At 62.5% G+C, this 52,627-nt stretch carries 39 protein-coding genes and 1 pseudogene (1 of these 40 running past the window's edge); 16 read left to right on the top strand and 24 right to left on the bottom strand.

Annotated elements, in window-relative coordinates:
- Positions 1-26: 26 nt before the first annotated feature.
- Positions 27-1,448, bottom strand: coding sequence for a bifunctional D-glycero-beta-D-manno-heptose-7-phosphate kinase/D-glycero-beta-D-manno-heptose 1-phosphate adenylyltransferase HldE (hldE, locus tag ACODS9_RS16415; protein WP_367857799.1), 1,422 nt, complete (start codon positions 1,446-1,448; stop codon positions 27-29).
- Between the two features lie 131 nt (positions 1,449-1,579).
- The gene (gene msbA / locus ACODS9_RS16410; RefSeq protein ID WP_489094296.1) at positions 1,580-3,382 is read right to left on the bottom strand and encodes a lipid A export permease/ATP-binding protein MsbA; all 1,803 of its coding nucleotides are present in this window, start codon (positions 3,380-3,382) and stop codon (positions 1,580-1,582) included.
- Between the two features lie 110 nt (positions 3,383-3,492).
- Here msbA and ACODS9_RS16405 point away from each other — a divergent pair, with 110 nt between their 5' ends.
- A complete protein-coding gene (locus ACODS9_RS16405) occupies positions 3,493-4,131 on the top strand; it encodes a phosphotransferase (RefSeq protein ID WP_489094295.1) in 639 nt (212 codons plus the stop codon).
- Between the two features lie 36 nt (positions 4,132-4,167).
- Here ACODS9_RS16405 and ACODS9_RS16400 read toward each other — a convergent pair whose 3' ends face one another.
- The 9 genes from ACODS9_RS16400 to putP all read right to left on the bottom strand — a co-directional run bounded on the left by ACODS9_RS16400 (position 4,168) and on the right by putP (position 14,866).
- Positions 4,168-5,325 (bottom strand): O-antigen ligase domain-containing protein, encoded by a 1,158-nt coding sequence (locus ACODS9_RS16400; protein ID WP_489094294.1) that lies wholly within the window; start codon positions 5,323-5,325, stop codon positions 4,168-4,170.
- Positions 5,318-6,085, bottom strand: coding sequence for a glycosyltransferase family 2 protein (locus ACODS9_RS16395; protein ID WP_489094293.1), 768 nt, complete (start codon positions 6,083-6,085; stop codon positions 5,318-5,320). The genes ACODS9_RS16400 and ACODS9_RS16395 overlap by 8 nt, the downstream gene beginning before the upstream one ends.
- Before the next feature lie 24 nt (positions 6,086-6,109).
- Positions 6,110-7,072, bottom strand: a complete 963-nt coding sequence (locus ACODS9_RS16390; RefSeq protein WP_489094292.1) for a glycosyltransferase family protein — start codon at positions 7,070-7,072, stop codon at positions 6,110-6,112.
- Complete coding sequence (locus ACODS9_RS16385; RefSeq protein ID WP_401108996.1) at positions 7,069-8,496, bottom strand: PIG-L deacetylase family protein; 1,428 nt, start codon at positions 8,494-8,496, stop codon at positions 7,069-7,071. Before ACODS9_RS16385 ends, ACODS9_RS16390 begins: the two co-directional genes overlap by 4 nt.
- Positions 8,497-8,498: 2 nt before the next feature.
- A complete protein-coding gene (locus ACODS9_RS16380) occupies positions 8,499-9,395 on the bottom strand; it encodes an antimicrobial resistance protein Mig-14 (protein ID WP_401108994.1) in 897 nt (298 codons plus the stop codon).
- Positions 9,395-10,525, bottom strand: coding sequence for a glycosyltransferase (locus tag ACODS9_RS16375; protein ID WP_489094291.1), 1,131 nt, complete (start codon positions 10,523-10,525; stop codon positions 9,395-9,397). Before ACODS9_RS16375 ends, ACODS9_RS16380 begins: the two co-directional genes overlap by 1 nt.
- Positions 10,509-12,266 (bottom strand): carbamoyltransferase family protein, encoded by a 1,758-nt coding sequence (locus ACODS9_RS16370; protein WP_023630136.1) that lies wholly within the window; start codon positions 12,264-12,266, stop codon positions 10,509-10,511. Before ACODS9_RS16370 ends, ACODS9_RS16375 begins: the two co-directional genes overlap by 17 nt.
- Before the next feature lie 194 nt (positions 12,267-12,460).
- Entirely contained in the window at positions 12,461-13,297 is an 837-nt protein-coding gene (locus ACODS9_RS16365) for a 23S rRNA (adenine(2030)-N(6))-methyltransferase RlmJ (protein WP_094012361.1), read from the bottom strand.
- A 90-nt stretch (positions 13,298-13,387) separates the two neighbouring features.
- Positions 13,388-14,866 (bottom strand): sodium/proline symporter PutP, encoded by a 1,479-nt coding sequence (gene putP / locus ACODS9_RS16360; RefSeq protein ID WP_046853960.1) that lies wholly within the window; start codon positions 14,864-14,866, stop codon positions 13,388-13,390.
- On the opposite strand from putP, the gene ACODS9_RS16355 reads away from it, so the two are divergent.
- Both ACODS9_RS16355 and putA read left to right on the top strand, forming a co-directional pair.
- Positions 14,865-15,131, top strand: coding sequence for a hypothetical protein (locus tag ACODS9_RS16355; protein ID WP_489094290.1), 267 nt, complete (start codon positions 14,865-14,867; stop codon positions 15,129-15,131). The genes putP and ACODS9_RS16355 overlap by 2 nt on opposite strands.
- Before the next feature lie 96 nt (positions 15,132-15,227).
- Positions 15,228-19,178 carry a trifunctional transcriptional regulator/proline dehydrogenase/L-glutamate gamma-semialdehyde dehydrogenase gene (putA, locus tag ACODS9_RS16350; protein WP_489094289.1) on the top strand — a complete coding sequence of 1,317 codons (3,951 nt, stop codon included), beginning with the start codon at positions 15,228-15,230 and terminating at the stop codon, positions 19,176-19,178.
- A 55-nt stretch (positions 19,179-19,233) separates the two neighbouring features.
- Here the strand turns inward: putA and ACODS9_RS16345 are convergent, their stop codons facing one another.
- The 3 genes and pseudogenes from ACODS9_RS16345 to ACODS9_RS16335 form a co-directional block, all read right to left on the bottom strand.
- Complete coding sequence (locus tag ACODS9_RS16345) at positions 19,234-19,542, bottom strand: Txe/YoeB family addiction module toxin (protein ID WP_031315114.1); 309 nt, start codon at positions 19,540-19,542, stop codon at positions 19,234-19,236.
- Positions 19,508-19,792: a type II toxin-antitoxin system Phd/YefM family antitoxin gene (locus ACODS9_RS16340; RefSeq protein WP_489094288.1), complete on the bottom strand. Its 285-nt coding sequence runs from the start codon at positions 19,790-19,792 to the stop codon at positions 19,508-19,510. Before ACODS9_RS16340 ends, ACODS9_RS16345 begins: the two co-directional genes overlap by 35 nt.
- A 348-nt stretch (positions 19,793-20,140) precedes the next feature.
- Positions 20,141-20,257, bottom strand: a pseudogene (locus ACODS9_RS16335) (DUF3077 domain-containing protein); the annotation flags it as partial.
- A gap of 117 nt (positions 20,258-20,374) precedes the next feature.
- On the opposite strand from ACODS9_RS16335, the gene ACODS9_RS16330 reads away from it, so the two are divergent.
- The 7 genes from ACODS9_RS16330 to yccS all read left to right on the top strand — a co-directional run bounded on the left by ACODS9_RS16330 (position 20,375) and on the right by yccS (position 31,579).
- Entirely contained in the window at positions 20,375-22,171 is a 1,797-nt protein-coding gene (locus tag ACODS9_RS16330) for an acyl-CoA dehydrogenase (protein WP_489094287.1), read from the top strand.
- A 30-nt stretch (positions 22,172-22,201) separates the two neighbouring features.
- Positions 22,202-23,644: a TldD/PmbA family protein gene (locus ACODS9_RS16325; RefSeq protein WP_489094286.1), complete on the top strand. Its 1,443-nt coding sequence runs from the start codon at positions 22,202-22,204 to the stop codon at positions 23,642-23,644.
- Entirely contained in the window at positions 23,644-24,975 is a 1,332-nt protein-coding gene (locus tag ACODS9_RS16320; protein WP_489094285.1) for a TldD/PmbA family protein, read from the top strand. Before ACODS9_RS16325 ends, ACODS9_RS16320 begins: the two co-directional genes overlap by 1 nt.
- 139 nt (positions 24,976-25,114) lie before the next feature.
- A complete protein-coding gene (gene mdtD, locus ACODS9_RS16315; RefSeq protein WP_023632381.1) occupies positions 25,115-26,542 on the top strand; it encodes a multidrug transporter subunit MdtD in 1,428 nt (475 codons plus the stop codon).
- A 111-nt stretch (positions 26,543-26,653) separates the two neighbouring features.
- Positions 26,654-27,991 carry an ATP-dependent RNA helicase DbpA gene (gene dbpA / locus ACODS9_RS16310; RefSeq protein WP_489094298.1) on the top strand — a complete coding sequence of 446 codons (1,338 nt, stop codon included), beginning with the start codon at positions 26,654-26,656 and terminating at the stop codon, positions 27,989-27,991.
- Positions 27,992-28,047: 56 nt separating this feature from the next.
- Positions 28,048-29,229 (top strand): BaiN/RdsA family NAD(P)/FAD-dependent oxidoreductase, encoded by a 1,182-nt coding sequence (locus ACODS9_RS16305; RefSeq protein ID WP_489094284.1) that lies wholly within the window; start codon positions 28,048-28,050, stop codon positions 29,227-29,229.
- A 166-nt stretch (positions 29,230-29,395) separates the two neighbouring features.
- Positions 29,396-31,579 carry a YccS family putative transporter gene (gene yccS / locus ACODS9_RS16300; protein ID WP_489094283.1) on the top strand — a complete coding sequence of 728 codons (2,184 nt, stop codon included), beginning with the start codon at positions 29,396-29,398 and terminating at the stop codon, positions 31,577-31,579.
- 27 nt (positions 31,580-31,606) lie between these two features.
- Here yccS and ACODS9_RS16295 read toward each other — a convergent pair whose 3' ends face one another.
- Complete coding sequence (locus tag ACODS9_RS16295) at positions 31,607-32,344, bottom strand: substrate-binding periplasmic protein (RefSeq protein WP_110605605.1); 738 nt, start codon at positions 32,342-32,344, stop codon at positions 31,607-31,609.
- Between the two features lie 212 nt (positions 32,345-32,556).
- Between ACODS9_RS16295 and ACODS9_RS16290 the strand changes: the two genes are divergently transcribed.
- The gene (locus ACODS9_RS16290; RefSeq protein ID WP_476260874.1) at positions 32,557-33,009 is read left to right on the top strand and encodes a GNAT family N-acetyltransferase; all 453 of its coding nucleotides are present in this window, start codon (positions 32,557-32,559) and stop codon (positions 33,007-33,009) included.
- Positions 33,010-33,040: 31 nt separating this feature from the next.
- Here the strand turns inward: ACODS9_RS16290 and ACODS9_RS16285 are convergent, their stop codons facing one another.
- From ACODS9_RS16285 to tkt, 9 genes are all read right to left on the bottom strand, one after another.
- Positions 33,041-33,343: a winged helix-turn-helix domain-containing protein gene (locus ACODS9_RS16285; protein WP_023631707.1), complete on the bottom strand. Its 303-nt coding sequence runs from the start codon at positions 33,341-33,343 to the stop codon at positions 33,041-33,043.
- Positions 33,344-33,357: 14 nt separating this feature from the next.
- Positions 33,358-33,858 (bottom strand): M48 metallopeptidase family protein, encoded by a 501-nt coding sequence (locus tag ACODS9_RS16280; RefSeq protein WP_023631708.1) that lies wholly within the window; start codon positions 33,856-33,858, stop codon positions 33,358-33,360.
- Between the two features lie 38 nt (positions 33,859-33,896).
- Positions 33,897-36,014, bottom strand: coding sequence for a putative bifunctional diguanylate cyclase/phosphodiesterase (locus ACODS9_RS16275; protein WP_489094282.1), 2,118 nt, complete (start codon positions 36,012-36,014; stop codon positions 33,897-33,899).
- A gap of 237 nt (positions 36,015-36,251) precedes the next feature.
- The gene (fba, locus tag ACODS9_RS16270) at positions 36,252-37,316 is read right to left on the bottom strand and encodes a class II fructose-bisphosphate aldolase (RefSeq protein ID WP_023631710.1); all 1,065 of its coding nucleotides are present in this window, start codon (positions 37,314-37,316) and stop codon (positions 36,252-36,254) included.
- Positions 37,317-37,416: 100 nt separating this feature from the next.
- Entirely contained in the window at positions 37,417-37,746 is a 330-nt protein-coding gene (locus ACODS9_RS16265) for an MliC family protein (protein ID WP_023631711.1), read from the bottom strand.
- Positions 37,747-37,824: 78 nt separating this feature from the next.
- Positions 37,825-38,043, bottom strand: a complete 219-nt coding sequence (locus tag ACODS9_RS16260; protein WP_031315764.1) for a hypothetical protein — start codon at positions 38,041-38,043, stop codon at positions 37,825-37,827.
- Positions 38,044-38,075: 32 nt separating this feature from the next.
- Positions 38,076-39,239 (bottom strand): phosphoglycerate kinase, encoded by a 1,164-nt coding sequence (locus tag ACODS9_RS16255; RefSeq protein WP_401108957.1) that lies wholly within the window; start codon positions 39,237-39,239, stop codon positions 38,076-38,078.
- Between the two features lie 12 nt (positions 39,240-39,251).
- A complete protein-coding gene (epd, locus tag ACODS9_RS16250) occupies positions 39,252-40,313 on the bottom strand; it encodes an erythrose-4-phosphate dehydrogenase (RefSeq protein WP_046853947.1) in 1,062 nt (353 codons plus the stop codon).
- Positions 40,314-40,442: 129 nt separating this feature from the next.
- Positions 40,443-42,440 carry a transketolase gene (tkt, locus tag ACODS9_RS16245; RefSeq protein ID WP_489094281.1) on the bottom strand — a complete coding sequence of 666 codons (1,998 nt, stop codon included), beginning with the start codon at positions 42,438-42,440 and terminating at the stop codon, positions 40,443-40,445.
- A 228-nt stretch (positions 42,441-42,668) separates the two neighbouring features.
- Between tkt and ACODS9_RS16240 the strand changes: the two genes are divergently transcribed.
- The 5 genes from ACODS9_RS16240 to ligB all read left to right on the top strand — a co-directional run.
- Entirely contained in the window at positions 42,669-43,661 is a 993-nt protein-coding gene (locus ACODS9_RS16240) for an ArsR/SmtB family transcription factor (protein WP_489094280.1), read from the top strand.
- Positions 43,662-43,680: 19 nt separating this feature from the next.
- Positions 43,681-44,871 (top strand): methionine adenosyltransferase, encoded by a 1,191-nt coding sequence (gene metK, locus ACODS9_RS16235; protein WP_489094279.1) that lies wholly within the window; start codon positions 43,681-43,683, stop codon positions 44,869-44,871.
- Positions 44,872-45,021: 150 nt separating this feature from the next.
- On the top strand, positions 45,022-47,427 hold the full coding sequence (locus ACODS9_RS16230; protein WP_489094278.1) for a Tc toxin subunit A: 2,406 nt from the start codon (positions 45,022-45,024) through the stop codon (positions 47,425-47,427).
- Positions 47,428-47,526: 99 nt separating this feature from the next.
- Positions 47,527-52,089, top strand: coding sequence for a Tc toxin subunit A-related protein (locus ACODS9_RS16225; protein WP_489094277.1), 4,563 nt, complete (start codon positions 47,527-47,529; stop codon positions 52,087-52,089).
- A gap of 131 nt (positions 52,090-52,220) precedes the next feature.
- A protein-coding gene (ligB, locus tag ACODS9_RS16220; protein ID WP_489094276.1) for an NAD-dependent DNA ligase LigB crosses the window boundary here: on the top strand, positions 52,221-52,627 show its 5' portion. It continues 1,297 nt past the right edge of the window; 407 of the gene's 1,704 nt are visible here — the first part of the coding sequence; the start codon lies at positions 52,221-52,223; its stop codon lies off the right edge, out of view.

Raw genomic sequence — 52,627 nt, 5'->3', positions numbered from 1 at the left:
GCAGTTGCCCCTCGATTGCAACTGACTCAGTGCTTGCGGATCTTCTCGACGATCGCCGTGGTCGAGCTGTTCTCCACCAGGCCGAGCACCTTCACCGTGCCGCCGTAGGCCTTGACGATATCGGCACCGACCACCTGGTCGATACCGTAGTCGCCGCCCTTGACCAACACATCCGGCTTGACCTGGCGCAGCAGGTTCTCGGGGGTGTCCTCAGGGAAGCTGATGACCCAGTCCACCGCACCGAGCCCGGCCAGCACGGCCATGCGACGATCGACGCTGTTGATTGGACGGCCCGGCCCTTTCAGGCGGCTGACCGAAGCATCGTCGTTGATGGCGACGATCAGGCGGTCGCCCTGGGCGCGGGCCTGCTCCAGATAGGTCACGTGGCCCGCATGCAGGATATCGAAACAGCCATTGGTGAAGACGATGCTTTCGTTGTGCGCACGGGCATCATCGATGGCCAGCAGCAACTGCTCCAACCCCAGCACGCCGCGCTCGGAGCCTTCTTCACGCTGGATCGCCCGACGCAGTTCGGGTGCGCTGATGGCGGCAGTACCCAGCTTGCCGACCACGATGCCGGCGGCCAAGTTGGCCAGGGCGACCGCGTGCGGCAGGTCTTCGCCCGCGGCAATGGCCGCGGCGAGAGTGGAAATCACCGTATCGCCGGCACCAGTGACATCGAACACCTCACGGGCTCGGGCCGGCAGGTGCAGCGCCGGGTGGCCGATGCGCAGCAAGGTCATGCCGTGCTCGCCACGGGTCACCAACAGCGCGCCCAGGTCCAGCTCTTCGAGCAGCTTCAGGCCCTTGGCAACCAGCTCGGCTTCGTCGGCGCAACGGCCGACGATGGTCTCGAACTCGCTGAGGTTCGGGGTGATCAGGCTGGCGCCGCGGTAGATCGAGAAATCCTTGCCCTTGGGGTCGGCCAGCACCGGGATACCCTTGCCGCGGGCAGCCTGGATCAACGACTGGTGATTTTTCAGCGCGCCCTTGCCGTAATCGGACAGCACCAGGACCTTGACGCCTTCGAGCAAGGCATCCACTTCCGCTCCCAACGACAGCGGGTCGGTGGCGAAGGGCTCTTCGAAATCGATGCGCAGCAACTGCTGGTGGCGGCTCATGACCCGCAGCTTGACGATGGTCGGCTGATGGGCGATGCGCTGAAAGATCGAGCGCACGCCTGCGGCCTGCAGGCTGTTGGCCAGGCTGTCGGCGGCTTCGTCCTGGCCGGTGACGCCAACCAGCGCGGCAGGGGCGCCGAGGGCGGCGATGTTCAAGGCCACGTTGGCGGCGCCGCCGGGACGGTCCTCGATCTGATCGACCTTGACCACCGGCACCGGCGCTTCAGGCGAGATACGCGAAGTACCGCCATGCCAGTAGCGGTCGAGCATGACATCGCCGACCACCAATACCGGGGCTTGATCGAAACGCGGCATGGACAACTTCATGGGCAACCCATCATTGGAAAAGTGAACAGGGGCAGGATATTAGCACAGGGTTGCGCAGGGCTTTACGGCCAACCGCGGCAATGCTGTATCGATTGACTGGCGGGGCCGCGCGGGCCCCACCCTATGGCCGATCAGGTGATGTCGGCCTTTTCCGCTTCGTCCAGGCCCATGGCGTGCAGGCGGGCATAATGGCCATTGGCCTGGAGCAGTTCGGCGTGGGTGCCACGCTCCACCAGACGGCCTTGATCCATTACCAGAATCAAGTCGGCTTTCTCGATGGTCGACAGGCGGTGGGCGATCACCAGAGTGGTGCGACCTTCCATCACGTGGTCCAGCGCCGCCTGGATGTGACGCTCGGACTCGGTATCCAGGGCCGAGGTCGCCTCGTCGAGGATCAGCAGTGGCGCGTTTTTCAGCAACGCCCGCGCAATCGCCAGACGCTGGCGCTGGCCTCCGGAGAGCAGCACACCGTTCTCGCCGACTTCGGTATCGAAGCCCTTGGGCAACTGGTCGACGAACTCCTTGGCGTAGGCATCGGCGGCGGCGGCCTCGATATCCGCCCGAGGGGCGCCGGCCAAGTCACCGTAGCCGATGTTGTTGGCCACCGTGTCGTTGAACAGGGTGACGTGCTGGGTCACCTGGGACACATGACGACGCAGGTTGCGCAGGCGGTACTGTTCGATTTCCACGCCGTCGAGCAGGATCTGCCCTTCCGTGTGGTGATAGAACCGCGGGATCAGCGCCGCCAGCGTCGACTTGCCGCTGCCGGACCGCCCGACCAGGGCGATCATCTGCCCAGGCTCGGCGGTGAAGCTGATGTCGCTGAGCACCTGACGCTCGGTGCCGGGGTAGGTGAAGCTGAGGTTGCGTACTTCGAGGCGTCCGTCGACCCGTTCCTTCTCCACGGTGCCGGCATCGACCTCCGGCTTCTCGTCCAACTGCTCGAAGATGCTTTCGGCACCGGCAAGGCCCTTCTGGATGGTCGAGCTGACTTCCGAGAGCTGGCGAATCGGCTTGGGCAGCAACCCGGCCGCCGTGATGTAGGCCACCAGATCACCGGCCGACGCCTCGCCGCGCAGGAACAGCACCAGGAACATCAGCGTGGCCATGGCGGTGTAGATCACCAGTTGCAGCAACGGCGTGTACAACGCACCGGTCTTGGTCATGCGCAGCTGCTTGTCGGTGTTGCTCTGGCTGGCAGCGTTGAAGCGACGCTCTTCGTAGCTTTCGCCACCGAAGCTGCGCACCACGCGATAACCCTGGATGGTTTCGGAGGCCACATGGGTGACATCGCCCATGGCTACCTGGATCTTCTTGCTCTGCTTGCGGAATTTCTTGCTGGCGGTACTCACCATCACCGCGATCAGCGGCAGGATCGCCACCATCACCAAGGTCAGTTTCCAGTTCATCCACAGCAGGTAGGCGAACAGGAACACCACTGTCAGGCCTTCACGGATGACCACCTTGATGGCATCGGTGGCCGCGCCGGTAACCATGGTCACGTTGAAGGTGATGCGCGAAATCAGGTGCCCGGAGTTGTGGTTGTCGAAGTAGCGGTTGGGCAGCACCAGTAGCTTGTTGAACAACTCGACCCGAAGGTCGTGAACCAGGCACAACGAAACCTTGGACAGGTAGTAGTTGCCCAGGAACGAGCCCAGGCCCTGCCAGGCGGCGATCAGGATGATCAGCAGCGGCACCGCCTGCAGCAACTGCAGGTCACGCAGGTAAGGCACGCTGGGGAACAACACCGCCTGGGGGTTGCTCAGGCCGTCGACGAAATACTTGAGGATCCCGGCCAGCATCGGTTGGGTCGAAGCGAAGATCACGAAACCGACGATGCTCAGCAGGAAGATGCCGATATAAGGTTTGACGTAGCCCAGCAGGCGCAGGTAGATCTTCAGGCTCGCAGGCGAAGACGATTCGGGAACTGTCATGAGAATCCGTCGGGTCAAAAAGAGTCGGGATTATAACACACGCGGTGTCTCGCACCGCCCGCTGCAGGTAAGATAGGCGGCTGTCCCGAACCCATGGCCCTGGAGGCTAGATGCACGCACTTGACCACGCCCGCTACCTTGCCCTGCGCGAGGGCGCTCATGTCCTCGAAGCCGACGGCACTGGCGACAAGGTCCTGCGCCTGCGCGACGGCACGATGCTCAAGCTGTTCCGGCGCAAGCGCCTGATCAGCTCGGCGGCCTGGTATCCCTATGCCCGACGCTTCGCCGACAACTGCAAGGCCCTGGCCGCGCGCGACATCCCCTGCCCAAAGGTCAAGGCGGTGTACCGGATTGCCGAGATCGCCCGCGATGCCGTGCATTACGACCCGCTCCCAGGGCATACGCTGCGTCAACTACTGGAGCAACCCGGCGAGCATCCCGAACTACGCGACCAGCTTGGGCAGTTCATCGCGACGCTGCACGAGTCAGGCGTGTACTTCCGCTCCGCGCATCTGGGCAACGTGGTACTGACGCCCGAAGGCAAGCTGGGGTTGATCGATGTCGCCGACCTGCGCATGTACCGCAAGCCACTTCGCCGATCACAACGTCAGCGCAACTTCCGCCACATGCTGCGGTATCGGCAAGATCGGGAATGGTTGCTGGGTGACCGCGACAACCTGTTCATCGAGGCCTACCTGGCCAGCCAGCAGGTCTGCCGCCGCCAGGACCTGGCCAGCGCACTGGCCTGAACGAAGATGGCCGCCCGGAGGCGGCCATCTTCATCATCAGCGCAAACGTCGCTGCTGCAACCCACGGCCAAGTACCATGGCTGCTGGCAGCAGGACCAGCGGCCAAAGCTCGTCGGGGTTGCCGATCAGCTTGCTGCCGTCGAAGTTGAGCATGACCAGGGCACAGGCCAGGTACATGCCCCACGGGTCGCGCAGGCGCACGGCCTGGACCAGGGTCATCGCCACGATGACCAGGAACAGCAGCAGCGAAACACCACCGGTGTAAAGCCCCAAGGCAACGAAGATATTGTGCGGGTGCTGGATCGGCATGGTGCCGGCAAGCAGCTTGTCGGTATGGAACTCCACCCCGCAGCCCAGGGCCCAGCCACAGTTCTGCCACTCGCCGACCATGACGCGGAACAGCTCACCGCGGAAGGAGTCACCACGGGCGATGACCGAATGAACCCAGCTGGCATCCTTGATCAGCCAGAGCACCATAGCCCCTAGCACCGCGAACCCCAGCAGCCATGGACCAGCGATTCGGGGAAAGCGCCACAGCGCCCAAACTGCCCAGGCAGCGAACAGGAACGCAGCACCAAGCATTGCCGTGCGGGTCTGCAGCACGAAGCTCACCGCCACCAGGGAAAGTACCACTGCGGCGAACGCTTCGACCCAAAGCTGCCTGCGCAACCAATGCGGCATGGCCAGCGCCAAGGCACACAGCAGCCAGATACTGACGTAGATGACATTTTCCATTCGCGCCGGCAGCAGATCGACACGCTGCCCCAAGGCATACAACCCCGTCGCATAGGCGTAAAGCGCATAGGCGAAGATATACAGGCAGATGATCCAGAACAGCGCCCGGGCAAATACCCAGGAACGCATGAAATCATGATTCACCAACGCGGCCACGACGAAGACAAACAATGTCACATAGACGATATGCTTGTAGAACTGCCCCTCACCGGCAATCGCCGCCGGCACCAGGAACCACAGCAGGAACACCAGCCACGCCAGGCCAAGCTTGTCGCTGAACAGCCCCGCACCACGCTCCTTGACCAGGAACACCAGGCCAGGCAACGCAATGAAGGCGTAGAAAATGTTGTTGGTCCATTTCGATGAGGCCATCAGCACGAAGCTGGCCAGGAACACGATCAACGCCGCGCTGAAATAGCGCCGACTCGTGCGGTTATCGCTGCCAATCCCTTCAAACATCCTTCAACACCCATCCAAGCAATAGTCCAATAAACAACACGCCCAGCAGGCGGATACGATCCATGCGCTTGCGTCGGGCCTTCTTGATCTTCTCTTCCGGCATTTCCACATGCTCGCCGAACCCGGTGTGCAGCACCGCGTCGTTCTCGAGGATCAGCGCGTAGCGGTCGCGCTCGGCGTAGAGCCGCGACAGGCTCTTCTCACCCGAATGCGCGGCGTACGGCGCATGCGCCTGGTAGTCGGCAAGCCTGCGCAGGCCCGGGTTGAACGAGAAGCCCTGCCATTCCGCCTTGTGCGAACCCAGCTTGTGGAAGGCAATTCCCTGCAGCACCTGACGCGCCTCCAGGAACACGTAGGGGCTGTGCACCTGCAAGTCATGGTTGAAGCTGCGCAGCCAGACCTGCAAGGCTTGCGGGTCGGCTTCGAGCAATGCCTGGGACTCCTCGACGAACCCCGGGCGATAGAACGCCCAGTCATCCTCGCAGTGGAACACCCAGAACGTCTTGACCTGCGAGTAGGCGGCATCCACCGAACGCAACTGCCCGAGCTTGGGATTGTTGACGATGAAGGTGGTGTGCTCGCGCCAGTGCTCGGGAATGCAGTCGCGTACCGCCTCGTCACCGGAGTCTTCGGTGATGAACACTTCGCGGATGGGCGCCGTGTTGTAGAGATCGAAACTCTCGAGCGTGCGCTTGAGCAGTTCAAAACGACCACAGCTGGTCACCACCAGTGTGATCTCGCTGTTTTCACTGAAGATCATGGCTTCCTCGATGTGTTTTAGGGCTTAACGCGACCAACCAATGGCACGCAGCAGGCGCTCCACCAGGCCGGGTTTGCTGGCTGGGCGTAGCGGCGCACGCATGGCCTCGGTGATCGCCTGCCCAAGCGCGTGAAAGGTATAACGCTGCTCGGCCAGTTGCTGGCCGTTGCGCGAGATACGCTCGGCCAGGGCCAGGTCGCCACGCAGTTGGGCGAGCTTCTCGCGTAGTTGTTCAAGGTCGCGATAGAGCACGATGTTGTGCATATCGACGAAACCCAGTGCCTGGTTCTCCTCCTCGCCTTGGTCATAGGCGAACAGGACACAACCACAGGCCATGGCTTCGAAGTTCTTGATCATGTACTCGCCCATGCCGACGTCGGCACTGACGAAAAAGCGGATGCGGCTAAGGGTCTGGCTGTATTCCTCGCCCGACTTGGTGCGGGTGATCAGCAGATTTTCCACCGCCGCGATCGACTCGAGCATCTGCTTGCGACCCGAGTAGGCCACGCTGCGCAGGCTGCCGACGAACGCCAGTTCGATGTCGCGCTCGCGGTTTTCGTTGCGCAGCAGCGCCTGGTCGTAGCCCTTCGGTACGAATACCGCATCGAAGCCTTCATCACGCAAGCGACGGGTAACCACGGCACCTGAAGTGATGACCCGTGCCCACGGCAACTGGCGATAGTACTCGCTGAACTTGCCGGTGTACTTGCACGGGATGTAGTTCTGATAGGCGTCGTGCTCGAGGATCACCAGATTCGGGATGGTGCGGATGAAGCGCGCCTGGCGGATTTCTTTCTTGAACCGCAGGAAGAACAGGATGCGGTCGTACTGATCGATTTGCACATGGCGATGGAAGTAGCCGCGCAGATCAGCCTGCTCGTCACCGGTGAGCCAACGTATGTCGCACTCGCAGTCGGCCGCGATGCCTTCGTAAAGACGGTCCAGGATGGCGCGTTGCTCTTTCTGGACCAGGAACAGGACTTTCACCGTGGCTCTCTCTTGTCGATCACTGTACCGACCCACAGCAGTTCGTGGCGCCGTACGGCCTTGCGGAAGAATTCATTGTCACCGAATGCCGGCCAGCGCCGGGCGGCCAGGCAGCGCTGCAGGAAGCGACGAACCCTGCGTTTGAATGGAGCCGCAGGCTGCAGGTCGTGCATCATACCCAATGCGATGGCCTTTTGCCTCTGCTGCTGCTCGCCAACCCCAAGCACCCAGGGGCGCATGGGCAGGCTTGCATCGAAGAACGGTGGCAAAGGCACCCCGGTACCGGCATCGCCCATCGGCCAGCGATCATTGTCGTGCAGGTGATTGGCGTACAACAGCAAGTTTTGCGGTTGCCAACTCGCCCCTTGCAACGCTTGCTGCAGGGCGTCATGGGCGCACACGTGGTCCGGGTGGGGATCGAGCGTCGGGTGCGGCATCACGATGGTTGCCGGGCGCGCATGCTCGATGAGCTCGCGCAGGTCCTGGACCAGGTTGCTCCAGGTCGGTTGGCCATCGGCATCGCTGCACAGCGCGACCTCGTTGAAACGGCGGAATGGCCGGGTGTCGATCAGGTCGGCCTCGCGCGATGCGACAGGTGTCTCGGGCTCGGCCTGCATGGCCGGCAGCTGCATGCAGAAATAACCCAACTGCACGCACTGCTGGGAAGGCACCCCGGCCCAGCGGGGTACGGCGATGCTGTCCCAACTGCGCAACTCGCCCTTGAGCCGGGCCGCCTCTACCAAGTCAAGGCCGAAGGTTTCGCGATAATACGCGTTCTCGATCTCGCCTGCGGTCAGAGTCACGATCCAGCTGCTTTTTGCCTGGGCATAAGCGGCGAATGCCGCAAGCTCGGCATCGTCGGCATGGGGTGCGATGACCATCAGCGAGCCGGCCAGGTAGTCGCCGTGACGGAACACCAGCAATTCCATCTCCGGCGCCACGCGGCAGTGCCGGCCACTCAGGCGCAGCCGCCCGGCGCTCAGCGCCTCGGCCTGCCCCCCCAGGTTCAGGTAGCGCACACCGCGAACACCACGCTCGAAGGCCTGGCAATCGGCGACGCCCCCTTCGATGCGTACCGCCGGGTCGAGCAGGCGCCCCAACCAACCGGCGCGAAGATTCACCCGCAGCAACAGGGTCTCGCTGCCGTCCAGCTGGCAATCTTTCGGCAACGCAAGCACCCCACCATGGCTGTGCAGCGCATGACGCTCGCTGGCCTGCAAATCGTACTGGTAGTCGCTGCCGGGCACGTAGAACAGGTGGTCGGAGAACCAGGCCTCATGGGCCACCCACAACAACACCGCGAGAACAGGCGGCAACCACCATGCCCACAGCGCCGTGAGCACCAGCGCGACAAGCAACACCAGCAGGATCACCCGCTTGCGCTTGCGATGGCGTTTGAGCAGTTGCTGCTTGTTGGCGCTCATGTTCAGACCTGGAAGACGTTGACGGGGTTGCACCAACGATCCTTGTACTCTCGATCGGCCCGGCCAAAGGAGAACCGCAGCGCCTTGCCTCGGGCATTGGCATCCTCCCAGGCAGCCTGGGTATTGAGGAAGCTCAGTACGCTACCAGGGCTGAAGGCCTTGGTCTGCGGGTCGACACCGCCGTTTACATATTCGACGCTGATCCATTGTGGCGCCTCGACGCGATACACCAGCTGGATCGCGATCGGCGCGCCCTCCAGGAACAGCACGGAGCCAATCAACAGTTCGCGCAGGCGCTCGACCACTTCAGCCATGCGGGCCGCGCCGGTAGCCGGGAACCCCCAGCGACGCTGGAACAAGTCACAGTACATCGCCGCGATCTCGGCTGCAGTGAAATCGCCAATCGGTCGCACCTGGCCGCCGGCCTCTTCCAGCAGGCGCAGCTCACGGCGCTGGTTATAGCGAAATTTCTTCGACAGGTCCTCGTGCGGGCGAGACATGGCCAACTGCTCTGGCTGCGCCTTGAGACCGCTGAAACGGCCCTGGTTCAACTCGGACAGGTAACGCCCGGCATGGCGCAGCGGCGCGGCGCAGTCATCGGCGGCTGGCAGGATGATCTCGGCGTTGCCCAGGTCGAACAGGCCTTTCTTGCCATGACGCTTGAGTACGTCCTTGGACAGCGCCAAGTGTCGCCCCCATACCGGCAACGCGGCCTTGAGCTCGCCGCCCTGCGGAAACCCCAGATAGCGCACTGGGATCTGGGCCAGGTCGGCCAGTTGCTCGATCACCAGAGGATGGGTCGCCACACTGCCGCCAAACCGCTGCCAGGTCTCGCCGTAGGCGGCCGCGTCGATGACTTGCCAACCGCGTTCGCGCCAGCCTTGGATAAAGTTGAGCATCAGGCCTCCGCGACCAGCGCACGCACCTGCGGCAACTGCCAGAAGGCATCGCGCACTGCCTGGTCGCTGAAACGCTGCTGCAAGCGCTGCAGCATGTGCAAAGCACAGGCCTCACGCTGCCCGGCGTCCAGCCCGGCCATATGCTTCAGGCCCTGGGCCAGCTGCGCGGCATCCCCCAGCGGGAACAGCACGCCCACGCCCTCGACTACTTCTCGGGCGCCGCCACAGGCGGTGGCCAGCAGCGGCACGCCCGCCACCATGGCCTCGAGCAGGACCATGCCGAACGGCTCATGGTCGGAGCTCAGCGCAAATACATCAAAGGCGCGGAAGTAACGGCGGGCGTCCGGCACCTGGCCGAGGAAGTCCACCTGCCCGACAATGCCCAACTCACTGGCCAATGCCTTGAGCGGTGCCTCGAGGCGGCCCTTGCCCAGGATTGCCAACCGCGCGCCAGCCGGCAGGCCAGGCAAGGCTTCGGCGAAGCCGCGCAACAGCGTGGCCTGGTCCTTGTCCGGGTGCAGTCGGCCGACATTGCCGACCACCCATGCCTGCTCATCCAGGCCCAAGGCGCGACGCGCCTCGTCACGCGGCACCAGGCGGGCTTGCAATGCCTCGACATCAATGCGGTTGTACAGGGTCTGGATACGCTCGGCCGGCCACTGCCCCAGGCAGCGTCGCATGTCGTCGCGCACCGCGTCCGAGACACCGAGCAGGCTCAGGCGTTTGCGGAACAGGTTGGCGAACAGGCGACGACCCTTGCGCTGGTAGTCGCCAAACGCGTGGTGCACGCCGATCACCGGCAGGCCGGTGCCCAGCAGCGCGACATAGATCGGCTTGAAGCGGTGGGCGATGCAGAACGCGAAATTGCGCTGCGCGGCGATCTTGCGCAGCGCGGCGATGGCACCCAGTTTCAGGCCACGCACGGCCTTTGAACTGAATTCCAGGAACAATACCTCGTCCGAGGCGCAGCCAGCCGCGACCTGCGCGTCAGCTGCCCCGGTGAGGAACACGGTGGTGACCTTGTAGCCGCTGCCCTGGAACAGGCTGGCGTATTGACGGGCGCAGTCGAGGAACGGCCCGTCATAGCCATGGCAGAACTGCAGGATCCGCGGTTCAGAGCGGCTGGTCATACGGCGCGGCGCCTTCCTTGACCACCAGGATGTCTTCCATGATCAGGTACTGCAAGTCCGAGCCGAAGAACATGTTCAGGGCGTCGGTCGGCGAGCAGATCATCGGTTCGCCACGGCGGTTGAGCGAGGTGTTCAGCGACACGCCGTTGCCGGTCAGGTCTTCCAGCGCCTTCATCATGTCGTAGTAGCGCGGGTTGTACTCGCGCTTGAGCACCTGGGCACGCGAGGTACCGTCCTCGTGGACCACTTCCGGCACACGGGTCTTCCACTCTTCTGCCACTTCGAAGGTGAAGGTCATGAACGGGGCCGGATGATCGATCTTGATCATCTGCGGCGCGACAGTGTCGAGCATCGACGGGCAGAAAGGCCTCCAGCGCTCGCGGAACTTGATCTGGTGGTTGATGCGGTCGGCCACGCCCGGCACGCTCGGGCAACCGATGATCGAGCGACCACCCAGTGCGCGCGGGCCGAACTCCATGCGGCCCTGGAACCAGGCCACCGGGTTGCCGTCGACCATGATCTTGGCGATCTGCTCGGGCATGTTCTCGAGCTTGCGCCATACCGGTTTGCTCGGGTGACGGGCGCAGGCGGCGATCACGTCTTCGTTGGAGTACGCAGGGCCGAGGTAGACGTGCTCCATCTTCTCGACCGGCACGCCACGGGCGTGGGACACGTAGGCAGCAGCACCCACCGCAGTACCGGCGTCGCCGGACGCTGGCTGGACGAACAGCTCTTTCACGTCATCGCGGGCGATGATCTTCTGGTTCAGCTTGACGTTCAGCGCACAGCCGCCGGCGAAGGCCAGCTTGCCGGTCTCTTTCAGGGTATCGCCCAGGTAGTGGTCGATCATCTGCAGGGCGAGCTTCTCGAACAACGCCTGCATGCTCGCCGCGTAGTGGATATACGGCTCGTCGGCGATGTCGCCTTCGCGCTTCGGACCCAACCACTCGATCAACTTGGGCGAGAAGTAGAAGCCCTTGCCCTTCTCTTTATAGCGGCGCAGGCCGATGACGTTGGCGTACTCGGTGTTGATCACCAGCTCGCCGTTTTCGAAGCTGGCCAGGCGCGAGAAGTCATATTTGCTGGCATCGCCGTACGGCGCCATGCCCATGACCTTGAACTCGCCATCGAGCATCTCGAAGCCGAGGAACTCGGTGATCGCGCCATACAGGCCACCCAGGGAGTCCGGGTCGAAGAATTCCTTGATCTTGTGGATCTTGCCGTTTTCGCCATAGCCGAAGAAGGTAGTGGCGTACTCGCCCTTGCCGTCGATGCCGAGGATTGCGGTCTTCTCTTTGAAGCCCGAGCAATGGTAGGCGCTGGAGGCGTGGGCCAGGTGGTGCTCGACCGGTTCGATCTTGATCTTCTTCGGATCGAAGCCCAGCTGCTCCAGGCACCAGACGATCTTCTTGCGGTAGCGCTTGTAACGGCGGTTGCCCATCAGCAGCGCGTCGAGAGCGCGATCCGGGGCGTACCAGTAGCGCTTGGCGTAGTGCCAGCGGGCCTTGCCGAACAGGCTGATCGGGGCGAAAGGAATGGCCACCACGTCGACGTCCGACGGCTTGATGCCGGCCTGCTCCAGGCAGAACTTCGCCGACTCGTAGGGCATGCGGTTCTTCGCATGTTTGTCACGCACGAAGCGCTCTTCTTCGGCGGCGGCAATCAGCTTGCCGTCGATGTACAGGGCCGCGGAAGGGTCATGGCTAAGGGCGCCGGACAGGCCAAGAATCGTCAGTGCCAAGGGGTTAGCCTCTCAAATCGGTATGAAGTGCGCCACCGGCCATTCAGGCGGATGGCGGCTAAAGGGCGGGATTATAACGCAAAGATCGCCAGACGCGATGCATAGACGTGGCAGCGAGCTTGCCCCGCGATGGCGTTGGATCTGCTGACGCCATCGCCGGGAAAGCCCACTCCCACGGTGCTTGCGACGCCTGTTTATTCGGCGATCAGCCAGTCCATGCGGAAGCTGCCGGCGGTCTGTGCCAGTTCCTTGGCCAACCACGGCAGCAGCTCCTTGAGTTCGTCTTCCAGGCCCCACGGTGGGTTGGCGATGGCCAGGCCCGAGCCGTTCAGGCCCTGCGGGCTGTCCTGGTGATGCACATACAGCTCCACGCGTAGCAGCTTGGGCGCGCCGGTGCTGGTGAGGTCCTGGTAGAAGCGGGTCAGCGAACGCTGGTCCTTGATCGGGTACCAGATGGCCGCGACGGTCTGGCGCATGCGACCGATCGCCTCCTTCATCGCCACGGTGCAGCGCTTGAGCTCGTCGGCCTGCTCGAACGGCGGGTCGATCAGCATGATCGCGCGTTTTTCCTGCACCGGCAGCAGCGCCCGCGGGATGTGCCAACCCTCGCCCAGGTGCACGGTGACTCGCGGATCCTTCTTCATGTTCTCTTTGAGCAGCACGCCGTCTTCAGGGTGCTTTTCGTTGAGTTGTGCACGGTCCTGTTCACGCATCAAACGCCGGGCCAGCTCGGGGGAGCCCGGGTAGTAACGCAGCTCGCCGTTCTTGTTCAGGCGTTTGATGACACCCAGATAGTCGGCGGTAACGGCTGGCAGGTCATCGCGATTCCACAGGCGGGCGACGCCCTCGAGGTACTCACCGGTACGGCTCGCCTGGTCGCCCTGCAGGTCGTACAGGCCAAGCCCTGCGTGGGTATCGATATAGGCGAACGGCTGCTCCTTGCGCGACATCAGGGCGATGAGGCGGGTGAGCACGATGTGCTTGAGGACGTCGGCATGGTTGCCGGCGTGGAAGGCGTGACGATAGTTCATGAGGACTCCTGCGGGGGCTGCAAGTTTACCTTGCCTTGCAGCCGGCAAAAAGCATCGCCCGCGATAGGGACAACGCCGATTCAGCAGGCGTTACTTGTCAGCGTGATACGCCGCATCAGCGGTTTCAAAACGCGAAACCATGCTGTTCGTCGGGCTGCCCAGCTTGCTCACCACGAAGATGGCGATGCTGGCGAACAGGAAGCCCGGGATGATCTCGTACAGCCCCAGGCCGACGTAGCTCTTCCACAGGATCACGGTCAGTGCACCGACCACGATACCGGCCAGCGCGCCGTTGCGGGTCATGCCTTTCCACAGTACCGAGATCAGCACCACCGGACCGAAGGCGGCACCGAAGCCAGCCCAGGCGTAGGCCACCAGGCCAAGCACGCGGTTCTCGGGGTTGGCGGCCATGGCGATGGCGATCAGCGCGACAGCCAGCACCATCAGGCGGCCGACCCAGACCAGCTCGGTCTGCGAGGCGTTCTTGCGCAGGAAGGCCTTGTAGAAGTCTTCGGTCAGGGCGCTGGAGCACACCAGCAGCTGGCAGCTCAGGGTGCTCATCACCGCCGCCAGGATGGCCGACAGCAGCACACCGGCAACCCATGGGTTGAACAGGATCTTGGCGAGCTCGATGAACACGCGCTCGTGGTTCTCGGTGACCGGACCGGCCAGGTCAGGATGCGCCGAGAAGTAGGCGATACCGAAGAAGCCCACGGCGCAGGTACCGGCCAGGCAGAGGATCATCCAGGTCATGGAGATGCGACGGGCATTGGCAATCGACTTCACCGAGTCGGCAGCCATGAACCGCGCCAGGATGTGCGGCTGGCCGAAGTAGCCCAGGCCCCAGCCCATCAGCGAGATGATGCCGATGAAGGTGGCGCCCTTGAACATGTCGAAGTGCGCCGGGTTCACCGCGTCGATGGCGGCGAAGGTCTGGTCGAAGCCGCCGGTGGAGATCAGCACGATCACTGGGGTCAGGATCAGCGCGAAGATCATCAGCGATGCCTGCACGGTGTCGGTCCAGCTCACCGCCAGGAAGCCACCGACGAAGGTGTAGGCGATGGTGGCCGCGGCACCGGCCCACAGGGCGGTCTCGTAGGACATGCCGAAGGTGCTTTCGAACAGGCGGGCGCCGGCGACGATGCCGGAGGCGCAGTAGATGGTGAAGAACACCAGGATGACGATGGCCGAGATGATCCGCAGCAGGCCGGTCTTGTCCTCGAAGCGGCTGGCGAAGTAGTCCGGCAGGGTCAGGGCGTCACCGTTGTGCTCGGTCTGCACGCGCAGACGGCCGGCGACGAACAGCCAGTTCAGGTAGGCGCCGACGGTCAGGCCGATGGCGATCCAGGCCTCGGAAAGGCCGGCGAAGTAGATGGCGCCCGGCAGGCCCATCAGCAGCCAGCCGCTCATGTCCGATGCGCCGGCGGAAAGCGCGGTGACCACGCTGCCGAGGCTACGGCCGCCGAGAATATAGTCGGAAAGGTTCTTGGTGGAGCGATAGGCCGCGAAGCCGATCAGCACCATTGCCGCGATGTAGATCACGAAGGTGATCGTGATTGGATTGCCCATGAGTTGTGCCCTGGCGTTGTTTTTATCTCTGCGACTCGCCGTGCACGACGACGGTTGCACCCAGGCGGCGCATCCTATGCAACAACATGAATCAGGTGCAACCATTTTTCATTTGCAAGTTGCACCCAAGCCTGCATTTTCAGATAAAACCGCTTTCTTGCTTCTTTTCGGAGCAAAAACGACGTTTCTCATACTTAAATGCAGCAAAAACAGCCATTTCGGTGGTTCAGAAATACCCTTCAGACGAGTTGCACCTGAGGCATGAAAAATTCGGGTTGCACCCGGTTGCACCCCAATTGTCCTACAGGCTAATCTTGCCGCCAGCTTAGGCCACATCCGTGGCCAATAACGAGGATAAGAAATGGCGACGACCACCCTTGGGGTCAAACTCGACGACCCGACCCGTGAGCGACTCAAAGCAGCTGCGCAGTCCATCGACCGCACGCCGCACTGGTTGATCAAGCAAGCGATCTTCAACTATCTCGAGAAGCTCGAGGGTGGCGCCACCCTGAACGACCTCAACGGCCATGCCGCCGCTGGCGACGACGCCGGCGAAGTCGCCGCCGACCACGCCCACCAGTGCTTCCTGGAGTTTGCCGAAAGCATCCTGCCGCAGTCGGTACTGCGCTCGGCAATCACCGCCGCCTACCGCCGCCCCGAGCAGGAAGTGGTGCCGATGCTGCTGGAGCAGGCACGCCTGCCGGCCGCCCAGGCCGAAGCCACCAACAAGCTGGCCGCAAGCCTGGCCGACAAGCTGCGCAACCAGAAGAGCGCCGGTGGCCGCGCCGGCATCGTCCAGGGCCTGCTGCAGGAGTTCTCGCTGTCCTCGCAAGAAGGCGTGGCGCTGATGTGCCTGGCCGAAGCCCTGCTGCGCATCCCCGACAAAGGCACCCGTGACGCACTGATCCGCGACAAGATCAGCACCGGCAACTGGCAGCCGCACCTGGGCAACAGCCCGTCGCTGTTCGTCAACGCTGCCACCTGGGGCCTGCTGCTGACCGGCAAGCTGGTCAGCACCCACAACGAATCCGGCCTGACCTCCTCGCTCACCCGCATCATCGGCAAGAGCGGCGAGCCGATGATCCGCAAGGGCGTCGACATGGCCATGCGCCTGATGGGCGAACAGTTCGTCACCGGCGAGACCATTGCCGAGGCCCTGGCCAACGCAAGCAAGTTCGAATCCAAGGGCTTCCGCTACAGCTACGACATGCTCGGCGAAGCCGCGCTGACCGAGCACGACGCGCAGAAATACCTGGCCTCCTACGAGCAGGCGATCCACTCGATCGGCAAGGCCTCGCACGGCCGTGGCATCTATGAAGGTCCGGGCATCTCGATCAAGCTCTCGGCCCTGCACCCGCGCTACAGCCGCGCCCAGTACGAACGCGTGATGAGCGAGCTGTACCCGCGCCTGCTGTCGCTGACCCTGCTGGCCAAGCAGTACGACATCGGCCTGAACATCGACGCCGAGGAAGCCGATCGCCTGGAGCTGTCGCTGGACCTGCTTGAGCGCCTGTGCTTCGAGCCGTCGCTGGCCGGCTGGAACGGCATCGGCTTCGTTATCCAGGCGTACCAGAAGCGCTGCCCATATGTGATCGACTATGTCATCGACCTGGCCAAGCGCAGCCGCCACCGCCTGATGATCCGCCTGGTGAAGGGCGCCTACTGGGACAGCGAGATCAAGCGCGCCCAGGTCGAGGGCCTGGAAGGCTATCCGGTCTACACCCGCAAGGTGTACACCGACGTTTCCTATATTGCCTGCGCGCGCAAGCTGCTGTCGGTACCGGAAGCCATCTACCCGCAGTTCGCCACCCACAACGCCCACACCCTGTCGGCCATCTACACCATCGCCGGGCAGAACTACTACCCGGGCCAGTACGAGTTCCAGTGCCTGCACGGCATGGGCGAACCGCTGTACGAGCAAGTCGTGGGCAAGATCTCCGAGGGCAAGCTGAACCGTCCGTGCCGCGTGTACGCACCGGTCGGCACCCACGAGACCCTGCTGGCCTACCTGGTCCGCCGCCTGCTGGAAAACGGCGCCAACACCTCGTTCGTCAACCGCATTGCCGACCACTCGATCTCGATTCAGGAACTGGTTGCCGACCCGGTCGCCAGCATCGAGCGCATGGGTACCCAGGAAGGCAGCATCGGCCTGCCGCACCCGCGCATCCCGATGCCGCGTGAGCTGTACGGCAGCGAGCGGGCCAACTCGGCCGGCATCGACATGGCCAACGAACATCGCCTGGCGTCGCTGTCCTGCGCCCTGCTTGCCACCGCCCACAACGACTGGAAAGCCACGCCGCTTCTGGCTTGCGCCGCCAGCGAGCAGCCGGCCTCGCCGGTGCTCAACCCGTCCGATCATCGCGATGTGGTTGGCCATGTGCAGGAAGCCACCGTCGCCGACGTCGACAATGCCATCCAGTGCGCGCTCAACGCCGCGCCGATCTGGCAGGCCACTCCCCCGGCCGAACGCGCCGCGATCCTCGAACGCGCCGCCGACCTGATGGAAGCCGATATCCAGCCGCTGATGGGCCTGCTGGTGCGCGAAGCCGGCAAGACCTTCGCCAACGCCATCGCCGAAGTGCGCGAGGCGGTGGACTTCCTGCGCTACTACGCGGTGCAAGCACGCAACGACCTGCGCAACGACAACTGCCGCCCACTGGGCCCGGTGGTGTGCATCAGCCCGTGGAACTTCCCGCTGGCGATCTTCTCCGGCCAGGTGGCCGCGGCCCTCGCCGCTGGCAACCCGGTACTGGCCAAGCCCGCCGAGCAGACCCCGCTGATCGCCGCCCAGGCCGTGCGCCTGATGCTGGAAGCCGGCATCCCCGAAGGCGTGCTGCAACTGCTGCCGGGCCAGGGCGAAACCGTCGGCGCCGGCCTGGTCGGTGACGAGCGCGTCAAGGGCGTGATGTTCACCGGTTCCACCGAAGTCGCCCGCCTGCTGCAACGCAACATTGCCGGGCGCCTGGACAACCAGGGCCGTCCGATCCCGCTGATCGCCGAAACCGGCGGCCAGAACGCGATGATCGTCGACTCCTCGGCGCTGACCGAGCAGGTGGTGATCGATGTGGTGTCTTCGGCCTTCGACAGCGCCGGCCAGCGTTGCTCGGCCCTGCGTGTGCTGTGCCTGCAGGAAGACTCCGCCGACCGCGTGATCGAGATGCTCAAGGGCGCCATGGCCGAAAGCCGCCTGGGCAACCCGGAGCGCCTGTCCGTGGACATTGGCCCGGTGATCGACGCCGAAGCCAAGGCCGGCATCGAGAAGCACATCCAGGGCATGCGCGACAAAGGCCGCAGCGTTTACCAGGTGGCCATCGCCGAGGGTGAAGAGATCAAGCGCGGCACCTTCGTGATGCCGACCCTGATCGAACTGGAAAGCTTCGACGAGCTCAAGCGCGAAATCTTCGGTCCAGTGCTGCACGTGGTGCGCTACAACCGCAAGGACCTGGACCAGTTGATCGAGCAGATCAACGCTTCCGGCTACGGTCTGACCCTGGGCGTGCACACCCGCATCGACGAGACCATCGCCAAGGTGGTGGACAACGTCAACGCCGGCAACATGTACGTCAACCGCAACATCGTCGGCGCCGTGGTCGGTGTGCAGCCGTTCGGCGGTGAAGGCTTGTCGGGCACCGGCCCGAAAGCCGGTGGCCCGCTGTACCTGTACCGTCTGCTGTCGACCCGCCCGGCCGACGCCATCGCCCGCCACTTCCAGGCCGACGACGCACGCAGCAAGGCCGACACCACCCTGCGCGACCAGCAGCTCAAGCCGTTGACCACCCTCAAGACCTGGGCGGCCAGCAGCCAGATGAGCGATTTGGTCGCGCTGTGCGAGCAGTTCGCCGAGCAGTCGCAGAGCGGCATCACCCGCGTGCTGCCAGGCCCGACCGGCGAGCGCAACACCTACAGCGTGCTGCCACGCGAACACGTGCTGTGCCTGGCCGACAACGAGGCCGACCTGCTGGCCCAGCTGGCAGCGGTACTGGCCGTGGGTAGCTCGGCGGTGTTCCAGGACGGCGAACCGGCCAAGACCGTGCGTGGCCGTTTGCCGAAGGAGCTGCAAGCGAAGATCAAGCTGGTGGCTGACTGGAGCAAGGACGAGGTCGCCTTCGACGCGGTCATCCACCACGGTCACTCCGACCAGTTGCGCGGGGTCTGCGAGCAGGTGGCCAAGCGTGCCGGCGCGATCGTCGGCGTGCATGGGCTGTCGAGCGGCGATCACCAGATCGCCCTGGAGCGGCTGGTGATCGAGCGGGCGGTGAGTGTTAATACCGCGGCGGCAGGTGGTAACGCCAGCCTGATGACCATCGGTTGACACCGATCTAACAAAAAAGGAGAGCTTCGGCTCTCCTTTTTTGTGGGCGCTTGGCCTAATCGTCATAGTGGTAACGGCACTGCAGGATGGTCAGGGTTCCCGCCTCGTAGAAGTAGACCAATCGGTGTTCGCGAGTGATACGGCGAGACCAGAAACCTGACAGGTCGCCTTTGAGCGGCTCTGGCTTGCCGGTGCCTTTGAAAGGGCTGCGCAGACACTCACAGATCATCGTGTTGATGCGCTGGAAGATAGCGACATCACTGTTTCGCCAGTAACCGTAGTCTTCCCACCCCTCAGCAGTGAAGGCCACGCTTGTGGTGCTTCGCGCCTCAGTCTTGTTTCGTTGCTTGGCTTTCACATTCATCGAGTGCCAGTTCCTGGGTAACGGCCTTACCAGCCCGGAGCTGAGCAATGGAAGCGCGAAGACGCTTGGCGTTCGCGGACGACGCCAGCAGGTACATGGTCTCGCGCATGCCGTTGTAGTCCTCGAGCGAAATCATCACGACCGGCTCGCCACGCTGACGTGTGATGACTGCCGGCTCATGGTCCCGGCATACGTCGTCCATTGTCTGCTTCAGGTCGGCGCGTGCCTGGCTGAACGTCAGTACATGCATTTTTCTTTCCTTTCCAGGTACCGCCTGGATCAGTTCTCGAGAGTCAACAGGCCTTGATGGCAGGTCGGCGCTGTGCGACCTGCCTGCCAAACATTGTACAAACTTGCGTACAACTCGCAAGGTCGAGCCCTGAAACTATTTGGAGAACTGATTGCCGCTGGGAAAGGTGGATATGGAACCGGAATTCCCGCAGCGGCAAAACAGCGTTAAGTCCTGCTGCCATGTAGGAGCTGTCCCAAACCGGCGCATGGCACGATATCAAGACAGCCCCACTCCCGCGGCAGTACCCAAATGCGTGGGAGCGGCAATGCGCCGATGCGACTTGCCCCGCGATACCCTTTTGGGTCGTCAACACCCCATGCCCAGTTTGGCATCGTCCATCAGTGCCTTGGCCAGGGCGCTCAGGTAATACGAGGCCCAGAGCAGTTGGAGCTTTTCCTCCATGATCCCGGTGATGGTCAGGTCGCCCAAGGTGACCTGGGCGATGGCCACTTCTGCCCCCATATCACCCACACCAATTAACCTGTCCCCTGCCCCACTACCCCGCCTAGACTCGCTGCACCCCGAACCAGGAATGCAGCCATGTCCGAGCAACTCCTCAGCAGCCGCAACCTCGCCTTCGAACTCTACGAAGTCCTCGACGCCGAGGCCCTGACCCAGCGTCCGCGCTTCGCCGAGCACAGCCGCGAGACCTTCGACGCGGCGCTGACCACCGCCCGCGCCATTGCCGAAAAGTACTTCGCCCCGCACAACCGCAAAGCCGATGAAAACGAGCCCCACTACGTGGACGGCCGCGCCGAGCTGATCCCGGAAGTGAAACCGGCCGTGGACGCCTTCCTCGAAGCGGGCTTCCTCAACGCCAACCGCGACTTCGAAGTCGGCGGCATGCAGTTGCCAAGCCTGGTATCACAGGCCTGCTTTGCCCACTTCCAGGCGGCCAACGCTGGCACCACGGCCTACCCGTTCCTGACCATGGGCGCGGCCAACCTGATCGAGAGTTTCGGCACTGAAGAGCAAAAGCGCCTGTTCCTGCAGCCGATGATCGAGGGCCGCTACTTCGGCACCATGGCCCTGACCGAGCCCCATGCCGGATCGTCACTGGCCGATATCCGCACCCGCGCCGAACCCGCAGGCGACGGCAGCTACCGGCTCAAGGGCAACAAGATCTTCATCTCCGGCGGCGATCACGAGTTGTCCGAGAACATCGTGCACATGGTCCTGGCCAAGCTGCCGGACGCGCCAGCCGGGGTGAAGGGCATCTCGCTGTTCATCGTGCCCAAGTACCTGGTCAACCCCGACGGCAGCCTGGGTCCGCGCAACGATGTGCTGCTGGCCGGTCTGTTCCACAAGATGGGCTGGCGCGGCACCACTTCTACCGCGCTCAATTTCGGCGACAACGGCCAGTGCGTCGGCTACCTGGTCGGCCAGCCGCACCAGGGCCTGGCCTGCATGTTCCAGATGATGAACGAGGCGCGCATCGGCGTCGGCATGGGCGCGGTGATGCTCGGCTACGCCGGTTACCTGTATTCACTGGAGTACGCCCGCCAACGCCCACAGGGCCGCCTGCCGGACAACAAGGACCCGCACAGCCCCGCCGTGCCGATCATCGAGCACAGCGACGTCAAGCGCATGCTGCTGGCACAGAAGGCCTACGTGGAGGGTGCTTTCGACCTGGGCCTGTACGCAGCCCGGCTGTTCGATGACACCCACACTGCGCCGGATGAAAACACCCGCCAGCAAGCCCAGGAATTGCTCGACCTGCTCACCCCGATCGTCAAGTCCTGGCCTTCGGCGTTCTGCCTCAAGGCCAATGAACTGGCGATCCAGATCCTCGGCGGCCACGGCTACACCCGCGAGTACCCGGTCGAGCAGTACTACCGCGACAACCGCCTCAACCCGATCCACGAAGGTACCGAAGGCATCCAGTCCCTCGACCTGCTCGGGCGCAAGCTGGCGCAGAACAACGGCGCCGGGCTCAAGCAACTGATCCGCCTGATCGCCGGTACCTGCGAGCGCGCCAGCCATCACCCGAACCTCGACAACCTGCGCCAGCCACTGGAACAGCTGGTCAATCGCCTGCAAGCGGTCACCCTCGCCCTGCTCGGTGACCTGGCCCAAGGCAAGGTCGCTGGGGCCCTGGCCAACTCGGCGCTGTACCTCAAGGCCTTCGGCCACTGCGTGATCGGCTGGCGCTGGCTGGAGCAGGCCATCCATGCCGAGGTCGGCCTGCTCAAGGGCAGCGACCGCGACTTCTACCTGGGCAAGCTCCAGGCCGCGCGTTATTTCCTCACCTGGGAAGTGCCGGGCTGCCATAATGACCTCGCTTTGCTCGAGGCCCGCGACGATACGTGCCTGGGCATGCAAGAGGGGTGGTTCTAGGGGGAGCCACCGCGCACACGGAGGTTTCCCATGTTCGACTCCAGCACCCTGCTGCGCCAGCGCTTCGCCGCGTTGCGCAGCACGGCCGAACTGTTCTCGCTTCGCCATGTGAAGCAATCGCAGCAGTCACTGTCGGTACGGCGCAACGTCGCCGAGCCGCCCTTCTTCAGCCAGGACGAAGGCGCCATGCTCACCGTGCGGGTCAACGGCGTCGAGGCCTACGCGGCCACCGCCGACCTGTCCCAGGCAGGCCTGCAACGCGCGCTGGAACAGGCCGAGGCACTCGCCCGGCGGATCAAGGCCAGCAGCCTGCTCGACCTGAGCGGCCAAGCCGCCCCGAGCGGGCGTCACGATCATGTCTCGCCCAATTTCGAACAATCCCTGCCCAACCTCGCCGACTGCCTGGAGCTGCTCGCCGCCGAGTCCGCCAGCGTACCCAGGGACGAGCGCCTGGTGGACTGGCAGGCAAGCCTGGGCTTCAGCGTGGTCGAGCAGACCTACCTGAACTCCGCCGGCGCCGAGCTGCGCCATGCCCAGCGCTTCATCTACCCAGGCCTGGGCGTCACCGCCAGCGACGGCCAGGACAGCCAGAGCCGCAGCCTGGGCCGGGAGAACTTCGGCCAGCAAGGCGGCTTTGAAGTGGTCGAGCGCTGCGGCCTGCTCGGCGCGGCCCGCCGGGTGGCCGACGAGGCGCTGCAATTGCTGCTGGCGCCGAACACCCCGGCCGGTCAGCGCGATCTGTTGCTGATGCCCGACCAGATGATGCTGCAGATCCACGAATCCATCGGCCACCCGCTGGAGCTGGACCGCATTCTCGGCGATGAGCGCAACTACGCCGGCACCAGCTTCGTCAAAGCCAGCGATTTCGGCCATCTGCAGTACGGTTCGAAGCTGCTCAACGTGACCTTCGACCCGACAATCCACGAGGAGCTGGCCAGCTACAGCTTCGATGACGACGGCACTCCGGCCAGCAAGCAGTTCCTGATCCGTGATGGCCTGCTGGTGCGCCCCCTGGGTGGCGCCCTGTCGCAACTGCGCTCGGGCCTGGACGGCGTGGCCAACAGCCGCGCCTGCGGCTGGAACCGCGCGCCGATCGACCGCATGGCCAACCTCAACATCGAACCGGGCGAGCAGACGCTGGCGCAACTGATCGCCGGCATCGAGCACGGCATCCTGATGCGCACCAACCGCTCCTGGTCCATCGATGATGCGCGCAACAAGTTCCAGTTCGGTTGTGAGTGGGGCCAACTGATCGAGAACGGCGAACTCAAGGGCGTGGTGAAGAACCCGAACTATCGCGGCATCTCTGCCGACTTCTGGCGCAACCTCTCGGCGGTCGGTGACCGCAGCACCTTCCAGGTACTCGGCACGCCCAACTGCGGCAAGGGCGAGCCCAACCAGGTGGTGCGGGTCGGCCATGCCTCGCCGGCCTGCGTGTTCCGCCAGATCGACGTATTTGGAGGGGACGCCTGATGAGCACCGTCTACCAGCAACGTTTCGAAAGCTTGCTCGATGGTCTGAACGCTGCCGTGCAGCCCGGCGAGCAGTTCACCCTGGGCTACAGCGCCGAGCACTCGCAGTTCGTGCGCTTCAACCATGCCAAGGTGCGCCAGGCCGGGCTGGTCAGCCAGGCCAGCGTGCAGTTGCGGCTGGTCCGCGAAGGGCGTCAGGCCGAGCAACAGATCACCCTGGGCGACGATCCAGAATTGGACCGCCAGCGCCTGCACGACGCCCTCGCGCAACTGCGCCAGACCCTGCCGCTGCTAGCTGTGGATCCCTACCTGAACCTCGACGACAGCGCCTGGCACAGTCATAGCCTGCTGGAGCAGCCACTGCCCGAGCTGGACGAAGTGCTGGCCTTGGTCGAGCGCGAAGCCGGCGACCTGGATCTGGTCGGCATCTATGCCGCCGGCCCCATCTGCCGCGGCTTCGCCAGCTCGTTCGGCGCCTTTGGCTGGCACCAGGCCAACAGTTTCAACTTTGACTGGAGCCTGTTCCACGCCAACGGCCAGGCCGTCAAAGCCAACTACGCAGGGCAGGCCTGGAGCGGCGAAACCTTTGCCGCGCGCCTGCGTCAGGCTCGCGAACAGCTGGCGCACCTGGGGCGCCCAGCCGTCACCCTCAAGCCTGGCAGCTACCGCGCTTACCTGGCGCCAGCGGCGATGGACGAGATCGCCGGCATGCTGTGCTGGGGTGGTTTTTCCGCGCAGGCGCTGGCCACTGGCAACAGCCCGTTGCAGCGCCTGTACAACGGCGACGCGCAGTTGAGCCCGCTGGTGAGCTTCCGCGAACAAGTCAGCGGCTCGCTGAGTCCGGCCTTCTCCGACGAGGGCTCGCCGCGCCGCGACCTGCTGCTGATCGGTGAAGGGCGGGCGCTGGAAAGACTGGTGAGTGCGCGCAGCGCCGTCGAATTCGGCCAGCAGGCCAATGGCGCCGACAGCTACGAGTCGCCCTGCGCGCTGAGCCTGGCGCCGGGCAACCTTCCCGACGAGCAGATTCTCGAACGCCTGGGCACCGGCCTTTACATCAGCAACCTCTGGTACCTGAACTACTCGGACCTGCCGGCGGCGCGCATGACCGGGCTGACCCGCTTCGCCACCTTCTGGGTGGAGAACGGGCAGATCCAGGGCCCGGTGAGCACCATGCGCTTCGACGACAGCCTGTACAACCTGCTGGGCAACCAGCTGGAGGACCTGAGCCAGGAGCGCGAGATGATCCTGTCGACCAGTACCTATGGGCAGCGCAGCACCGGTTCGAGTCATCTGCCAGGGGCGCTGGTGAAGGGGTTGACCCTGACACTGTGATTCGCAGGACCGGCCTCATCGCTGCGGTTCGTCGCCACGACAAGCCAGCTCCCACACTGAACGGCGTGCGTTGCCCCTGTGGGAGCCGGCTTGCCGGCGATGAGGCCGCCCCAGGCAAAACAGGACATTGAGGTAACCCATGCCCGACCGTGCCCCGCTGGACCCCGTCACCGCCCGCTGGATCCCCTGGGTGGTGGCCATCGCCTTCTTCATGCAATCACTGGACGGCACCATCCTCAACACCGCGCTGCCGGCCATGGCTCGCTCGCTGGCCGAAGACCCGTTGCGCATGCAGGGGGTGATCATCGCCTACATGCTCACCGTGGCCCTGCTGATCCCGGCCTCGGGCTGGATTGCCGACCGCTTCGGCACCAAGCGCATCTTCTTCAGCGCGATTCTGCTGTTCAGCTTCGGCTCGCTGTTGTGTGCCATGGCCAACAGCCTCGGTTTCCTGATCTTCGCCCGGGTGGTGCAAGGCCTGGGCGGCGCACTGATGCTGCCGGTCGGAAGGCTGGTGGTGTTGCGCGCCTACCCGCGCAGCGAACTGGTGCGGATCATGAGTTTCATCACCATCCCCGGCCTGCTCGGGCCACTGCTTGGCCCGACCGTGGGCGGTTGGCTGGTGGAAATCCTCAGCTGGCACTGGATCTTCCTGCTCAACCTGCCGGTGGGCGCCGTGGGTTGCTATGCGGTGTGGAGGTTCATCCCCGACCTGCGCGGCGCCGAGCGCACCACCTTCGACGGGCCTGGCTTCCTGCTGTTCGGGGCGGCGATGGTGCTGATCACCATCGCCATGGAAGGCCTGGGCGAACTGCACCTGCCGCACCTGCGGGTGATGCTGTTGCTGTTCGCCGGCATGGCCTGCCTGGCCGCCTACTGGCTGCGCGCCGGACGCGACCCGGAGCCACTGTTCTCGCCGTCACTGTTCCGCGTGCGCACTTTCGCCATCGGCATCCTTGGCAACCTGTTCGCCCGCCTGGGCAGCGGCGCCCTGCCCTTTCTGGTGCCGTTGCTGCTGCAAGTGGCGCTGGGTTATTCACCGGCCCAGGCCGGTATGAGCATGATTCCGCTGGCGGCGGCAGCGATGCTCGCCAAGTCGGTCGCCCGGCCGCTGATCGAGCGCCTCGGCTACCGCATCGTGCTCACCGGAAACACCCTACTGCTGGGCCTGCTGCTGGCCAGCCTGGGGCTGGTCGACGAGCAGACGCCGTATGCGCTGCTGCTGGCGCAGCTGGCGATGCTGGGCGCGGTGAACTCGATGCAGTTCACGGCGATGAACACCGTGACCCTGATCGACCTCGACGACGCTAGCGCCAGCAGCGGCAACAGCCTGCTGTCGGTAGTCGCGCAACTGTCGCTGAGCCTGGGTGTGGCCTGCGCCGGCGCGCTGCTCGGTGGTTTCACCGCGGCCGGCAGCGCCGAAGGCGTGGAAAGCACCCTGGGGGCGTTCCAGCTGACCTTCGTCACCATTGGCGTGATGGCCATGCTGGCGGCGGCGATCTTCTTGCAACTGGCGCCGACAGACGGAAGGCGCGCCCGTCGTCCGGAAGAACACGTCGAGTCGTAGGGCAATGGCTGTGAGGCTGGTAGACTGTGCGACATTTTTCGCTTCGCACCGCAGGCCCGCCTCGTGACCGTTGAAACCACCGCCTTTGCCACCCTCCCGCTGTCCGCCGCCATGCTGGCCAACCTGGATGCCCTGGGCTACGCCTCGATGACCCCGATCCAGGCCCAGAGCCTGCCGGTGATCCTCAAGGGCCAGGACCTGATCGCCCAGGCCAAGACCGGCAGCGGCAAGACCGCCGCCTTCGGCATCGGCCTGCTCAACCCGATCAACCCGCGCTACTTCGGCTGCCAGGCACTGGTGCTGTGCCCGACTCGCGAGCTGGCCGACCAGGTGGCCAAGGAGCTGCGCCGCCTGGCCCGCGCCGAGGACAACATCAAGATCCTCACCCTGTGCGGCGGCGTCTCGCTCGGCCCGCAGATCGCCTCGCTGGAACACGGCGCGCACATTATCGTCGGCACCCCGGGGCGCATCCAGCAGCACCTGGACAAAGGCACCCTGGTGCTCGACGGGCTCAACACCCTGGTGCTCGACGAAGCCGACCGCATGCTCGACATGGGCTTCTTCGACGCCATCGCCAGCATCATCGGCAAGACCCCGTCGCGCCGCCAGACCCTGCTGTTCTCGGCCACCTACCCGGCCGGCATCGAGCAGTTGGCCAAGGCCTTCATGCGCCAGCCGCAGCAGGTCAAGGTCGAGGCGCTGCACAGCGACAACCAGATCGAACAGCGCTTCATCGAGATCGACGCTCAGCAGCGCCTGGACGCCGTGACCCGTGTACTCGGCCACTACCGTCCACAGTCCTGCGTGGCGTTCTGCTTCACCAAGCAGCAGTGCGAAGACGTGGTCGCCCACCTCACAGCCAAGGGCATCGTCGCCCAGGCCCTGCACGGCGACCTGGAGCAGCGCGACCGTGACCAGGTGCTGACCATGTTCGCCAACCGCAGCAGCTCGGTGCTGGTAGCCACCGACGTCGCCGCCCGCGGCCTGGACATCGATGGCCTGGACATGGTCATCAACGTCGAACTGGCGCGTGATGCCGAGATCCACGTACACCGCGTTGGCCGTACCGGTCGTGCAGGCGAGAAAGGCGTGGCGATCAGCCTGGTGGCGCCGGCCGAGGGCCATCGCGCCCAGGCCATCGAAGATCTGCAGAAGCAGCCGCTGCGCTGGGAGCAGCTGGACAGCCTGAAGAACAAAGGCGGCGAGCCGCTGCTGCCGGCGATGACCACCCTGTGCATCGGCGCCGGACGCAAGGACAAGCTGCGTCCGGGCGATATCCTCGGCGCGCTGACTGGCGACGCCGGGTTGCCGGGCAAGCAGGTGGGCAAGATTGCCATCTTCGACTTCGTCGCGTTCGTGGCTGTGGAGCGGGCAGTGGCCAAGCAGGCCATGCAGCGCCTGAACAGCGGCAAGATCAAAGGTCGCGCCCTGAAAGTCCGTATCGTCTGAAGTCTTTTTGGGGCTGCTGTGCAGCCCATCGCCGCGGCTATTGAAGAGGTAACACCGTGCACTCCACCGACGTGATCATCCTCGGCGCCGGCGCCGCCGGCCTGATGTGCGCCCTGCTCAGCGCCCAGCGCGGGCGCCGGGTGCTGGTGCTCGACCACGCCAACAAACCGGGTAAGAAGATCCTCATGTCCGGCGGCGGGCGCTGCAACTTCACCAACATGTACACCGAGCCCGCCAATTTCCTTTCCCACAACCCGCACTTCTGCAAGTCGGCGCTGGCCCGCTATACCCAGTGGGACTTCATCGAGCTGGTGTGCAAGCACGGCGTGCCGTACCACGAGAAGAAACTCGGCCAGCTGTTCTGCGACAACAAGTCCAGCGACATCCTCGACATGCTCCTGGCCGAGTGCGACCAGGCCGGCGCCGAGCTGCGGATGAACACCAGCATCGACAAGATCGAAAAGACCGAGGCCGGCTACACCCTGCAGACCAGCGCCGGTCCATTCGCCTGCCAGTCGCTGGTAATCGCCACCGGCGGCCTGTCGATCCCGACGCTCGGCGCCAGTGGTTTCGGCTATCAGGTCGCCCGCCAGTTCGGCCACGAACTGCTACCCACCCGCGCCGGCCTGGTGCCGTTCACCATTACCGAGCCCCAGCTCAAGGCACTGTGCACCGAGCTGTCCGGCACCTCGCTGGACTGCATCGCCAGCTGCAATGGCACCAGCTTTCGCGAGAACCTGCTGTTCACCCACCGTGGCCTGAGCGGGCCGGCGATCCTGCAGATCTCGTCCTTCTGGGAGGCCGGCGACACGCTGGAGATCAACCTGTTGCCTGATCGCGATGCCCTGGAATGGCTGCAAGGCCAACAAGCCGAGCGTCCCAACAGCGAGCTGAAGACCGTGTTGGGCGAGGTATTCACCCGCAAGCTGGCCAACTTGCTGGCCGAGCAGTGGTTCGAGTCCAAGCCGCTGAAGCAATACACCCCTGCGGAACTGGCGCAGGTCGCCGAAAAATTGGCGGCCTGGCAGGTGGTGCCGGCGGGGACCGAAGGCTATCGCACCGCGGAAGTGACCCTGGGCGGGGTGGATACCCGCGAAGTGTCTTCGAAAACCATGGAATCGCTGAAGAGCCCTGGGCTGTACTTCATCGGCGAAGTGCTGGACGTGAGCGGGCACCTCGGCGGTTTCAACTTCCAGTGGGCCTGGGCTTCGGCCAACGCGGCGGCGCAGTTCGTGTAGAGTAGAATCCATTCAGCAGCACGGAACGCTTCTTGCTGGTCCATCGCTGCGAAGGGTGAAAAACCATCGCGGGGCAAGCCCGCTCCCACGTCAAAACGGTGGGAGCGGGCTTGCCCCGCAATGTTGCCCCAGAGATTCTTCTTCGAATACTGCCCAGCAGGCCATCATGTCATCGAGCTCGTTCCGCCATTCATTGCGTCGCCTGTGGGGCCAAGACAAGTTCAGCTATGCCATCCGCGTGACCATCGCCCTCACCGGCAGCATGGCCTGGTGCTGGTACCAGAACGAGATGAGCCTGCTCATCCCGCTGTTCCTCGGCATCATCGCCAGCGCCCTGGCCGAGACCGACGATGGTTGGCAGGGACGCCTCAGTGCCCTGCTGGTCACCCTGGGCTGTTTCGCCATCGCCGCGCTGTCGGTCGAGCTGTTGTTCCCCTATCCCTGGATCTTCGCGGTCGCGCTGGCCCTGGCGGCCTTTTCCCTGACCATGCTCGGGGCCTTGGGCGAACGCTATGGGGCGATCGCCTCGGCCACCCTGATCCTCTCGGTCTACACCATGATCGGCGTCGACCAGCGCGGCGGAGAGGTCAGTGATTTCTGGCACGAGCCTTTGCTACTGGTGGCGGGGGCGGCGTGGTACGGGCTGCTGTCGGTACTGTGGCAGGCATTGTTCGCCAACCAGCCGGTGCAACAGAGCCTGGCCAGGCTGTTCTACGAGCTGGGCAGCTACCTCAAGCTCAAGGCCAGCCTGTTCGAGCCGGTCCGCACCCTCGATGTCGAGGCCACGCGCCTGGAACTGGCCAAGCAGAATGGCAAGGTCGTGGCCGCGCTCAACGCCGCCAAGGAGATCATCCTGCACCGGGTCGGCAACAGCCAGCCCAACTCCAAGGTCAGCCGCTACCTAAAGCTGTACTTCCTGGCCCAGGACATCCATGAGCGGGTCAGCGCCTCGCACTATCCGTACAACGGCCTGACCGAGGCATTCTTTCACAGCGACGTGATGTTCCGCTGCCAGCGCCTGCTGCGCAAGCAGGGCTCGTCCTGCCAGGAGCTGGCGCGCTCGATCCGCCTGCGCCAGCCGTTCGTGCTTGCCAGCGGCTACCCCGAGGCACTGGAAGACCTCAACGCCTCGCTGGAGCATCTGCGCACCCAGAACAACCCGGCCTGGCGCAGCCTGCTGCGCTCGCTGCGGGCGCTGGCCGCCAACCTGGCCACGCTGGACCGCCTGCTCAGCGCCGCCAGCAACCCGGACAGCCTGGCCGATGCCAGCGACAGCAGCCTGCTCGACCGCTCGCCACGCAACTTCAAGGATGTGTGGAAACGCCTGCGCACCCAGCTGACTCCCACCTCGTTGCTGTTCCGCCACGCCCTGCGCCTGTCGCTGGCATTGTCGGTGGGCTATGGCATGGTTCACCTGATCCACCCGACCCAGGGTTACTGGATCATCCTCACCACATTGTTCGTCTGCCAGCCCAACTATGGCGCGACGCGGCGCAAACTGGTGCAACGGATCATCGGCACCGCCATCGGCCTGACCGTGGGCTGGGCGCTGTTCGACCTGTTCCCCAACCCGATCGTCCAGTCGCTGTTCGCGGTGGTCGCGGGGGTGGTGTTCTTCGTCAACCGCACCACCCGCTACACCCTGGCCACGGCGGCGATCACGCTGATGGTGCTGTTCTGCTTCAACCAGATCGGCGATGGCTACGGGCTGTTCCTGCCACGCCTGTTCGATACCCTGGTCGGCAGCCTGATCGCCATCCTCGCAGTGTTCCTGTTCCTGCCCGACTGGCAAGGCCGACGGTTGAACAAGGTGCTGGCCAACACCCTCGCCTGCGCCAGCGAGTACCTGCGCCAGATCATGCAGCAATATGCCCATGGCAAGCGTGACGACCTGGCCTACCGCCTGGCCCGGCGCAATGCGCACAATGCCGACGCGGCACTGTCGACCACCCTGGCCAACATGCTCATGGAGCCAGGACATTTCCGTAAGGAGGCCGACGTCGGCTTCCGCTTCCTGGTGTTGTCACATACCTTGCTGAGTTACCTCTCGGGGCTGGGCGCGCACCGCGATACAGCGCTGCCGGCCGAAGTCCACGAGCAGTTGATCGATGGTGCCGGGCGGAGCCTGGCCAGCAGCCTGGACGAGATCGCCAATGGCCTGGCGGCACGCTTGCCGGTGGCGATCCACAGCGACGCCGAGGAGGCGCTGGCCAACGCGCTGGAACAGATGCCCGAGGAGCTGGACGAGCATCAGCGCCTGGTGCAGACGCAATTGGCGCTGATCTGCCAGCAGTTGGGGCCGTTGCGGACCTTGGCCGGGCATCTGATCAAGGAAGGCCAGCCCGCCTGATTGCCCGCTCCCACACCAGGAGCGGGCTCAGAAACCATGCTGGCGCATCAGGCGGGCGTAACTGCCGTCGGCCTTCATGGTGGCGATGGCCTTTTCGAAACGCGCCACGATCTTCTTGTGCTCCGGATGCTTGAGGCTTACCAGGATATGCAGGCTGTTCTCGCCCAGAGGCGGGTCGACGAAGGTCACACCCTCACGCACCTGCTGCGGCTCGCGCTGCAGGTTGTAGCGCGCCACGTACTCATCCTCCACCGCCAGGTTCACCCGCCCGGCCGCCAGCATGCGCACCGCCGATGAAAAGTTGCGCACCAGCACTTTGTTCAGGCGTTCGTCGCTGTCGAATTCGGGGGAATAGGCGTAGTCGCGCACCACGGCGATGGTGTAAGGGTACAGGTCAGCCTGGCGGGCATAGGCAAAAGCCTCGCCTTCACGCTTGAGCAGGCGGATGCGGTTGACCAGGTAGGTTGCGGAGAACTGGCCGATCAGGGTGCGCTCCTGGTTGTACCAGGCATTGATCAACACATCGTAGCGCCCCTCGCCCACCCCCATCAGCGCCCTCGCCCAGGGCACCTCCTCGAACTCGGTGGCGTAGCCGGCACGGGTCAGCGCCGTGGTGACGATGCTGGTGGCCAGGCCGCCACCGGGCATGCCGGTATCGGTGAAGGGTGGCCAACTGTCGGCCACCAGCCGCAGCTTGCCATGGGCCAGGGCAGGCCCCGCGCACAACAGTCCCAGTAATCCAAGAACGCAAAGCAGTGGCCGCATGCTCAAATCCTTTCGAAGTTGGGGGCCCACGCTGGTGACGGCGATCTCTACTAGCAACAGAGGTTGCAGATTACACAAGCCAAATCCTGGCGACAGCGGACGATAATGTCATTTAGCCTCTATTTTGGCCGAATCCTGGACGGCGTCATTCTCCCTCGTCGTGACCGCCTGGATTTGCGATGATCGACGGTCAACCGAAGGAGTCCTCCCCCATGTCCATCGAGTGGATCTGCAAGCACCATGGCGACCTCGCCAAGGAACAACTCTACGCCATCCTGCAACTGCGCACCGAGGTGTTCGTGGTCGAACAACGATGCGCCTACCAGGAAGTCGACGGGCTCGACCTGCAAGGCGATACCCTGCACCTGATGGGCTGGGACGGGGACCGACTGGTGGCCTACCTGCGTTTGCTCGACCCGCAATCACACAAGGGCGACGTGGTGATCGGCCGGGTGGTGACCGCCCCGTCGGCGCGTGGGGGTGGGCTGGGGCATCAACTGCTGCTCAAGGGGCTGGAGTGCGCGGCGCACTGCTGGCCGGGGACGCCGGTGTACCTGTCGGCCCAGGCGCACCTGCAGGGCTACTACAACCGCCATGGCTTCGAGGTGGTGGGCGAGGAATACCTCGAGGACGATATTCCGCATATCGGCATGCGCAAGGGCTAAGGACATTGTCGCGGGGCAAGCCCCGCGATGCTCAAGGGTAGCCCAGCACGTCACGGATCTGCCGCAGGTGCTGGATGATCCACTGCTTGTCGATCGCGCCCCAGTCATGAATCCGGTAATGCCCGGCATGGTTGCGCGCACCGGCCTGCTGCTCGAACTCGCAGATGATGTCCAGGTCGGCCAGGGCGGCGATGGTGTCCTGGGCGGTACGCCGGGGCATGCCGGTGGCCTCCATCAACGCCGGCACACTGGTGGCGGTCTGGCTGTCGATCAGCCAGGCCACGTAAAGGCGGCGGTAGAAGCTGCTGCGGGTCTTGCTCACTTCCGTGGTCATGGGGTGCTTGTCCCTCAGGTGTTGCCCGGCAGTTCCCGATAGGTCAGGTAGACGCGCAGGTCGAATTCAAGTTGATGGTAGTCCGGCTCCATGTGCTGGCAGAGCTGGTAGAACGCCTTGTTGTGATCGCGCTCCCGCAGGTGCGCCAGTTCATGCACCACGATCATGCGCAGGAACTGCGGCGCTGCCTCGCGGAACAACGAGGCGACGCGGATCTCCTTCTTGGCCTTGAGCTTGCCGCCCTGCACCCGCGATACCGCCGTGTTCAGGCCCAATGCACGGTGGGTGAGGTCCAGGCGGTTGTCGAACAGGACCTTGTCCAGCGGCGGCGCACTGCGCAGGTACTGCTGCTTGATCTCCTGGGCATAGCCGTACAGGGCCTTGTCGCTCTGCACGTCATGGCGTTCGGGATAGCGCTGGCGCAGGTAGTCGCCCAGGCGATCGCTGGCGATCATCTGGCGCACCTGTTCCTGCAGGTGCGGCGGGTAGGCTTGCAGGTAACGTAGGGCGGTCATGGCTGGCGTTCGGAACGAGAAGACGCGAGTTTAGCCAATCACGACGCCCATGGGAAAAACGCCGGGAAATCGCCAGCGGCGTCGGCAGTGAGCGGCCGGGCCACCAGGAACCCCTGCACGTAGGCGCAACCGGCGCCCTTGAGCCATTCGGCTTGGGCCCGGGTCTCGACACCCTCGGCGATTACCGTGATGTCGTAGGCCGCGCACAGGTCGATGACGCTGCGCACCAAGGCGATATCCGCCGCCGAGTCCGGCAACCGCGCGACCAGGTGACGGTCGAGCTTGAGCGTGTCGATAGGCAGGTCGCGCAGCATGCGCAACGAGCAGTCGCCAGCGCCGAAGTCGTCCAACGCCACGCGAATGCCCAGCTCTCGCAGGCGGTGCACCTGCTTCACCGCCGCGTCGATGTTGTACATCAGCGAGGTCTCGGCAACCTCCACCTCCAGCTGGGCGGGTTGCAGTTGATGCTTGTCGATCACCTGGGCCAGTTCATCGACCAACCCGGGCATGGTGAACTGGGCGCGACTCAGGCTGATGCCCAGCACCAGCTGCGAACCAAAGCGATCGCTCCAGGCATTGCGCTGCGCGGCGCCCTTGCGATAGATCCAGCTGGCCAGGCGGTTGATCAGGCGAGCCTCTTCCAGCAACGGGATGAACAGCCCGGGCGGCACGTCGCCGACGCTCGGGTGCTGCCAGCGCAACAACGCCTCGAAGCCTCGTAGTCGGCCATCGGCGAACGCCACCTGGGGTTGGTAGACCAGGCTGAAATCATTTTGCTCGATGGCCGTGCGCACGCTGTCCTCGAGCATCAGCCGTGAGCGGGCGCGGCCATTGAGTTCCTGGTCGTAGAAGCGGTACTGCTGGCGCCCAGCCTGCTTGGCCGCGTACATCGCCGCGTCGGCCGCGCGCAACAGGCCCTCCACGTTGGCGCCGCAGTCGGGGTAGGTGGCGATGCCGATGCTCACCCCCAGGTTGACCTCGAGCCCATCCACCTGCTGGAAGCTCGACATGCGCTCCAGCAGCTTTTCGGCATAGCGGCCGGCCTGTTCGGGGTATGGCAGGCCGTCGAACAACGCGGTGAACTCGTCGCCGCCCATGCGCGCCAGCAGCGCCTCGCTGCCCAGGCACTCCTTGAGCTGGTCGGCCACCCAGCGCAGGACCTTGTCGCCGGCCTCATGGCCGAGCAGGTCGTTGATCCGCTTGAAGCCGTCCAGGTCCATGTACATCAGGGCCTTGGCCTTGTCCGAGCGCTCGTTGCGCAGTAACGCGCTTTCGGCGGTCTGGTAGAAACCACGACGGTTGAGCAGCCCGGTCAGCGGGTCGGTCACCGCCTGGTACTCCAGTTGCTGGTGCAGGCTGCGCACCACCGACATGTCCAGCACCGTCACCACCATGGCCTTCTGTTCGGCGGGCAGCGGCGCGCAGGACAATGCCACCGGCACCAGTTGGCCACCGAGGGTGCGCAGCTGGGCATCATGCACCCGGAAGATCTGCCGCCGCAGATAGGCCTGGTAGAAGTCCGAGTCGTGCCACAGGTTGGCGCAGGGGAGCTGGATCAGGTCCAGCATGTGCGCGCCTTGCAGTTTGTCCACCGGCGCATCGAGCAGGCGTGAGATGGCCGGGTTGGCGAAGCCGATGCAACCCGTTTCGTCCACCACCAGGATGCCCTCGGCGGCATTTTCCAGGATCGAGGCGTTGAACGCCCGCGCCGACTCAAGTTCACGGGTCAGCCGTTGCAGCATGCGCCTGTTGCGCTGCTGCTCCAGCAGGGCCTGGACCTTGGGCTTGAGTATTTGCGGGTCGAACGGTTTGAACAGGTAGTCCACAGCGCCGCTGGCATAGCCTTTGAGCACGGCGGCGTCGGACTGCTCGTTGGCGGTCAGGAAAATGATCGGGGTCAAACGCGTACGCTGGCTGCCGCGCATCAGGCGGGCAACCTCGAAACCGTCCATTTCGGGCATCTGCACGTCTAGCAGAACCAGGTCGACCTCGTGCTCGAGCAGGGTGCTCAGGGCTTCCATCCCTGAACTGGCGGTCAATACCTGCCAATCCTGGCGGGACAGCAAGGCCCGCATGCTGATGAGGTTCTCCGGATAGTCGTCTACGACCAACAGAACCGAACTGCTTTCCGGTGTTTGAGAATAAGCGCCATCCATGTTGCTTCTCTTGGTAAGTCCAACTGCGACTTGTTATTGGATCCGATTGTTACTCTAGTCTCGGCCTCTGAAGACGCAATGCAGGTGGATGGCTATAAGCCACTGGAGTTGATGTTAGCCGACTAACGGTATAAGCGCCGGACAGGCGACGCACGGCCCAGGCCTGAGCGTTGCGCAAAGGCTGCAGACACAAAAAAGCCCGCATCGCTGCGGGCTCTTTCGTTGAACGCTGCCAGATCAGTTGATCTTGGCCGCCAGTTCACCTTTGGCATAGCGCTGGAACATGCCTTCCAGGGAGATCGGCTTGATCTTCGAGGCGTTGCCGGCGGTGCCGAAAGCTTCGTAGCGGGCGATGCACACGTCACGCATGGCCTTGACGGTTTCACCGAAGAACTTGCGCGGGTCGAACTCGCTCGGGTTCTGCGCCATCAGGCGGCGCATGGCGCCAGTGGAGGCCAGACGCAGGTCGGTGTCGATGTTGACCTTGCGGACACCGTACTTGATGCCTTCGACGATCTCTTCGACCGGCACGCCGTAGGTTTCCTTGATGTCGCCACCGTACTGGTTGATGATCGCCAGCCACTCTTGCGGCACCGAGGACGAGCCGTGCATCACCAGGTGGGTGTTGGGGATGCGCTTGTGGATTTCCTTGATACGGTCGATCGCCAGCACGTCGCCGGTAGGTGGCTTGGTGAACTTGTAGGCACCGTGGCTGGTACCGATGGCGATGGCCAGGGCGTCCACCTGGGTCTTCTTGACGAAGTCGGCGGCTTCTTCCGGGTCGGTCAGCATCTGGCTGTGATCCAGCACGCCTTCGGCGCCGATACCGTCCTCTTCACCGGCCATGCCGGTTTCCAGCGAACCCAGGCAGCCCAGCTCGCCTTCCACCGAAACACCACAGGCGTGCGCCATGGCGACGGTCTGCTGGGTGACACGGACGTTGTACTCGTAGTCGGTCGGGGTCTTGCCGTCTTCACCCAGCGAGCCGTCCATCATCACCGAGCTGAAGCCCAGCTGGATGGAGCGCTGGCACACGTCGGGGCTGGTGCCGTGGTCCTGGTGCATGCACACCGGAATGTGCGGGAACTCTTCGATGGCCGCCAGGATCAGGTGGCGCAGGAACGGCGCACCGGCGTATTTGCGAGCGCCAGCGGAAGCCTGGACGATGACCGGGGAGTCGGTCTTGTCGGCGGCTTCCATGATCGCGCGCATCTGCTCAAGGTTGTTGACGTTGAAAGCCGGAACGCCGTAGCCGAACTCGGCGGCGTGGTCCAGCATCTGGCGCATGCTAATGAGTGCCATTGTGTATCTCTCTCCCGACAAGCGTCGTTTGTTTCGTGCAAGCCTGCCGCAGGGGCGGTTGCTGTTCAAGTAGTGTGGGCCACCTGCGCGGCCCGGCCAGTCACGGTGCCTTGCAGCCCCGCCCAATCAGATCATTGGTCGCCACCCAGTACACCAGGCCTTCTTCGCCTTTGGTGTGGAAGGCCAGCATGCCATCGCTGTACAGCGCGCCAGAGGCGCCCGGCTCGGCCTTGAGCCGGTAGACCTGGTCGCCGCCACCCAGGCGTACATCGACCGCGTCCTGTTGTGCATCGGCGAAGCGCCACAACACCTCGGCCTGGCTGTCGCAGACCCAGCGGGTCCAGTTGTCCGCCGGGGCGGGTTGGGCGGGTTGCAGCAACGAACAGCCTGCCAGGGTCGCCAGGGCCAATGCGGCCAGAAGCGCTTTCATTCAATCACTCCGCCAGGGGCTGCAAAGCAGCCCTATGTTCAAGACCACAAAACAGCCTTCAGGTTGCCTGGCGCCCGATCAAGGGCAGCCCGGCGCCTTGCGCTGGTGCTCGTCGTCGTACTTTTCCAGGCCGTCCGGGCCCAGGCGCTTGTTGATCACCGGTGCCGTCTCGGCCTGCCACTGGGACTGGTAGCAACCGCCCTTGGGCGGCTGCGCCGGGTCAGCCTCGCTGCCCGTGTTGCTGGAGCAGGCGCCCAGCAACACGGCCACGATCATCACAGGCAATTGCTTGACCATCAGGTCGCTCCCTTTGCCAGGCGCCTTCAAACTCAGGCCTTGGCCCGTTCTTCCAGGATTGCCACGGCAGGCAGGACCTTGCCCTCAACGAACTCGAGGAACGCGCCGCCACCGGTAGAAATGTAGGAGATATCGGCGCCAACACCATACTTGTCGATGGCTGCCAGGGTGTCACCGCCACCGGCGATGGAGAATGCGGCGCTGTCGGCGATGGCCTTGGCCAGTACCTTGGTGCCGTTGCCGAACTGGTCGAATTCGAACACACCGACCGGGCCGTTCCACAGGATGGTCTGCGACGACTTCAGCAGTTCGGCGAAGTTGGCAGCGGTCTGTGGGCCGATATCGAGGATCATGTCGTCAGCCGCCACGTCGGCGATCGCTTTAACGGTAGCTTCGGCGCTTTCAGCGAATTCCTTGGCAACCACCACGTCGACCGGCAACGGCACATTGACCTTGGCGGCGATGGCCTTGGCGGTGTCGACCAGGTCAGCCTCGTACAGCGACTTGCCGACCGGGTGACCGGCAGCGGCGAGGAAGGTGTTGGCAATACCGCCGCCGACGATCAGCAGGTCGCACACAGTGCTCAGGCTGTTCAGCACGTCCAGCTTGGTCGACACCTTGGAGCCGGCAACAATGGCCGCCATCGGCTTGGCCGGGGCCTTCAGGGCCTTGCCCAGGGCGTCCAGCTCGGCCGCCAGCAGCGGGCCGGCAGCAGCGACCTTGGCGAACTTGGCAACACCGTGGGTGGAGCCTTCGGCGCGGTGCGCGGTGCCGAACGCGTCCATGACGAACACGTCGCACAGGGCAGCGTACTTCTGCGCCAGCTCGTCGGCGTTCTTCTTCTCGCCCTTGTTGAAGCGCACGTTTTCGAACAGCACCAGGTCACCGGCCTGCACCTGAACGCCGTCGAGGTAATCGGCGACCAGCGGCACATCGCGGCCCAGGGCCTTGCCCAGGTAGTCGGCAACCGGCTTGAGGCTGTTCTCGGCGGAGAACTCGCCTTCGGTCGGGCGCCCCAGGTGCGAGCAGACCATTACCGCCGCGCCCTTCTCCAGGGCCAGCTTGATGGTCGGCAGCGCTGCCAGGATACGCGCATCGCTGGCGACTACGCCGTCCTTCACGGGGACGTTGAGGTCTTCGCGGATCAGTACGCGCTTACCTTGCAGGTCGAGGTCGGTCATCTTCAACACGGTCATGAATGCAGTCCTTCAGGGCTGTTTGCTGCGGGTTGGGTGGACGACGTGCAGATAGTGTTCGGCAACGTCGAGCATACGGTTGGCAAACCCCCATTCGTTGTCGAACCAGGCCAGCAGGTTCACCAGGCGAGGGCCTGAGACACGGGTCTGGCTGGCATCGACGATGGCCGAATGCGGGTCATGGTTGAAATCACAGCTGGCGTGGGGCAGCTCGGTGTAGGCCAGCAAGCCTTTGAGCGGGCCATCCAGGGCGGCCTCGCGCAACACCCGGTTGACCTCGGCGGCGCTGGTGTCGCGGGCGGTCTGCAGGGTGATGTCCAGGCACGACACGTTGACGGTCGGCACGCGTACCGCTTTGGCCTGGATTCGCCCGGCAAGTTCCGGCAGCAGGCGTTCGATACCCCGCGCCAGACCAGTGGACACCGGGATCACCGACTGGAACGCCGAGCGCGTGCGGCGCAGGTCTTCATGGTGATAGGCATCGATCACCGGCTGATCGTTCATCGCCGAGTGGATGGTGGTGATCTGTACGTACTCGATGCCAAAGGCCTGGTCCAGCACCCGCAGCAGGGGCACGCCACAGTTGGTGGTGCAGGACGCGTTCGATACCAGCAGCTCGTTGCCGGTCAGGCAACCCTGGTTGATGCCGTAGACCACCGTGGCATCGACGTCGGCCTCACTGGCCATCGGCTGCGAGAACAGCACCCGTGGCGCACCGGCATCGAGAAAGCGCTGGCCGTCGGCGCGGGTGTTGTAGGCGCCAGAGCATTCCAGCACCAGGTCGACATCCAGGGCGGCCCAGTCGATGCCTTCGGGGGTGGCGCTGCGCAGCACTTTCACGCAATCGCCATTGATATGCAGACAATCGCCGTCGACTTTCACCTCACCGGGGAAACGCCCGTGGGTGGAGTCGAAGCGCGTCAGGTATTCCAGGCTGGCCTGGTCGGCCAGGTCGTTCAGCGCGACGATCTCGAAACCGGCCTTCGCCCCTCGCTCGAACAGTGCGCGCAGGACACAGCGGCCGATGCGGCCGTAACCGTTGAGTGCAACTTTGTAGGGACGCGGGTGGGGCATTCGATACTCACGTGCAGGTGCGTTGAACGACCATCGCGGGGCAAGCCCGCTCCCACAAGGCACCGGGATGCCTTGTGGGAGCGGGCTTGCCCCGCGATCAGGCGGGAGGCACGGAGCCTCCCGGGTGCATCAGTCTTCCAGCAGCTCTTCGGCGGTGCCCAGGATATTGTCCAGGGTGAAGCCGAACTCCTCGAACAGCGCGGAGGCCGGTGCCGACTCGCCGTAGGTAGTCATGCCGATGACGCGACCTTCGAGGCCGACGTACTTGTACCAGAAGTCGGCATGGGCAGCCTCGATGGCGATACGCGCACCGACTTCCAGTGGCAGGACCGACTGCTTGTAGGCAGCGTCCTGGGCATCGAACACGCTGGTGCTCGGCATCGACACGACGCGGACCTTGCGGCCCTCGGCGCTCAGCTTGTCGAACGCCTGGACGGCCAGGCCCACTTCGGAACCGGTGGCGATCAGGATCAGCTCAGGCTCGCCGGCGCAGTCCTTGAGCACGTAACCGCCACGGGCGATATCGGCGATCTGCTGGGCGTCGCGGGTCTGGTGCTGCAGGTTCTGGCGCGAGAAGATCAGCGCCGACGGGCCGTCCTTGCGCTCCAGGGCGGCTTTCCAGGACACGGCGGATTCCACCGCATCGGCCGGACGCCAGGTGTCCAGGTTCGGCGTGCTGCGCAGGCTGGTCAGTTGCTCGATTGGCTGGTGGGTCGGGCCGTCTTCGCCCAGGCCGATGGAGTCGTGGGTGTAGACGTGGATCACACGCTGCTTCATCAGCGCCGACATGCGCACGGCGTTGCGAGCGTACTCCATGAACATCAGGAAGGTAGCACCGTAAGGCACCAGGCCGCCGTGCAGGGCGACGCCGTTCATGATCGCGGTCATGCCGAATTCGCGCACGCCGTAGAACACGTAGTTGCCGCTGGCGTCATTGGCCTCGACACCCTTGCAACCTTTCCACAGGGTCAGGTTGGAGCCGGCCAGGTCCGCCGAACCACCGAGGAACTCCGGCAGCAGCGGGCCGAAGGCGTTCAGGGTGTTCTGGCTGGCCTTGCGGCTGGCGATGGTTTCGCCCTTGGCGGCGACTTCGTTGATGTAGGCCTGGGCCTTCTCGGAGAAGTCGGCCGGCAGCTCACCTGCGTCACGGCGCTTGAACTCGGCAGCCAGTTCCGGGTAAGCCTTGGCGTAGGCGTCGAAACGCTCGTTCCAGGCAGCTTCGGCCTTGGCGCCAGCGGCCTTGGCGTCCCACTCGGCATAGATGTCGGCCGGGATCTCGAACGGACCGTGGTTCCAGTTCAGTTCCTTGCGGGCCAGGGCGATTTCGTCGTTGCCCAGCGGTGCGCCGTGGCAGTCTTCCTTGCCCTGCTTGTTCGGCGAGCCGAAGCCGATGATGGTCTTGCAGCAGATCAGGGTCGGACGGTCGCTCTTGCGAGCGGTGTCGATGGCCATCTTGATCTCGTCGGCGTCGTGACCGTTGACGTTGCGGATCACCTGCCAGTTGTAGGCTTCGAAGCGCGCCGGGGTGTTGTCGGTGAACCAGCCGTGCACTTCGCCGTCGATGGAAATGCCGTTGTCGTCGTAGAAGGCGATCAGTTTGTTCAGGCCCAGGGTGCCGGCCAGCGAGGCGACTTCGTGGGAAATGCCTTCCATCATGCAGCCGTCGCCGAGGAACACGTAGGTGTTGTGGTCGACGATGTTGTGGCCTTCACGGTTGAACTGGGCGCCCAGCACCTTTTCCGCCAGGGCGAAGCCCACGGCGTTGGCCAGACCCTGGCCCAGGGGGCCGGTGGTGGTTTCCACGCCTGGGGTGTAGCCATACTCCGGGTGGCCCGGGGTGCGGCTGTGCAACTGGCGGAAGGCCTTGAGGTCGTCGATGGTGACGTCGTAGCCGGTCAGGTGCAGCAGCGAATAGATGAGCATCGAGCCGTGACCGTTGGACAGCACGAAGCGGTCACGGTCGGCGAAGTTCGGGTTGCTCGGGTTGTGCTTCAGGTAGTCGCGCCAAAGCACTTCGGCGATATCCGCCATACCCATGGGGGCACCTGGGTGGCCGCTGTTGGCCTTTTGCACGGCATCCATGCTGAGGGCACGAATGGCGTTGGCACGTTCACGACGGCTGGGCATCGCTGAATCTCCTGGGGCTTGAAAGGTGGTGAAGCGAAAAAAGGCGACCATTTTCGCCCACAGGGGGGCCCGGGGGCAATGACGTATGGTCGCAGTCGGGCTTTTTTCCTGTGTTTGGCCCACTTTTCACGAGAAATGCGCCTGCACAACCACCACCCATCCAGCAATATCAAAACTTTTTGATATTGCTATTGCGACGACAGCATCCCCTGACTAGACTCCCGCCCCATGAACCTCAATGCGCCCATCACCCCGCAACGCAGCGACGAGCTGGCCGCCCTGTGCAAGGCCGGCGGCGACCCGCTGCGCCTGAACGTGCTGCGCGCATTGGCCAACGACTCGTTCGGCGTGCTGGAGCTGGCGCAGATCTTCGACATCGGCCAGTCGGGCATGAGCCACCACCTCAAGGTACTGGCCCAGGCCGACCTGGTGGCGACCCGCCGCGAGGGCAATGCGATCTTCTACCGCCGCGCCCTGCCCGACAGTCAGCGCCTGGGTGGCCGCTTGCACTCGGCACTGCTCGAGGAAGCCGACGACCTCGCGCTGCCCGTGGACGTACAGGCACGCATCGCCCTGGTGCAACAGCGCCGCGCCGCCACCAGCCAGGACTTTTTCCAGCGCGTCGAAGAGAAGTTCCGCGCCCAGCAGGACCTGATCGCCGGCTTGCCGCAGTACCGCGAAAGCCTGCTGGCGCTGCTCGACAAGCTCAGCTTCGGCGTCGGCGCCAGCGCCCTGGAAGTGGGGCCTGGCGACGGCGGCTTCCTGCCCGACCTGGCCCGCCGCTTCGACCAGGTCACGGCCATGGACAACAGCCCGACCATGCTCGAACTGGCGCGCCAGGTCTGCGAGCGCAATGCACTGAGCAACGTGAACCTGCAGTTGGCCGATGCACTGGGTGCAACGGATGTGGAAGCCGACTGCGTTGTGCTGAACATGGTCCTGCACCATTTCAGCGACCCGGCCCAGGCCCTGCGCCTGTTGGCCAAACGGGTGAAGGCGGGCGGCAGCCTGCTGGTCACCGAGCTGTGCAGCCATGACCAGGGGTGGGCGCGCGAAGCCTGCGGCGACCTGTGGCTTGGCTTCGAACAGGATGACCTGGCCCGTTGGGCCAACGCTGCGGGGCTGACCCCCGGGGACAGCCTCTACGTGGGCTTGCGTAACGGTTTTCAGATCCAGGTCCGGCATTTCCAGCGGGCCACTGGCGACATACAACATCGGTAAATTTCAGGAACCCATCGAGATGAGCGAATACTCCCTTTTCACCTCCGAGTCCGTGTCCGAAGGGCATCCGGACAAGATCGCCGACCAGATCTCCGACGCGGTGCTGGACGCCATCATCGCCCAGGACAAGTATGCCCGCGTGGCCTGCGAGACCCTGGTCAAGACCGGTGTCGCCATCATCGCCGGTGAAGTCACCACTTCGGCCTGGGTCGATCTGGAAGACCTGGTGCGTAATGTGATCATCGACATCGGCTACAACAGCTCCGACGTCGGCTTCGACGGCGCCACCTGCGCCGTGATGAACATCATCGGCAAGCAGTCGGTGGACATCGCCCAGGGCGTCGACCGCTCCCGCCCGGAAGACCAGGGCGCCGGCGACCAGGGCCTGATGTTCGGCTACGCCAGCAACGAGACCGACGTGCTGATGCCGGCCCCGATCTGCTTCTCGCACCGCCTGGTCGAGCGCCAGGCCGAGGCGCGCAAGTCCAAGCTGCTGCCTTGGCTGCGCCCGGACGCCAAGTCCCAGGTCACCTGCCGCTATGAAAACGGCAAGGTCGTCGGCATCGACGCGGTCGTGCTGTCGACCCAGCACAACCCCGAGGTCTCGCAGAAAGACCTGCAGGAAGCGGTGATGGAGCTGATCGTCAAGCACACCCTGCCTGCCGAGCTGCTGCACGAGGGTACCCAGTACCACATCAACCCGACCGGCAACTTCATCATCGGTGGCCCGGTGGGCGACTGCGGCCTGACCGGCCGCAAGATCATCGTCGACTCCTACGGCGGCATGGCTCGCCACGGTGGTGGCGCGTTCTCCGGCAAGGACCCGTCCAAGGTCGACCGTTCCGCCGCCTACGCCGGCCGCTACGTGGCCAAGAACATCGTCGCCGCTGGCCTGGCCGAGCGTTGCGAGATCCAGGTGTCCTACGCCATCGGCGTGGCCCAGCCGACCTCCATCTCGATCAACACCTTCGGCACCGGCAAGGTCTCGGACGAGAAGATCGTGCAACTGGTACGCGAGTGCTTCGATCTGCGTCCGTACGCCATCACCACCATGCTCGACCTGCTGCACCCGATGTACCAGGAAACCGCTGCCTACGGTCACTTCGGCCGTACCCCGCAGCAGAAGACCGTGGGTGACGACACCTTCACCACCTTCACCTGGGAGCGCACCGACCGCGCCGCCGCCCTGCGCGACGCCGCCGGCCTGTAAGCCTCCTACAGCAGTAAAAGAAAGCCCCTGCCGAGCGATCGGCAGGGGCTTTTTTGTACGCGCAGACCTGACATTTTTGCCAGTTGTGGATACTTACCTTGAAATAAAAAATAGGCCCACAAAAGACCATACATGCAAGGAAGCTATCCAATGAGCACAGCCCTGGAATCCAGCTCCGCTAGTCAACAGACTTCCAAAGCTGAAACACGATGCACACCGGATGCCATGGAGTCTAATACCGGTCTGTTCGCATATCTTTTTGAGCTGTATCAAAAAGCCATATCACTCGAAGCACGCGGCAATCCCGGTAGCAAAATAGCGCTGAGTACGCGTCGGCCGGACCTGCTCGACCTTCAGTTGGACAAGGAAACCCTGACGACTCAACTCTCGCCGCTGGCTTTGGTCATTGGAATATTGACAAAAAAAGTCCAAGAGGATGCAAGCATCAAGCATGGCGTTCACGAACTGTTAGCCGGTAATTTCCCGCGGGCAGACCTGCCGTACAACTTGGCACACCAGCAAATCCATACTGTCCTCAAAAAGAAAAACTGCCCCTCTCTGGAGCTATGGCAGAACATTCAATATGCGCCGCCGAGCTTCTGCTTTGCCAAACTGTATACCGAGAGCACACGAAGCAGTATGCGTATTGCCTCCGGCCTTAATCCCGAGCTGCAAAGGCAAATATTGCTTTCACCAAGTATGAGCGCTGCCGAGGCAAAACAGCGTTTTGGCGAATTTGATAGCGGCGACACTTCCCATTGGCAACGTCTAACGTTGTCAACCATCGAGAAACAGACCGGGGTAGCGCCAGAAGAAATCGCAGAAGCTCTGGCGATCAGCAATATCAGTGATAGCATCACCTACGATGTGAAATGCTCAGCTGCCTATAAATCCCCTACAGCACTCCCCGCGGACAGTCGCGCTTACGGTGCAAGCTATCTGCATGAAAACACGCCAACCTGCATTGACTTGAGAAATAATGAGGCCGGCACCTTGAGGTTGGGCAACATCAACCCTGCGGAACTTGGGCGCATCTACCAAATTATCAAGCTGCAGCGCGCCCTTAAACTCCCGTTTTCCGAAGTTGATAGCTTGTTGATGGCGATCGTCCATGCCGAAGGGCATGCCAAAAAACACCACATCACAGCCAACACACTTCGCGCCATCGGGCTATTCCGTTATCTGAACGAAGCTTACAAAGTAACCACCGACCAGTTCGCCGCCTTGATCTACCTGATTTCGCCATACTCAGATCTACAGCAGACGCCCATGCTTGACAGCGTACTCGCAGGAAGACTCTCGGCACCTTACGATTTAGCGGCATTATTGACCATTGATGACCGTATCTTTGACCTCGACGACCCGAACGATAACAGTGCAGACCTCATAGTTGCGCAGCTGAGCAAGGCACTGGGCAACGATGAAAAGACCACTCGAAGGTTACTCTCAATCGCCAAGCGCGAGCTGAAGCTTAAAAAGCTCAAACTTTCGCTTCCATTAATATCCTCGCTGTATCGCCTCAGCCACATCCCTCGCCTGCTCAAACGGTCCCAGGCCGAAGGGGCTGCGTTGATCGAGATACTCAATACGGTTAACACGCAGGTTTTAAGCCAGCTGGCTGGCACGCCAACCATTCACGCAGATACCGGTGCGCCCGACGTTCTGGATGTATTACTCGCACTGACCAACCTAGACAAATGGCTGCGACAGCACAATATCGTCCCCTCTGCCATTTTGCCAATTATCAAAGAGGAACCGCTTCCACATCCACTGTTTGGCCCTGCACACCACGCGATGTTCCAAGACTGCCTGACCTGTCTTCGCTCCCTGCCGAACGATGCACCTACGCAAGCGAAAGAGGATCTGTTGGGTCAACTTTTACTCACCCTGCTGGGAAACCGCTTCATCGGGTCCAGGTTGACCAGCGCGCATATCCTGCCACTGCTGCGGTGGTCGAAAGCAACACCCGATGGACTGCTGCAAGATATCTTGCTAGCTGGGCAATTGAAGGGTGCCGATCAGGAGCACATTGACGTACAACGCCTCGTCTCAGCAGATTGGCATAGAGTTATGTGCTATGCCCACGTGGTCCAGTTGTTCCGCCTGAGTGCGTCATCCATTGAAGCACTCTACCAACTACCGGACGCTTTTGAGCTTGTTGGCACCGCGCAGGACGAATCGGACACCCTGACCGACGACGAAAACACCCCGCTGAGACCGACACTGGACCTTGATACCTGCTATAAGCTCAGTCGATTCAGCGACTGGGTCAGTCTGTGCTGTAAGAATGGCTTTAACGAAAGCGACGCCATAGACTACCTAACACGAACTCAGCACACTACAAACACCAAGGAAGTCCAACGTACGGCAATGCATATGAGCCACTTGCTCGGGTGGAACTATGACGAAATGTTATTGGCTACGCCTTGGGTGGAAGTCTCAAACTCCCCCTCCGATGGGAAAACGCTGGATCACTTCCTGAGCACTTTGACACCGAATGAACTTAAGTTGTTCGAAAAAACATCGTACATTTTAGGGTATTATAAATATCGCTGAAAAAAAGGCAGCACCGATAAGTCGGTACAAAATTTGACACAAAAAATCCATGAATTCATGACGGCACAACCTGGCCCTCTATTCGTCACACGAACACAAATGGATACTTATGGAGACCTTGAGCGCTGGAGGCGCACAAGAAAACACACTGCGGAACAGTTAGCAAGGCAACACAATGAAAACCTGGAGCTTAAAGTACAAGAAACCACAAACAATCAATACAGCTACCTCAACTGCACGGCATCGACTATTGTCGACATCGACTACGCCATGCGCCTGCAAACCGCCACCGGCCTAACCGGCTTGCCATGCGAATCCTTGCTGAACCTTAGCGAACTGGATGAGTCTTCGTCTTACGAAGACTACCAGTGCTCGGCAGCCCTGCTGATGGCAGGTTGCGATCACGGCATGCAAGTTGACATCGAAAATGAATTGCAACCGTCTCTGCGGGATGCCTTGGCCAGCTACCTGATCGCACAGGGCAAACTCGGCGAAGCCCATGGAGTCACCCCTGACAGAGACAGACTGTCCCAGTATTTTCTCACTGACATCTGGTGTAGCCATGGGATGACCACCACCCGTATCGCCCATGCCATTTCCAGCTTTCAGCGATTTATCCATCAAGTGCTTGCGCAACTTGAACCTGGTCATGAAAGCAACATGCAGGCCGCGAAAGATTCCTTGGAGTGGAATCAAGGGCTGAATCATTACCAACGCTGGCGCGCATTAAAATCACGGGACAATCATCCGGAAAACCTGGTCAGTCCCGGCGGCAACCCTCGTAAAAGCCATCTGTTTCAAGAACTGGAAATTGATATCAACAACGGCAGGTTGGATGAGTCAGCCCTGGGTAGTGCCGTGTGCAGTTACATCAGCAAGTTCGAAAGGCTGTGTAATCTGCGCGTTGTCAGCGGCTTTCTGGATGGTCATTCCGCTGAACAGAGTACCTACCACCTTATCGGCAAGACCAACGCCTCGCCCAGCGAGTATTATTGGCGCTCAGTCGACATGAGCCTGCACGACGGCGCCGGAAACATCAGCCCGCTGGCCTGGAGCGAATGGGAACGTATCAACTTTACCCCATCCTCTCAATTAACGCAGACTGCATTGCTGATTTCAGAAAAAGATGGTCAAGGCAATGAAATCGGCGAAATCATTCAAACCGACAATATCCGCCCCCTAATGCTGGCCGGTAGGAAATATGTATTCTGGGTCGAACGCCAGGTAACAGAAGCAACACGTCCCCAGCCTGGCGTCTCTCAAACCGCGAAGGAAGAACGCCTGGCCATTAACTATATTTTTCTCCAGGCCGACAATACCTGGAGCACAACCGATGAGTTCATGGCTGTCACTCCAGAACAGTTTCATACGGTATCGACAGCAAATAATACAGCCCTTGACATCGAGAAGTTTCAACCCGGCCTGATTGTTACCGTCATTGATAAAGGGGCGCGTGCGAAGGACCCTTGGCTAGTTGCCATCCTCTATAATACTGCAGAAGAAACCACAGCGAGCAACGGGCAGTCAATTCATTTCGCCAAATATACTGATTTGTTATTCGCAAACAAAGCCACACCACCCACACCCGAAAATCCGGAAAAAACACTGCTCGACTGCTACAGAGACCCCAGAGTCGTTCAGGGTCCATTTGATGGACGCTATAAATCTTGCTCTGTATCGAATTACAAGGATGCAGGCACTCTTAGTGACGCGAGCAAAAAAGCATTTATAGAACGTTTCTCGGTGGGAAACGTGATGGCCTTTTCAATCAAGCCCCGCATAACCGCCGATGACAAACTCGATGTTGAAGTAAGCTATACCCACGAGCTTAGGGAAAAATTAACACTTAAAAACGGTTCAGAACCCAAGCGCAACATTGAGCTACTCCAGCAAAATGATGATAAAACGGAGACGAGCCTTATCACGCTGGCTACACCCCATGGCACCCCGCCTCGTGTGACTCACACATTCGCATCCCCTTCAAGCGTCAAGCTCATCGCCCGCTACTATGTCGATGATGTGCTGCTCGATGAAACAAGCTGCGACGTGGCTGTCACTGAAACGAAATATGATAATCGTTGGCATGTTGATATCAGGGAACATGATCAGACGCAGTACCTGGACAAAATAGACTACGACAAAAAGCAACCCTCCAAGCCGCTTCCCCGAGTACGCCTGAATACGCTATTGGGCAAGCAGTTGGCGCAACGTGCCAATTTGGGTTTCGAAATGGTCCTCGATTGGTCCACGCAAAACCTCTTGCAAGAATCGCTCGACTGGGAGACTAAAGGGGCGAAGCAACACCTGGGCCTGGAAGTATCTAGCCCAATGGACCTGTATGGCGCCAACGGCCTGTATTTGCATGAGCTTTACCTGCACCTGCCCTTCCTGATCGCCAGTCGACTGACTGAGCAAGGGCAGTATCGAGAGGCCGAACATTGGTATTTCAACTACCTGTTCCACCCTTGGTTGAAGTCCTCCCAATCCGACGAACGTCCAGCGCCATGGCGAACCCGGCCCTTGTGCCAGGAAGCGAAGTACACAGCGGACATTAATCGCCAGCAATCTACCGACCCGGTCATCAACGCGTTCATCGAGATGGAAAACCACCAGGCCTCGATAATTTTGTCGGTCATTGAAAGCTGGCAACTGGAAGGCGATCACCATTACCGCCAAATGACAACCAGTGATCTGAGTCACGCCCAGCGTTGTTACAATCAGGCCTCAAGCCTGCTGGAGCGTTACTACGGCCAACCGATCTGGGCTTCATCCTGGAGCCCGGTGAAGCTGCCGGCCTGTAGCACCACAATGTTCCATAAGCCCCTGAACCCTCGCGTTGCGTCCATACGTGACACACTGGCAAGCCGTATGTTCAATTTGCGGCATGGCCTGAGCCTCAATGGCAAGAAGTTGCCGAACATTGAGGGTAGCAACATCGGCTTTAACAACTATATGCCGCATTCGCTGGGCATAAACATTTTGCCAGCGCCCATGGCCAGTGCCCCCCCACCCGCGCCTGCATACCGCTTCCGTAAGTTGCTACCTGCCGCTCGGAGTGCCGCGCAACAGCTTCAGGATCTCGGCCGTTACTACCTGCATCTGATGGAAGTCGATACCGACAACCAGCTCGATGTTCTACTGTTACGCCAAGCGATGAAGCTATCGGATCTTTCGGTACGCCTGGGGAATGAGTCGATCAATGCGCTGCGTGCGCAACAGCAGACACTGCAGGCCAGCCGGCGCCTCGCGCTGCATCGACACGACTACTATGGGCAACTGATTGAAGAAGGACTTTCCGCGAACGAGGCGTTTGCCAGCACGTTAGGGATCGCCGCTGCGAAATTGAAAACTTGTGCGGCCTTGTTCGCGCTACCCGAGGGTGCAGCGAAACTTTTACCCAATATATTCGGCTTGGCTGACGGCGGCATGGATTATTCGGGTGCTTTCGGTGCAGCTAAAGAAGCATCCGAGCTGGGGGCAGACGCAGCCGCCATTACATCCGACCAGCTGTCGATCCAGGCGGCTTTTGAACGGCGAGATCAAGAGTGGCGATACGAGCAGCGCCAGGCCGAGCTAGATCTGGAAATCATCGATAAAGAATTTGCCGAGTTGGATATTGAGCTCACAGCAGCGTCCATCAGCCTGGCCGGTGCGACTCAAGAGCGGGAGAATCTTGATGAAACTTATGCTTTCGCGACCTCGGGTTTCATCATCGTCCCCGTCTACCAGTGGTTGGTCGGCCGACAGGAGTTTATTTATGGCGCTGCCTACAATGCAGTACTGTCGCTGTGCCAAGCCGCCCAGGCAGCATGGCGTTACGAGATAGGCGACAACACTCGAGCCGATTTCATCAAGACCAGTGGCTGGAGTGAATCCTATAAAGGAATGCTGGCAGGGGAGTCGCTGTTGGTGGACCTACAGGAAATGGAAAATGCCTTCTTGGGAGCGAATGAGCGGCGCTTGACCATCAAAAAGACCATCAGCCTGAGAACCCTACTTGGAGAGGAATGGTCCGAGACCCTCGCCCAACTCAGTGCCGGCGAAAGCATTGATTTCGAGTTAAAAACTCAGCATTTCGACAGCAATTATCCTGGCCACTACCAACGCCAAATAAGGCATCTTTCGGTTTCATTCCTTTGCCACCCTGAACAATCTCTAGGCACGCCAAGTGGCATCCTTACCCAAACAGCGAATACGCTACTTACGCGCATGGACCATGACGCGATGAAGTACTTCTATGGCAGTTCTAAAACGCTGCCGGCGTCCGTCACACGAAACGTTCGGGCTGAACAAAGCATGGCACTTTCATCATTGACTCAGGATGATGGTCTTGGTTATGCACCCGGACAATGGGTTTACGAATCGATGGTCCATGATGAACGATACTTACCGTTCGAAGGAACAGGTGCCCTTTCGCGCTGGACGCTTCAACTCCCTGATGCACAGTTCTCAGCAAGTTTGACCAAGTCACTAGACGATATTCACTTGAATCTTATCTACACCGCCAAGCCTGGTGATGCTGATTTTATCAAAGCGGTCAATGCACTGCGTACCAAAGACAAAAATACATACGACACGGAACCGACAGCCCCTGCCTCAAAATCTAAGGAAAAATCTGAAGTCCCTGAATCAACGGAAATCCCCAGTGGGCCATTGACTTAACCTACCCTCCCGCTTTACTCCGTACCCCTGGCAGCCATATGCCAGGGGTACGAAATATCGGCTGACAAGTTAATGAGTCACACTCGGAACATGCTGTCTACGCTGGATTGTTCTTGCCAGGGTAGGTAGCCATGCAATTACAACTACGTCTCATCGTGTTTTATTTCACACTTGCAGCTTCAACCAATGTGTACGCTTGCCCATCTTGGAGCACTGTGCGTGCCGAGGCTGAGGTCAGCCTGCTACAACAAACCATCACGCAGTGGGATGACAGTTATCATCGCAAGGGCGAGACCCAGGTACCCGATGAACTGTACGACCAGAGCCGCCAGCGTCTGTTGCGCCTGCAACGGTGCTTCAACCTGCCAGACGCGGCGCCCGACCCGCTGGCCAGCGCACGCGGTCCGATTGCACACCCGATCGCCCACACCGGCGTCGACAAGCTGCCCGACGAACAGGCGATGCGTCGTTGGCTGGCCGGCAAACACGATGTCTGGATACAACCCAAGGTCGATGGCGTCGCGGTTTCCCTGATCTA

The organism is Pseudomonas sp. FG36 (genome assembly GCF_057809275.1).
This window is presented reverse-complemented; position numbering and strand designations above follow the sequence as displayed.

What these genes read in the sequence shown, in the direction of transcription:
- msbA (WP_489094296.1), bottom strand. Translation starts at nt 3,382, where the DNA reads ATGACAGTTCCCGAATCGTCTTCGCCTGCGAGCCTGAAGATCTACCTG.
- ACODS9_RS16275 (WP_489094282.1), bottom strand. Translation starts at nt 36,014, where the DNA reads ATGGATGGCGCTTATTCTCAAACACCGGAAAGCAGTTCGGTTCTGTTG.
- ACODS9_RS16325 (WP_489094286.1), top strand. Translation starts at nt 22,202, where the DNA reads ATGTTCGACTCCAGCACCCTGCTGCGCCAGCGCTTCGCCGCGTTGCGC.
- ACODS9_RS16380 (WP_401108994.1), bottom strand. Translation starts at nt 9,395, where the DNA reads ATGCTCAACTTTATCCAAGGCTGGCGCGAACGCGGTTGGCAAGTCATC.
- metK (WP_489094279.1), top strand. Translation starts at nt 43,681, where the DNA reads ATGAGCGAATACTCCCTTTTCACCTCCGAGTCCGTGTCCGAAGGGCAT.
- ACODS9_RS16320 (WP_489094285.1), top strand. Translation starts at nt 23,644, where the DNA reads ATGAGCACCGTCTACCAGCAACGTTTCGAAAGCTTGCTCGATGGTCTG.
- ACODS9_RS16355 (WP_489094290.1), top strand. Translation starts at nt 14,865, where the DNA reads ATGAGTTGTGCCCTGGCGTTGTTTTTATCTCTGCGACTCGCCGTGCAC.
- putA (WP_489094289.1), top strand. Translation starts at nt 15,228, where the DNA reads ATGGCGACGACCACCCTTGGGGTCAAACTCGACGACCCGACCCGTGAG.
- tkt (WP_489094281.1), bottom strand. Translation starts at nt 42,440, where the DNA reads ATGCCCAGCCGTCGTGAACGTGCCAACGCCATTCGTGCCCTCAGCATG.
- ACODS9_RS16295 (WP_110605605.1), bottom strand. Translation starts at nt 32,344, where the DNA reads ATGCGGCCACTGCTTTGCGTTCTTGGATTACTGGGACTGTTGTGCGCG.
- ACODS9_RS16280 (WP_023631708.1), bottom strand. Translation starts at nt 33,858, where the DNA reads ATGACCGCCCTACGTTACCTGCAAGCCTACCCGCCGCACCTGCAGGAA.
- ACODS9_RS16290 (WP_476260874.1), top strand. Translation starts at nt 32,557, where the DNA reads ATGTCCATCGAGTGGATCTGCAAGCACCATGGCGACCTCGCCAAGGAA.
- ACODS9_RS16255 (WP_401108957.1), bottom strand. Translation starts at nt 39,239, where the DNA reads ATGACCGTGTTGAAGATGACCGACCTCGACCTGCAAGGTAAGCGCGTA.
- ACODS9_RS16395 (WP_489094293.1), bottom strand. Translation starts at nt 6,085, where the DNA reads ATGATCTTCAGTGAAAACAGCGAGATCACACTGGTGGTGACCAGCTGT.
- ACODS9_RS16265 (WP_023631711.1), bottom strand. Translation starts at nt 37,746, where the DNA reads ATGAAAGCGCTTCTGGCCGCATTGGCCCTGGCGACCCTGGCAGGCTGT.
- ACODS9_RS16240 (WP_489094280.1), top strand. Translation starts at nt 42,669, where the DNA reads ATGAACCTCAATGCGCCCATCACCCCGCAACGCAGCGACGAGCTGGCC.
- ACODS9_RS16340 (WP_489094288.1), bottom strand. Translation starts at nt 19,792, where the DNA reads ATGCATGTACTGACGTTCAGCCAGGCACGCGCCGACCTGAAGCAGACA.
- ACODS9_RS16405 (WP_489094295.1), top strand. Translation starts at nt 3,493, where the DNA reads ATGCACGCACTTGACCACGCCCGCTACCTTGCCCTGCGCGAGGGCGCT.
- ACODS9_RS16365 (WP_094012361.1), bottom strand. Translation starts at nt 13,297, where the DNA reads ATGAACTATCGTCACGCCTTCCACGCCGGCAACCATGCCGACGTCCTC.
- ACODS9_RS16230 (WP_489094278.1), top strand. Translation starts at nt 45,022, where the DNA reads ATGAGCACAGCCCTGGAATCCAGCTCCGCTAGTCAACAGACTTCCAAA.
- ACODS9_RS16385 (WP_401108996.1), bottom strand. Translation starts at nt 8,496, where the DNA reads ATGAGCGCCAACAAGCAGCAACTGCTCAAACGCCATCGCAAGCGCAAG.
- ACODS9_RS16375 (WP_489094291.1), bottom strand. Translation starts at nt 10,525, where the DNA reads ATGACCAGCCGCTCTGAACCGCGGATCCTGCAGTTCTGCCATGGCTAT.
- ACODS9_RS16260 (WP_031315764.1), bottom strand. Translation starts at nt 38,043, where the DNA reads ATGGTCAAGCAATTGCCTGTGATGATCGTGGCCGTGTTGCTGGGCGCC.
- epd (WP_046853947.1), bottom strand. Translation starts at nt 40,313, where the DNA reads ATGCCCCACCCGCGTCCCTACAAAGTTGCACTCAACGGTTACGGCCGC.
- mdtD (WP_023632381.1), top strand. Translation starts at nt 25,115, where the DNA reads ATGCCCGACCGTGCCCCGCTGGACCCCGTCACCGCCCGCTGGATCCCC.
- fba (WP_023631710.1), bottom strand. Translation starts at nt 37,316, where the DNA reads ATGGCACTCATTAGCATGCGCCAGATGCTGGACCACGCCGCCGAGTTC.
- ACODS9_RS16400 (WP_489094294.1), bottom strand. Translation starts at nt 5,325, where the DNA reads ATGTTTGAAGGGATTGGCAGCGATAACCGCACGAGTCGGCGCTATTTC.
- hldE (WP_367857799.1), bottom strand. Translation starts at nt 1,448, where the DNA reads ATGAAGTTGTCCATGCCGCGTTTCGATCAAGCCCCGGTATTGGTGGTC.
- yccS (WP_489094283.1), top strand. Translation starts at nt 29,396, where the DNA reads ATGTCATCGAGCTCGTTCCGCCATTCATTGCGTCGCCTGTGGGGCCAA.
- ACODS9_RS16330 (WP_489094287.1), top strand. Translation starts at nt 20,375, where the DNA reads ATGTCCGAGCAACTCCTCAGCAGCCGCAACCTCGCCTTCGAACTCTAC.
- putP (WP_046853960.1), bottom strand. Translation starts at nt 14,866, where the DNA reads ATGGGCAATCCAATCACGATCACCTTCGTGATCTACATCGCGGCAATG.
- dbpA (WP_489094298.1), top strand. Translation starts at nt 26,654, where the DNA reads ATGCTGGCCAACCTGGATGCCCTGGGCTACGCCTCGATGACCCCGATC.
- ACODS9_RS16285 (WP_023631707.1), bottom strand. Translation starts at nt 33,343, where the DNA reads ATGACCACGGAAGTGAGCAAGACCCGCAGCAGCTTCTACCGCCGCCTT.
- ACODS9_RS16345 (WP_031315114.1), bottom strand. Translation starts at nt 19,542, where the DNA reads ATGAATGTGAAAGCCAAGCAACGAAACAAGACTGAGGCGCGAAGCACC.
- ACODS9_RS16225 (WP_489094277.1), top strand. Translation starts at nt 47,527, where the DNA reads ATGGATACTTATGGAGACCTTGAGCGCTGGAGGCGCACAAGAAAACAC.